Below are 54860 nucleotides of genomic sequence, written 5' to 3' on the forward strand. Positions count from 1 at the left end.
GAACACCAGCGCCACCTGCGCAGCCTTCACCAGCTTGCCCAGGTCGCGCACTTTCTTCGCCAGCTCACGCGCCCAGCTCGGCGTGGTCTTGCGCACTGGATAGGCTACTCGGCCCGCTGCCTTGAAAGCTGCGCCGCGCTCTGCCCTGATCGCCCGCAGCAGCCGCGTCGTCGGCCGCGACGTAGCCCACACCAGCAAGCGCCCGAACTGCAAAGGCATCTGCAGCGCCAGAGCTTCAGGAAATTTGCGGTAGTTGCTTGCGATCATGGTGTTCCCCTTCAGGTGTACCGGGCCCCTAGATTCCGAGCCGGACAACTGTTGTCTGTTGCCCGTGCAAGCTGGCCTTGCTTGCACCGTTCCCCTGAGTTCTTCGCCGTGCCATTAGCGGTGCCGGGATTGAGTTGCGGAGGGGGGAGGGTTTGTAAAGCGCAGCTTTATGGATTCCCCCCGCAGGAACTCAAAGCGCCCTCGGCGCGGTCCTGGCTTAGCGTTGGCCGAAGAGGCGAAGAAATCTGGGGAATGGTGCTGGGCGCTACCTCTCACGGGCAACGGACGCCGCGCGGCGAGCGCCCCATGCAACGCAGTTGCACAAGCCAATTGAAGCCCTCGATAGCGCGCACCGTTTGATACATTCGTGCTATCAAAATTACAGCTAACTGATTCACGTTTTGACGATCTACGGTTACGCCCGCGTCTCGACAACAGAGCAAAACACCGCAGTCCAACTGGCGGCATTCAAACGCGCAGGAATCAAACACGTTGTGCAGGAAAAGCGCAGCGGCGTAGCGCGGCGTCCTGAGCTGCTAGCCCTACTTGCAAAGCTCCGCCCAGGTGATGTGCTGGTGGTTTACAAGCTGGACCGCCTATCCCGCAGCCTGCGTGATCTGCTGCGACTCTGCGAGTCCTTGGAACATGCCGGTGTCTCGTTCCGCAGCCTCACGGAATCAATCGACACCAGCTCGCCCGCAGGCCGCATGTTCTTTCACATGCTGGGCGCCTTCGCAGAGTTCGAAAGAGCCATGATCCGCGAGCGTTGCGCCGCAGGATTTGAAGCCGCAAGGGCCAGAGGTCAGAAGTTCGGGCGGGCACGCTCCATGCCCGAGAAAACCGAGGCCAAGCTAGTGCGCATGTACCTCTCGGGCAACTACACCATGCAGGCCCTTGCCGACCATTTCGACGTGCACACTTCCAGCGTGAAACGCGCAATCTATCGTGTCACCAAGCCCGACCATAGCAGCCTCAGATAGCCAACCGGCCGTACCTTCGATTTGTATCTCAGCAGAGGGCTGCTACGATGGCTGCAACCGGCCAGGAGCGGCCAGTGGCCGCAGATGAAAGCGGACGTTCAACGGTCAACGTAAAGGGCGGCTTGCGCGTATGCGCACGACTTCTCCTTGACCGGAGAGGTTAGGCCGCATTTTCTATGTAGGCGGTGAGCCCTGCGATGAGACATGTGAGCTCGGAAGGAAAGTACTGAACGACAGCCTCATTGTTTGGCGCCCCGAGGGAGAGCCAAAGCTCGCCAAGTTCGGTTTGCTCCTTCAGGCTGTAGTTCTCGTAAAGCTCATAGTGGTATCTGGCGCGCTCAAAGACGAACTGATACCAGACGAGCTTCTCTTCGATGTTGGATAGGTCCGCGTGTCCAGGCATCCTCTCGGAAGCGACTCTCAAAACCTCCTTGCGGACGTAGCCTGGAAGACCACGCCACAAATTCTTGTAGTTGTGCGAAACCTTCGGCTCTTGCCCAGCAAGCAGCAGGGCGCACTTCAGAAGTATTTCGAATCCGAGAATGCGGATGATTGCCTGTGAGTCCGAGCGGGTATCCAGGGAGCGCGCAAGGATGTCGGCGTCGTGCAGCCGGTCTTGGGCTTCATTGAACATACGCACAACGCGGTCGTTCATATGCGGCCTAACGTCGGAGTTCACCGGCACGCAGCGGCATTGCGCCGCGAGGCTGTTGCGCGTCCGTCTCGAACGACTTGTAAGTGCTCATACCGCGACCTAGCATGCTAATCAGTAATGTCGCGGCAAATGCGAGGTTCACCCGACAGCATGTCCTCAAGCCGCTTCCGAAAGTCCCGAGTCAAGCTGAGACAAATGACGTCACCTCGCTCAGCGAGAAGCGTGTACCGCTGTAGGGACCAGTGGACGATCTCCTGCCACTCGGCGTCTCCCTTTGAAACTAACGACAGCGCATTTAGGAGAAGGAGCGCGCGATTGTCGCGCTCGAATCTGAATTGCTTCGCCTCTTCAGTCTTCTTGGATGACGGACGTGAGTAGGCTACTTCCAGGTACTTTCCATAAATCTCTGCAGCCTTCGAAGCTCGCTCCGACTGCAGAGATTCCTCTTGCAATCGAAGCGCCTCGCGTTGGGCTTCCATAGACCGTCCGAACTGGTATGCGCCGAAGATGAGTGCAGCTAATGCGACGAGGGCCGATACGGCCGTCGCGACATTAGCGTGTATCTGCCAGGTTTTTTTTGGAGGATATGCAGGGAGAGTTCCTGATTCCCTCTCCCTTATCCGCCGTTTTAGCGAGCGATGTGCCATGAGCCCTAACGTAATGCAGACCTCGCTAAGCCGCCGACTATGTCTGGCGCTCGCGGTATAGATTGGCGCGCAGAAAACGTTCCAAGGAGCTTGCAGCCCAGTTTGGCAGTGTGTTTGCTGAATGAAAATACAGTACTAAATTCACCCATGAAACCTGCCGCCCTTCCTATGTTTCGCACCGCACGGTTGCTTGATCAACGCCGTGAGTGTATTTGTTCCAAAAACTTTAGCTTGCGCAATGAGATAGGCCATGTCATGGCCCATACATCATCGATGACTGTTTTGAGGGCTATAGCTAAAGGACAGCTCAGGGCCCGCCAACGACGCTCGCCGTGGGGCAGAATTCGGCCGAGAGCCCGCGTTTAAGCGCCGAGCCTGAGTGGCTGCACACAGCCTTCAGCCGTCGTTCCACGATTAGCTTTCTGTGTGGTTAGCCACATGGCGTTGATTACTAAAACACATTCGACCGCATGATCTCCTTCCTCGTTGATCGCTATCACTTTCACTACCGGGCGGCTGCCGTTGTCATAGACGATGGAAAAGTCCTGCTCAAACGATGGGACGGGAACATGAACTGGGTGCTTCCAGGCGGCAAAGTCAAGCCAGGGGAACAAGCTCAAGACACTATCCTTCGAGTGTTTGATGAAGAATTGTATGAACTCGTTGAATGCGGAGAATTGCTTTGTGTCGGTGAGAACTTCTTCGAGATCATGGGGCAACCTCACCACGAAATCGGTCTGTACTTTGCTGTTTCGTTGCCATCTTCGTCGCGCTTAACGACGAAGAATGTGGTTCATCGCAGTTGGTTGCATGGCGATGGACCAACGGAGTTTGAATGGTTCGACCTGAGCGAATTGGAAACAACCGATCTAAGGCCCACAACACTTCAAAGTGGGTTGGCGGCAGGTCAGCTCCCTCCGCACTTTGTTCATCGGGATAGCCGCAGCAATGCAGTCTAAACCCCCCGTCATGGGGACTTGCCTACTGTCAGCCCCTTACGTTGCGTATTCCGGGCGCAACTGAACACTGAGTCCATTTCGATCTGAACACTCTGCCGGCACCGATGACAGGTCACCAGCCGCTATGTACAGGCGCTCTTCTACGGCAGAATTCGGCCAGAAGCAGCCTCTCGAAGGATCTGAATGCACGCATCCGAATTTGTGGGGAACTGGTATTCCCTCAAAAGCGAATTGGTAGCGGCCTTTACCAAAGCCGATAGCGAGACATCAAGGAAGATAGCTGCCTTGAATTTGACGCCTAGTCAGTTCAAGCAGTTCGAAAGCATCGTTGATGATGTTGTACGCGACACGATGTACACGTTGCTGCTGGGACTGGATGGCGCTGCCAGGATTGGGAAAGATCAGCAGCACTTCAAAATTGCATGCGAGGATGGTCAACCGATTGAAAATCTAGCGGACGAGGCTTGGAAGCGCTTCCAAGGCAATAGGTAGCCAAGGGCTTCGGTCTGCGAAGGGTCCTCTGGCGTCCCTCGACGTGGGGCAGAATTCGGCCAATAGCGGGCATAGAACTATGCGCTTCGCGAGTTGCTTGAACATGCCATTTGGAGGTTGAATGAAAGTGCTATTCGCTGCAGCGTGCGCGCTAGTGGGTGCGTTCTTTCTCTATCTCAGTTTCGTGTCCGCCCCACCTCAGACATGGACTCTCAGTGAATTGGCTTACGGAGCTGTCGCATACGGCCCCATGTTTGGGTCTGCGTTGCTGGCCGTCTTTGGTTTCAGAAAAGCGCTCATCACGCTTCCCTGGCTGAAGCTGGCATTCATGTCCTTATTCGCCGCCATGGCTTTTGGGGCAGGCTACAACGCAGCGGGGGCCCTGTTCGGTCTCGCCTCGACGGTGTTGGCGTGGATCATGTTCGTTCAACTGCTGCGCCTTCCTGCCATTGAACTATGAGGATCGAGGAATGAGCAACGTCTGCTTAGGGCCCAAAGCAGACACCCGATTAGTCAAGGCTCTTCGACCAAAATTGTGCCTGGGGACGAGGTAACAAGGCGCTTTACGCGCAAGAAAAGATTGGCTACTTCCGGCGCTGTGTCTGGTGCACGAAAGAGCCTTTTCAAAAGCGGGACTTCTGCCACGACGATGCAAGTCCAAACAACGTCGGACCCCTTGGGCAACTGCTCACCCGGTTGTTGCCCGTCATAAACGCTGCCACACCCGACCCATAGTGAGAACGGCGTCTTCTGCACCATGACGCACCATCCCCAGTCTTCGGGAAAAACCTCTTCAACTGTAATGCCGTCGCTGCGGAGTGCAGTTACGAGCCAGTTAGCGAGTTGTCGGCCGTAGCACAGCGGATTGGTTTCTTTGTCCTCGCCAACTTCAATCTCGAATAGCGTTGACCGAAACCAGAACTGATCCTTATCTAATGGAATGTTGGGCATGGGAATGTCTGCTCCTGGCCGACTGCTGCCTGATGTTCAACAGGCCGCTTCAAGTGCCGCAATATAGGGCACCACGCGCGGATGCTCCTGGACCCATCGGTTGCCCAAGTATGAGGATACGGAGCCCGAGCCAATGACGGTCGCAAGCGACCCGGACTTGCTGGCCTGCAGCAGTTCATGGGCCGAATGCATGACTGCCTCGCTCGCGGCCGACTCTGGCGCTCCAGCTTCGGAATGCCACTCCTTTTGAATCGCACTTATGAGTTTGCCTGCCGCAGCCTCAAGCTCGGTTCGTGAATTTGTCATTGAGGTGAAGGTCCGCTTGTGGTCGAATTCTGCCGCACGATGTGGTTTCGAAATGACGCGGCGCAGCATCTCGACCTCCCTTTCCTGCTTTGGTTCGAAAACCACACCATGCAGGCCCTGGCAGACCACATCGAGGCACGCAGCGCCAGCGTGAAAGAGGCAACTTATCTGGTCGCCAAACCCGACCTTCGCAGCCTCAGATATGCACGCGGCTTTGCCGCGTACTGCGAACCATCACCGACGCGAACTTCTGCCGGTAGACCCCTGCGCGTTGCGCAGTTTCCAGATTGCTACCAAGGCCAGCATCGCAGCCAGACCGATTTTGGCCCAGGTGTCAACTGTCGGTACGGGCTGCACAGCCGGGACAGGAGGAGCTGGCGCATTGAAATTGGTGATCGTGAACACCGCGTTCGTGCTGCCATTGAGAGTGAACGCAAAAGATTGCCCCGCAAACACCGGGATCGAAACTGTCCCGTTTTGCGGCCCGTCGTTCAATGCGAGCGTTATTACAACACCGCCCAAGCTATAGGAGGCAGATGTGACAACGTTAGCGTCGTTGAACGATGTACTGTCATAGCTCCAGTTAAACGACAGGGTACCGCTCGCTGGAAGAGTGCCCGTGAGGGTGTAACTCGCTCCAATATTTGCGCATCCCGTGAGCGACCTCAGAACCAAAGTATTTGGCATGCCAGCAATGTTGACTTGCGATGATCCGCAGCCAAACGTCTGGGTGAAGGTCGTCCAGTTTGCTGGTGCGTAAGCACCAGTGAATGCCGCCCAGACGGGAACAGAAAAGCCCAAAGTTACTGCAAACAGCACGAAAACACGGCGAACCGACAATGCTCGGGACATGGAACCTCCGTCAATGACTTACCTGTCAGCCGTGCGAAATATAGACGCTCACATTCAGAACGTCGAGACAAAAGCTCCCGTAAGCAACGCAACACGGCAGCACCAATCGTCGTTCTGCTTTGGTTCGAAAACCACAGTCTCCGCCAGTTCTCGGCCTGGCGCAGCTACAACAGCGAAATGTGCGCAAAGGCCAGTGCAGCAACATGTCTGTGGCTGCCCCCTCACCCAACCCGATTCACAAGAACGCATCTGCCCCCTAGACTGCGTTTTTACTGAACCTTGCCGCATCCATGGGCAGGATGGAGAAATTGGGTGCGGGCCTGCGGCCTGAAGTGACCAGCCATGTCGAGGAGAGAAAGATGTTGTCGTCGGCCCTCTACGCATCGTTCTTTTTCACGGTGGCACTGCTGGTCACCACCGCCTACTTCTTGATGGGTGGTCTGCCGCTTCTAACGCTGAAACATGACACCCCACTGGACGCGCGGTTCGTTCGGGGGTTTTTCAACGTGTACTACCGTGCTGCGTTCTGGGCGTCGCTGGGGGCGTTTGTCAGTTATGCTCTTTGGGGCAGGTACCCCTTTGCCATCGGCGTGGCGGTCAATGCCTGCATCGTCTCGCTGCTGCGCAAGCACTTGTTGCAAGCCATGCAGCAGCTCGGTGCACAGATCGAGGCGAGTAGCGACGGAGCGATTCACCACTTTCGCCGCGTGCATTCGGCGGCGCTCTTCGTCAACCTGGTTCAGCTGGTGGCGATCGTTTGGGGGCTGTTGTGGTTGTCCCAGCAGCTCAAGTAGACCTCCCGGTGGGGTGCTACGCCGGGCCTGTGCCCTGCGTGTGGCCTTTCTTTCACCTCGCCAGTCCCGCTCCCTGCGGTGCGATGGGGGTCAAATCTTCAGGGCGGCACACCTCTTCGCTGTGCGCCAACCGAATCCACAGGCCGGTGCGTTTGATGATGACGTAGTCCACGCTCACCGTTCTGCCTTTGTAGAGAAATTGCGTGCCGGGTTTGTACAGAATCATTCTTGTGATGTAGCGCGCTGGGATGGCTGGGTGATGACGGCATCGCCCGTACCGCAATGGTGCCGACAGATGGACACTGGGGCTTCGCGGCTCGGCAAAAGGCCTACGGCGCAGTCGCTTTTTCACCCCCGTGTTGATGCCTTAGGGCGGGCAAAAAAAAGCCCGCAGGCTGCGGGCTTAACACTTGCGCGATGCAAGCGGGAGGGATGTCGAGGGGATCGACAGACCAATGTTAGGACGGTGACCAATGTGGGCATGTAGGACAGGACCGATTCCTCCAAGCTCCGTCGATCAGCAGCAGAAAGGGATCGTGGGTTAAGCGCCCGGGCAGCCCAACGTTCAGGTTCCGTAAATCCTTGCACAGCCCCGCCCCGTGGCCTTGGCCAGGTACATCGCGGAATCGGCCTTGCGCAGGAGTTCTTCGGCCTCGGTGCCGTCACCGGGCGACAGGACAATACCGATGGACGCGCCGATTTGCAGCGCATGCGCTTCGATCTCGGTGGGCCGGCCCAGGGCTTGAACCAGGCGGTCGGCCAGGCGGTACGCACTGTCACCGTCCGATACGCCCCGCTGCAGCAACGCGAACTCATCGCCGCCCAGGCGCGCCACCACATCGTCCTCGCGCGCAGCCTGCGTCAGTTGCCGCGCCACCCATACCAGCAACTGGTCGCCCACCGCGTGGCCGTAGCGGTCGTTGATGGGTTTGAAACCGTCCAGGTCTACATACAACACGGCAAAGCCACGGCCCAGGCGGTGCACATCGGTGGCGGACTGTAACGCTTGCAAAAAGGCGGTGCGGTTGAGCAAGCCCGTCAGGCCGTCGTGCTCTGCCACATGGCGGATCTGCTGCTCGGCCTGCTTGCGCTGGGTGACATCGGTGAAGGTGCGCAGCGCGCCGCCGCCTTTGATGGGCACGGTCTGGACCTCCAGGATGCGGCCATCGGGCCGGGGACGGTCATACACCTGGGGCTGATCGACCCCGCCATTGCTGTGTCGCAGCAGGTCCTGCACTTCCTGCGATGCGCCCTGGAATTCGCCACGAGCCCGCAGGTAGGCAAGCACATTCACCAGCGTGGGCTTGGATGCCATCAGCTCGGCCGGCAGGTCCAGCAGTTCCATGGCCCGGCGGTTGCACAGCTCGACCACCCCCGTGGCGCTGATCTTGGCCACGCCCTGGTCCATGTGCTCCAGCGTGGCTTCGAGCAGGATGGATTTCTCCCGCAATTGCGCCTCGCTGTCGCGGGCGCTGCGTTCGGCCTGCGCCAGCAAGCGCTGCTGGCGCTTGAGCTCGGTGATGTCCACATGGGCGTAGAACACCGTGCCGTCGCTGCCCTGCTTGGCGATGACGCGGCTCCAGCGGCTGCGCGGCAAGGGCACTTCAAACGGCGCCCCCGCAAAACGCATGTGCTCCTGCAAGGTCGAAAGACCGTCGTAAAACGGTGCCATGTCGCCCTCACCCCCGACGGACCATGCGTGGCGGTACACCTCGTCAAACGCCAGACCCATTGCGGTAGCGCGGTCTGGCAGGTGGTACATCTGCATGAAGGGCTGATTGACCCACTGGATGCGCTGATCTTCAGCGCAGATCATCAGCCCATCGGGAATGCGGTCAAACAGTTCGGTGCTTTCGATCACCGGACTGCGCAGGTAGCCGGGTTCGTGGATGTCGGCGCTGGATTGCGCGGCCATGTCAATGGATGCGCTCTGAGCCGGTAGCGCCTCGGCACGCCACACACGCACCCGCCCCCCGCCATCGATGGGCAACGACGACACATGGACGCGCAGCCCCCTGTGCTCAAAGCTGTAAGGCCGGTTCTGTGCGCGGTGCCGCTCAACACCGGCCGTGATGTAGCGTTCGATGTTGGGCAGCTCCTGGGCATCCAGCCGCTGGGTGTAGAAGCGGCGCAGGTTGGCCTCGTAAGGCTCGCCTACGTACACATGTCCCGCGTGCTCTGGAAAGAACTTGAAGAAGGTACTGTTCCAGGCCAGCGTGCGGTCGCTGTCGTCAAACGCACACAGCGCAACATCCAGACCATCCAGGGTGTCGCCCAGGGCACGGATGAGGCGAAGGCGGGAATCGTCAGGCATGGTCAGAAGGTTCGGTACGGTGACGTCGACACAGGCCCGCGCATCACGCAGCCCCAGATGGCAAGGGCCCGCCGCTGCCAACACACAACGCACAACGCACAACGCACAACGGGGGACGCTCCATTGTGCGGAACCGGGCTTACGGCAGCCCGTCGAGGAGTGGTGGCCCCACGATCAGTTGGCGAGCATGTTGCCATCTCACAACACAGCTTGATACAAGTCAAGAACCCGCTCCAGCGGAGACGGATGCAGGCAACAGCCCGTTACGGCTGGAAACCGGCCCATATTGCTACGGAAACCCCATGGCACCTGCATTCCGCTATGGTGGGCGTTTTGAACTCAGGAGCCCGCTGCCATGATGAAGACCCGCCCCCCTTTTGCCGTCGCCTGCTGCCTGGCCCTGGGAGCGGCCGTCACCGGTTGCGCGGGTTATGGGCAGACACCCGCGCTATCGGCGGGCTCGGCCGCCGCAGGGTCTGGATCCCCCCCCGCCAGCGTGTGCAACGCCCAGCCCGCGCAGTTTGTCGTGGGGCAAAACAGCACCGCATCGGTTGTTGAATCTGCCCGTCAGCGCTCGGGCGCGCAGACGGCGCGCATCCTGCACCCCGGGCAGATCATCACCAAGGAATACGACACCCAGCGGCTGAACCTGGAGGTGGACGGCACCGGCCGCATCCTCGCCGCAAAGTGCGGTTGAGATGATGTTGCGCTGCCGATGAGGGGTGACTGAAACCCGCGCGGTCAGTCCGCCAGAAACAGCTCCTGCAGATCGCTCAGAAAGTCAAAACCCCGCTCGGTAGGCCACACGCGCGCCATGTCGCGCTCGATCAGGCCCTTGCGCTCGGCGGCCTCCAGGCCCTTGGCGATGGCGGTCAACGGCAGGCCTGTGCGGGCCATGAAGTCCTGCAGCGCAAAGCCTTCGCGCAGGCGCAGGGCGTTGAGCATGTACTCAAACGGCAGATCGGCGCGGCGCACCTCGTCGTCCTGCGCCACGGCATGGCCTGCCAGGGCGTTGTCCATGTAGCGCGCGGGGTCCCGAAAGCGCACCTGCCGCACCACGCGGTGCGCAAAGCTCAGCTTGCTGTGCGCGCCCGCGCCGATGCCCAGGTAGTCGCCAAACTGCCAGTAGTTGGTGTTGTGAAAACACTGGTGGCCCGGCTGCGCATACGCAGAAATCTCGTACCGCGCCATGCCCGCCTGCCCCGTCATCTCCGTGATGCGGTCAAGCATGGCGTAGGCCTGGTCGTCCTCGGGGATGGCCGGGGGGAACTTGGCGAAGTAAGTGTTGGGCTCGATAGTGAGGTGGTAGATGGAGATGTGCGGCGGCTTGAAGGCCAGCGCCGTTCGCAGGTCCTGCTCCAGCTCTGGCAGCGTCTGGCCCGGCAGGGCGTACATGATGTCGAGGTTGAAGGTGTCGAAGGACGCAGCGGCCTCCTCCACCGCCGCCATCGCCTGGGAACGGTCGTGCACGCGGCCCAGGGCCTTCAGGTGCTGGTCGTTAAAGCTCTGCACCCCCACCGACAGGCGCGTGACGCCCGCCGCGCGGAAGGCGCGAAAACGGTCTTTCTCGAACGTACCGGGGTTGGCCTCCATCGTGATCTCGCAATCTGGCTCCAGCCGCAGGCGGGCGCGAATGTCGCCGATCAGCCGGTCGATGGCTGCCGGCGAAAACAGGCTGGGCGTGCCGCCGCCGATGAAGATGCTGTGCACGGACCGCCCCCAGACCAGGGGCAGCGCGGCCTCCAGGTCGGCCATCAGAGCATCGATGTAGCGCTGCTCGGGCACCTCGCCGCCGGAGGCATCCGCGCGAAATTCGTGCGAGTTGAAGTCGCAGTACGGACATTTCTTGAGGCACCAGGGCAGGTGCACGTACAGCGACAGGGGCGGCAGGCTGGGCAGCTGCAACAGGCCCGGGCGCATGTAGTGCTGGATGTCGCGCACCACTGCAGGTTCGGCCTCGGCCTGTGGCGTGATCGGAATATGAACCACGGTCAGCGCCCTTCTACAACCAGCGTTCGCGCATCAGCGCCAGCATCTGTGCGGCCGATCGGCCCCGGTGGCTGTGGGCATTTTTCACCTCCACAGGCAGCTCGGCAAAGGTCTTGCCGAACTCGGGGATGAACATCACGGGGTCGAAGCCAAAGCCGTTGCTGCCCCGGGGTTCGGTGGTGATCTCGCCCACCACGCGGCCCACGGCAATCAGCGGCTCCGGGTCTTGCGGGCTGCGCACGGCGACCAGGGTGCTGACCATGGCGGCGCGGCGGTTGGTCACGCCTTGCAGTTGCTCCAGCAGGGCGCGCACGTTGTTGTCGTCGCTTTTCTCGTAGCCGAACTGGGTGCAGTAATACGCGGTGTCCACGCCCGGCAGGCCGCCAAAAGCGTCCACACACATGCCAGCATCGTCGGCCAATGCGGGCAGGCCCGTGTGCTCGGATGCAAACCGTGCCTTGGCCAGGGCGTTTTCGACAAAGGTGCGGAAAGGCTCCTCGGCCTCACCCACACCCAGGTCGGCCTGCCGCACCAGCTCCACGCCCAGGGGCGCAAACATGGCCTGCAACTCGGCCAGTTTGCCGCGGTTATTGGATGCCAGAACAATTTTCATGGTCAAAATGGCCGCAAGCGCTAGTGAAATATGCGCAAGCAGCTATCAATTAAGGAGTATTTTGCAGGGCTTGCTGCTGCAGCTGCACCAGCTGGGCGATGCCCTGTTCGGCCAGCCCCAGCAGTTGGTCCATCTCGGCGCGGGTAAAGGCCACGCCTTCGGCTGTGCCCTGCACCTCCACATAGTGGCCCGCGCCCGTCATCACGACGTTCATGTCGGTGTCGCAATCCACGTCCTCCACATATTCCAGGTCCAGCAGCGGCGTGCCCTGCACGATGCCCACCGAGATCGCCGCCACGGGCTGCAGCAGCGGCGACTGGGCGATCTTGCCGCTGGCCAGCAGCTGGTTGACCGCATCCTGGGCCGCGACCCAGGCGCCCGTGATGGCGGCGGTGCGCGTGCCGCCATCGGCCTGGATCACGTCGCAGTCGAGCTGGATGGTGCGCTCGCCCAGCAGTTGAAGGTCAAACACGGCACGCAGGCTGCGGCCGATGAGGCGCTGGATCTCCTGCGTGCGGCCGGTCTGCTTGCCCCGTGCGGCCTCGCGGTCGCTGCGGGTGTGGGTGGCGCGCGGCAGCATGCCGTACTCCGCCGTGACCCAGCCCTCGCCGCTACCGCGCTTGTGCGGGGGCACACGCTCTTCCACCGAGGCGGTGCAGAGCACCTTGGTGTTGCCAAACTCAATCAGCACCGAGCCTTCGGCGTGCATGGTGTAGTGGCGCGTGATGCGCACAGGGCGCAGTTGGTTGGCGGCGCGGTTGCCGGTGCGGATGAAGGTGGTCATGTGATTCTCTGTATCGAGCGAGTCGCCCACCTGCTTCATGAGGGGGCGATGAAAGGCGAAAAAACCTGATTCCATGCATTCGCATGGAGGGATGCTGGATGCAACCCACAGCGCCGATAGCAGTTCAGGCCTTGCGGGCAGCAGAGCGACGGATGGCTTCGTTGATTTCAGCGATCGACCGCTCGATGGCCGCGTCGTCCAGGTCATCCACCAGCCCATCGAGGGGGCCCGCCTGGATGGTGGACGCAAACACGTCGTCGCTGATGCTGTCCGTGGACACCCCTTGGGTGGACTCGAACGCATCGGGCGTCTCCCACTCCAGAGCCACCACGGTCACGTTGTCACTGCTGTCCCCGGCTTTGCGAAGCGCATCTTCCACCAGCTCGGGCACAGCGTGCGACACGGTATTGCGGCCCAGCTGCTTGGCGATGTCTTCGTCGCTGAGCGTGCCCCACAGGCCGTCTGAGCACAACAGAATGCGGTCGCCCTGCTCCAGGTACACAGGGCCGGTGATGTCGTAAATGGGCTTGGTGGGCGAACCCAGGCAGGTGAACAGCACGTTGCGGTTGATCTTGTCCAGACCAGGGGGCGGCGTGTTGCGCAGCTCCATGTACGAGTGGTCCCGCGTACGGGTCAGCAGATCGCCATCGCGCACCATGTACAGGCGCGAGTCTCCGCAATGGATCCAGGTGGCGGTACCGGCCTGCAACACCGCCGCGACCAAGGTGGTGCGCGGTGTGTCGAGCATGCCTTTCTCTGTGGCGTAGCGCAGGATCTGGTGGTGTGCCGCGAGCAACGCGCCGGACAGGAACTCCTGCACATCCTTGAGCTGGGGTTTGGCCTGGCGCTGGAACAGCGCCGAGATGGTTTGCAGCGCGATCTGCGCGGCCACTTCACCTTCAGGGTGGCCACCCATGCCGTCGGCCAATACAAACAGGCCCGATTCACGCGTGTAGCAATAGCCCATGCGGTCTTCGTTCTTCTCGCGGCCGCCACGGCGGCTGATCTGGAATACCGAGAACTTCATAAGGACTCACGCAAACAAGGATGCACCCGGGCGCCATCCGTGGACATGTACCTCGCCCGAACCCGCATTGCGTGCGTCTGGCTCATTTGGGCTTGGCTCCGATACCGGTGGCTTCACCCACCTTCTGCACATTTTTCTTGGTGTCAGACACCAGAGTGTCCAATTGCAGCCGCATCTTCTCGGCCACCGTGAGCTTGGTGTAGCGGCGCTCACCCTCGCGGCTGAGCTCTTTCTGCAAGGCAAACACCGACTGGGGGCGGGACAGCGGGTCAAGCGCCATGCACCACTCCACCACCTCGATCAGGTTGTCGGAATACACGCCACGCAACTTGGTCAGGGCGAGCGACAGGCGGTCCTTGTCCACGCGCTGCGGCGCCTCGTTCGGCGGAAAGCCCTGCATGCAGGCGTAAATGCAGGCGCCGATGGCATAAATGTCGGTCCACGGCCCCATCTGCGAATCGCGCCGGTACATCTCGGGCGCAGCAAAGCCGGGGGTGTACATGGGGCGGATGAAGTTGCCTTCCTTGCTCAGCACCTCGCGCGCCGCGCCGAAGTCGATCATCACGGCCTTGTTGTCGTCGGTGATGAAGATGTTGGCGGGCTTGATGTCCAGGTGCAGCATCTTGTGCTGGTGCACGATGCGCAGGCCGCGCAGCACTTCGTCGAACAACGAGCGGATGGTGGACTCGCGGAACACCTTCTGTGTCTTGAGGTCGCGGGCGGTGATGATGAAGTCCTGCAGGGTCGCGCCCTCCAGGTAGTTCATCACCATGTAAACGGTTTCGTTCTCGCGGAAGAAATTGAGCACGCTCACCACGGAGGCGTGCGAGATCTGGGCCAGCGAGCGGCCCTCTTCAAAGAAGCTCTTGAGCCCTAGGCGGTACAGCGAGAGCTTTTCGGGCGGCACCTTCGGAAGCAACTCACCAGGAGCGCGGGTCGCCAGGGACGAAGGAAGGTACTCCTTGATGGCCACCTGCTGGCCTTCGGCGTCGAGGGCCAGATAGACCACACCAAAACCACCGGAGGACAACCGGCGCACCACACGGTAACCGCCAATTGCGGTATCGGGCGGCAAGGGGGCCGGTTTGATTTTTGACATATTTTGCGAAGATGATTCGGGGGTAAGGCGGAACCCGGATAATCGCCGGATCGCAAGCAACCATCAAAAAGTCCAATGCCAGTTTACAGCATGACCGGATACGCCAGCGCACAGCATGGCGCATCTGCCACTGGCGCTGAAACCGACGCCCGCGCCCCCCAGACGCGCCGGCTGGGACTGGAAATCCGATCCGTCAACAGCCGCTTTCTGGACCTGTCGTTTCGCCTGCCTGACGAGCTGCGCGCCATGGAGCCCACGCTGCGCAGCCTGCTCACAGCGCGCCTGAAACGCGGCAAGGTCGAAGTGCGAGCCGCCCTCGACACCGACGACAGCAACAGCCTGCAAGACCCGCCAGCGCGACTGCTGCAGCGGCTTAACTCTTTGCAGGACTCCGTCAAGGCCTGGCTGCCCAGCGCCGCCCCCCTCACCGTGGCCGACGCCCTGCGCCTGTGTGCCAATGCACATTCGGGCACCGAGGACTGGAGCGAAGCCGTTCCGGCCCTCGCCGAAGAAGCCCTGACCGCCTTGCTGGCCGCCCGCGAACGTGAGGGCAAGCGCCTCGCGACCATGCTGCTGGATCGCGTCAAGCAGCTGCGGGCCTTGGCCGAACAGGCCGTCCCCATGGTTCCGCTGCTGGTGGAGCAGCAACGCCTGCGCTTCGTGGAGCGCTGGAAAGAGGCAATGGCCCTCACCGACGGCTCTACCCTCCCCGAGGCTGCCCGTGACCGCGCATTGACCGAGGCCACGGCGTTTGCCATCCGCATCGACGTGGCAGAAGAGATCACGCGGCTGGATTCGCACCTGGATGAAATCGAGCGCCTGCTGAAAAAAGGCGGCGAAGTGGGCAAACGCCTGGACTTCCTGATCCAGGAACTCCACCGCGAAGCCAACACGCTGGGCTCCAAATCTGCCGCGCTCGACCTCACCCGCATCAGCGTGGACATGAAGGTGCTGATCGAGCAGATGCGCGAGCAAGTGCAAAATATCGAATAACACTCATTTTTTGATAGCGCCTGGCGCACATCAACCATGGACTATCCAGGAAATCTCATCGTCGTGGCAGCACCCAGTGGTGCCGGCAAGTCCAGCTTGGTAAAGGCCTTGCTGGAGCTGGACTCGCATGTCCACCCCTCCATCTCGCACACCACCCGTGCGCCCCGCGGCCAGGAAAAGCATGGCCGCGAATACTTCTTCGCGTCGGAGTCCGAGTTCGACGCCATGGTGCAAGGCAACGCGTTTGTCGAATGGGCCCATGTGCACGGCAACCGCTATGGCACCTCCAAAAAAGCCATCGAAGAGCGCATTGCCCAGGGCTCAGATGTGATTCTGGAAATCGATTTTCAGGGCGCACTGCAGATCAAGCAGGCATTTGCCAATGCGGTGCTGGTTTTCATCCTCCCGCCCAGCTGGGAAGAACTGCGATCGCGGCTGGAGCGGCGGGGCGAAGACTCTGCGGATGTCATCGAAGTACGCCTCAAAAATGCCGCCATCGAGATGGCCCAGGTCAGCAAATTCGACTTCGTTATAATCAATGAGTTGTTTGAGCGCGCGCTTTTCGACCTGAAAGCCGTAGTTCACGCCCAGCGACTCAAGTACGCCGCTCAGCGCCGCGCCCGTGCTGACACCTTTCAGTCGCTCAATATCACCTGAATCCCCGGAGTAAACGATGGCACGCATCACCGTAGAAGACTGTCTGGAAAAGATCCCCAACCGCTTCCAGCTCGTACTGGCCGCCACGTACCGTGCCCGCATGCTCAGCCAGGGCCATGCTCCACGCATCGAAAGCCGCAATAAGCCCGCCGTGACTGCCCTGCGTGAAATCGCCGAAGGCAAAGTGGGTCTGGAGATGCTCAAGAAGGTTCCCGGTTGAACGTTCTGCTGGGCAATGCCCACCCAAAAGCACCGCGCCAGCGGTGCTTTTTTTTGCCCGAAAGCCCTCTGGCGCAGTCCCGCGCTACATTTAAGGCATGAACGCGGTGCTCAATTCACCTTCTGCAACGCAGCCCCGCCCGGGTGACCCATCTCCGGCAGGCAATCTCTCGGCAGCCGCTGCGGCCGCCAATGCGGCTGCGGCCAGCTTCGCCGCACTGACCGATAGCCTGGACTACCTGGACGCCGTCAGCATCGAGCAGGTGCGCCAGGCGTACCGTTTTGCCGACGAAGCCCACCTGGGGCAGCTGCGCAACAGCGGTGAGCCCTACATCACCCATCCTATTGCAGTGGCTGCGCAGTGCGCGGCGTGGAAGCTCGATGCCCAGGCGCTGATGGCCGCGCTGCTGCACGACGCCATGGAAGACTGCGGCGTGACCAAGGCCGACCTGATCGACCGGTTTGGCGCCCCGGTGGCCGAACTGGTGGATGGCCTTACCAAACTGGACAAACTGCAGTTCAACACTCGCGAAGAAAATCAGGCCGAGTCGTTTCGCAAAATGCTGCTGGCCATGGCGCGTGATGTACGCGTCATCCTCATCAAGCTGGCCGACCGAACGCACAACATGCGCACGCTGTCGGACATGCCGCGCAGCAAATGGGGCCGCATCTCGTCCGAGACGCTGGAAATTTACGCGCCCATTGCACACCGCCTGGGCCTGAATCAGACCTATCGTGAGCTGCAGGATCTGGCCTTCCGACACCTGCACCCCTGGCGCTATGCGACCTTGGCCAAGGCCGTCAACAAATCCCGCAACCGCCGGCGCGATCTGGTTCAGAAGGTGCAGGCCGAAGTGGATGCCGCCTTCTCCAAGATCGGCATGAAGGTGCGCCTGGCAGGCCGCGAGAAAACGCTGTACGCCATCTATCAAAAGATGGACCTCAAGCACCTGAGCTTTGCCCAGGTGACGGACATCTATGGCTTTCGAGTCATCGTACCGACTGTGACCGATTGCTACACCGCCTTGGGTGTACTGCACCAGATGTACAAGCCGGTACCTGGAAAGTTCAAGGACCATATTGCCATTGCCAAACTCAACGGCTATCAGTCTCTGCACACCACCCTGGTGGGGCCCTCGGGCGTGAACATCGAGTTCCAGATGCGCACCGATGAGATGCACGTGATTGCCGAAGCCGGCGTGGCAGCACACTGGCTGTACAAAGCCCAGGACGGGGAAGGTACGGCAGCCGAGCGCCTTGGCACCAAGTGGCTGCAGTCCTTGCTGGACATACAGAACGAAACGCGGGATGCGGCGGAGTTCTGGGATCACGTCAAGGTGGACCTGTTTCCCGATGCGGTCTACGTCTTCACACCCAAAAGCCAGATCATGGCGTTGCCGCGCGGCGCCACGGTGGTGGACTTTGCCTATGCCATTCACAGCAATGTGGGTGACCGTACGACCGCCGCCAAGATCAATAACGAGCAGGTTCCGCTGCGCACCGAACTCAAGAACGGGGATGTGGTGGAGATCATCACCGCCCCCGTCTCCACACCCAACCCAGCGTGGCTTGGTTTTGTGCGCACGGGCCGGGCACGGTCCAAGATCCGCCATTACCTCAAAACCTTGGCCCAAACCGAGTCCGAAGGGCTGGGTGAAAAACTGTTGACCCAAGCCATCCGAGCGGAAGGCCTCGAACAACTGCCCCCCGTCAGCGCTGAGACCCAACCGCTGTGGGACAAGCTGCTGCGCTTCACCGGCAATCGCACGCGCAGCGAGCTGATGACCGATCTGGGCCTGGGCAAACGCATTGCCAGCATCGTCGCCAAACGGTTGATGGTGCTGATGTCGGAGCATGGCCACCGTCCGGATGCTCTGCTCATGACTCGTGAGCGCTACACATCTCACGAAACCCTGTCGCAAGGGGCCGTCACGCTGGATGGCAGCGAGAATGCCTCTGTGCAATATGCCACCTGCTGCCGTCCCGTGCCGGGCGACAGCATCGTCGGTTATCTGGGCCGCGGTGAGGGACTGGTCGTGCACAACGCACATTGCAGTGTCGCCAAACGTCTGCAGCATAAAGACAGCGAACGCTTCATTGCCGTAGACTGGTCGGACGAGCCCACCCGAATGTTCGAAACGGGCGTGGTCGTTACCGTGAACAACGGCAAGGGGGTGCTGGCACGCGTGGCAGCGGAGCTTGCCAATTCAGAGGCCGACATCACCCACGTGGACATGGACGATGAGGCGGCCTTGGACACCACGGATCTGCGATTCATCGTCGCGGTTCGCGATCAGGCACATCTCGAGCTGGCATTGCGCAACCTGCGCCGCACACAGGCTGTGCTGCGTGCAGCCAGGATTACTCCACAGCCCTGACACCTCAGCACGGCACCAAGCCCTGAGGTCGATACAACAGACGCGCAGTTCGGCGTCTGTGTGCGAACGGGCTACGTAGCCACACTACGAGGCGGGTACTGCACCTCCACCACCTCCAAATGGCGCACTCCGCCCGGCGTGGGTAACTGCACCTCGTCCCCAACGCGCGCCTTCAGCAGTGCCCGGGCCACAGGTGAAATCCAGCTGACCTGACCCATACGGCTGTCGGCCTCGTCGATGCCCATGATGGTGATCGTGCGCTCACCATCCTCGTCGTCGGAGTAGGTGACGGTGGCTCCAAAGAAGACCTGTTCACTGCCCGCATGCAAACTAGGGTCCACCACCTCGGCGATCTCAAGCCGCTTGGTCAAAAAACGAATGCGCCGATCAATTTCGCGCAGGCGCTTCTTGCCATAGAGGTAGTCGCCGTTTTCAGACCGGTCTCCGTTGCTGGCCGCCCAGTGCACCACATCCACGATCTTCGGCCGCTCGCTATCGATGAGGTCTAGAAGCTCTGCCCTCAGCCGTGCATAGCCTGAAGGGGTGATGTAGTTTTTGCCACCCGGCGGCAAAGGAGGCAGTGCCAATCCTTCGTCATCATCGGCGTTATCGGTTTCCTTGGTAAAAGCCTTGCTCATTGCCAGAACTCTCCAATCAGCGCAAAGCGCCTGGACAAATGAAAAAGCCTGCAATCTCACGATTGCAGGCTTTAAACATTGGTGCGGCTGGCAGGAATCGAACCCACGACCCCTTGGTTCGTAGCCAAGTACTCTATCCAGCTGAGCTACAGCCGCTAAGCTTCGAATTATAGCATGATTTCTTGGCGACCCTTGAAACTTGCTTTTTTTCTGATTGCCTTCCTGAATCAGGCTACGCAAACAGGCAGTCAATTCAACGCAAGCCAAGATTGTAATGCACGATGAAGGCTCCAAAAACAAACTGAGCGATTTGGATCACAAAACACATCGATTGTTGATGGATTCACCCTGCGAGCGAGGGTGGTAGGGCGTGTTGGACTTGAACCAACGACCAAAGGATTATGAGTCCTCTGCTCTAACCAACTGAGCTAACGCCCCCAGCCATGCTCCAGCGCTATACAACGGGGCAAGCGCCGTATTGTAGGGGCTTACTTGCGGTGGCTGAGCGCGTTGGACACCAGCTTGGAGGTGATGTCCACAATCTGGATCATGCGGTCGTATGGCATGCGCGTAGGACCAATCACGCCCAAAGTCCCCACCACCTTGCCATCAACCTCATAGGGGGAGCTGACGATCGAAAGCTCTTCAAAAGGCACAACCTGGCTCTCGCCACCGATGTAGATGCGCACCCCTTCCGCTTGGCTGGAGATGTCCAGAAGGCGAAGGATTTGTGTCTTCTGCTCAAACAAGTCAAATGCCCTGCGCAGGTTGCCCATGTCGCTGGAGAAATCACTGACGGACAGCAGGTTGCGCTCTCCAGAAATCACCACCTCATCCTGCGCCTCGGACAGTGCCTCTGAGCCTACGTTGACTGCCGCCTGCATAAGCGATGCAATCTCTCCGCGCAATACATCGACCTCGGACTTCAAACGTTCTCGCACCTGCTCCATTGCGAGTCCGGCGTAGTGGGCATTCAGGAAGTTGGAGGCCTCTACCAGTTGCGACTGGGAGTGATCCACCTCGGTGAAGATCACGCGATTCTGTACGTCACCTTCCGGCGACACGATGATCACGAGGAAGCGCTTTTCGGAGAGTCGAAGAAACTCTATGTGGCGAAATACCGAGGTACGCCGAGGCGCCATCACCACTCCAACGAACTGGGAGAGGTTGGACAACAGCTGTGCGGCGTTGGCGATGACTTTTTGTGGCTGTTCAGGTGCCAGCTGGGGCGGCATGACAGACTCCCGCTGCACCGTGAGCATCGTGTCCACAAACAAACGGTATCCACGCGCTGTGGGAATACGGCCAGCGGAGGTATGTGGACTCGCAATCAGCCCCAACTCTTCCAGGTCCGCCATCACGTTTCGTATCGTGGCAGGCGACAAATCCAACCCGGACGCGCGGGAAAGGGTACGCGACCCTACGGGCTGCCCATCAGCGATGTAACGCTCGACCAGGGCTTTGAGCAACAACTTGGCACGGTCATCGAGCATGGAATGATTTTAATGATGTAATTTCGCGATGACGTCCAATTTCCGCCATGTCGCACTTATAGGCAAGTACCAGACTTCAGCTGCAGGCGCCCCCGGTGATGGCTCTCGCCGGGCTTTGGAGGATATTGCGCATTTCTTGGAGCGCCAGGGATGTGAGGTGGTGCTGGAAGCGGAGACCGCCAGCAATACCGGATTGACACACTACCCTTCCTTGAATGTAGACCAGATCGGTGCACGGTGCGATTTGGGACTGGTGGTGGGGGGGGATGGAACGATGCTCGGCATTGGCCGGCGCTTGGCGCGTTTTGGAACGCCGCTGATCGGCATCAATCAGGGCCGGCTCGGATTCATTACTGACATTCCCTTCGACACCTATCAGACCACATTGCCACCGATGCTGCGAGGTGCCTACGAAGAAGACCAGCGGCCTTTGATGCACGCAACAGTCGTTCGCGATGAACGTGTGGTGTTCGAAGCCTTGGCCATGAACGATGTGGTGGTCAACCGTGGCGCGACATCGGGCATGGTGGAATTGCGTGTCGAAGTTGGTGGGCAGTTTGTGGCCAATCAAAGGGCCGACGGCCTCATCATTGCCTCCCCCACCGGATCGACCGCATATTCGTTGTCTGCGGGCGGGCCCATGCTTCACCCATCCATCCCGGGCTGGGTGCTGGTTCCTATAGCGCCACATACGCTGTCCAACCGCCCTATCGTGCTCTCCGATGCGACTGAGGTGGCTGTCGAAGTAGTGAGCGGGCGCGATGTCAGCGCGAACTTTGACATGCAGTCCCTTGCGTCCTTGCTGCATGGCGACCGCATCCTCGTCAAACGCTCTGAGCACCGCGTGCGATTTCTACACCCTCAAGGCTGGAACTACTTCGCGACTTTGCGCAAGAAGCTGCGCTGGAACGAAGGGGGCTCATGACCATGGCACTGCGGCGGATAACCCTGCGGGATTTTGTGATCGTTCAAACGCTGGAACTTGACTTGCGCAGCGGCTTTACCGTGTTGACTGGTGAAACTGGGGCGGGCAAGTCCATCTTGATTGACGCATTGCAACTGGCACTGGGAGCACGCGCGGATGCCGGGGTAGTACGGGAAGGATGCAGCAAAACCGACATTTGCGCGGAATTCGACTGCCCTGCCCATGCCCGCCCATGGCTGGAAGAAGCCGGGTTTGAAACCGATGACTGGCTGCTACTGCGCCGTACCGTCGACACACAGGGCAAGAGCCGCGGTTGGATCAATGGGACACCAGCGACAGCTTCGCAGTTACGTGCCTTGGGCGAGATGCTTCTCGACATCCATGGTCAGCACGCATGGCAAAGCCTGACCCGCCCAGAGTCGGTGCGCGGCTTGCTGGACGCTTTTGCCGGTGTGAATACCCGCGATACAGCATCGCGTTGGACGCAATGGCGCGCTGACCTCAAGGCATTGCGGCAGGCACGCGCAGCACAGGCAACGCTTCAGCAAGAGCGCGAGCGCCTGCAGTGGCAAATCAGCGAAGTGGACAAACTCGCGCCAAGTGACCTGGAGTGGGAGGATCTTGACGCGCAACACAAGCGCCTATCGCACGCGCAGGCGTTGCTGGATGGGGCCCATGGAGCGCTTCAAGCTTTGCAAGAAGACGACGCGGGAGCCGTTTCCGCACTGACCCACGCACATTCGCTGCTTCAGGCGCAAGAACACATTGAGCCAGAGTTCGCCAATCTGGCCGATATCCTGGCGTCGAGTCTGGCGCAGACGACAGACGTGGTGCATTCTCTGCACACCTATTTACGCCATGCGGACATTGACCCCCAACGTTTGGCAGAACTGGACGAACGCATGTCCTTGTGGATGGGACTGGCTCGCAGGTACAAACGCCCTCCAGCGGAACTGCCCGCTCTGCTCAAGGACTGGAAAGCATCCATGCGCCAGCTTGATGCCGCCACCGATCTGGAAAAGCTGCAAGCCAACGAATTCGCCAGCGCTAAGGCGTACCATGCGGCGGCGCGCGCACTGTCTCTGGCTCGCGCCAAAGCAGCACCAAAGCTCTCCGTGTCCATCTCTCAGGCCATGCAAGGTCTCGGGATGGAGGGCGGTAAATTCGAGGTGTCAGTGACGAAGGCGTCGGAGCCCTCTCCAGACGGGATCGATGATGTCGTGTTTTTGGTAGCAGGACACCCCGGCATGACCCCCAAGGCGGTCGGCAAAGTCGCCTCCGGCGGGGAGTTGTCCCGCATTTCGCTGGCTATCGCAGTCACAACCAGTGAATTGGGCTCAGCCCCCACACTCATTTTTGACGAGGTGGACTCCGGCGTGGGTGGCGCAGTCGCCGAAACAGTGGGACGTTTGATGCAGCAGCTGGGACGCGACCGCCAGGTGCTGGCAGTAACTCACCTGCCCCAAGTAGCCGCATGCGCGCATCACCACCTCAAGGTGGAAAAAAATAAAAGCGCTCAAGGCACAACCAGCACCGTGCTGGTTGTGCAGCAAGACGAGCGTGTGGCAGAAATCGCCCGCATGCTGGGTGGGGAGCGCGCTACCGAAACCACGCTGGCGCACGCGCGCGAAATGCTGGGTACTGCGGCACCGTCGTTGGTCGCTTCGCCCACCCCACCCGCTCCCTCCTCTAACGCCGCTAGGAAACGCTGATGGCCCTTGAAATTGTTGTCATCACGGGCATGTCGGGATCTGGAAAATCCGTCGCCTTGCACGCACTGGAAGATGCTGGCTACTACTGCGTAGACAACCTGCCGCCGGAGCTACTGCCAGCCTTCGTAGCGCTCGAACACAAACACCATGGCAACCGCGTAGCCATTGCAGTGGATGTCCGCAGCGCAACGTCCTTGCATCAAGTGCCTCAAGAGTTGAGCCGTTTGCGCAGTCAGGGCGTGGCCGTCAAATCCCTTTTTCTGGATGCCACGATTGATACCCTGGTGCGGCGTTTCTCCGAGACGCGCCGCCGCCATCCCCTGTCGCACGACGACCTCCAGCAAGGACGCAGGGCCTTAGTTCAGATCATTGAGCTGGAGCGTGAGCTGCTGGCTGAACTGCGCGAACAGTCACACGTGATCGACACCAGCACCATCCGCGCCTCCCAGTTGCAAAGTTATGTCAAAGGCCTGATGTCCACGGCGCAAGGGCAATTAACCTTGGTTTTTCAGTCATTTGCTTTCAAACGCGGTATTCCCATGGATGCCGACTACGTCTTCGACGTCCGCATGCTGCCCAACCCACACTATGAGATCGCGCTCCGGGACCTCACAGGACTGGACCAGCCGGTGGCTGACTTTCTGGACCTGCAACCCGAGGTGGACCTGATGCGGGCCCACATTGAAAAATTTTTAGCACACTGGCTGGACATGCTGGATCGCAATCACCGAAGCTACGTCACTGTAGCCATCGGCTGCACCGGTGGACAACACCGCTCTGTCTATTTGGTGGAGAAACTGGCACAAGCGTTCAGCGACCGATGGACTGCATTGAAGCGGCATCGTGAACTGGATGGGCGCTGACCATTGCCTTCACAAGCGAGCTCTTGGAGCCAAACTTCTGGGGAACAAGTTGTGGAGCTTGGCGCCAACGAAACGAGACGAGCCCCCCGCGACTGAGAGAGCGCCGCCGTTTGGGTTCACCATAGCGAAGATTGCGTGGTGTCCAGCAACTTACGAATGGGCGCCGGCAACCCCACCAAGGACCACTGATCTTGCCCCAGCCACTCTCCGCCCTCCACAGGAGGCACCATTCCGTCGGTCTGTATCAACAACGGGTGAAGATGCAAGTCCCGGTGCGTGAGGACATGCACAAATGGCTGCAGCTCTTGCTGCGCATACTGCCCATTGCTACCCAAAGCACTCACAAAAACATCCCGCGACTCAAGGTCAGCGAACACGGGCACGCAGTGCATTCCCGCCCAGATCCCAGTGGGTGGGCGGCGTTGCAGCCAGATGCGCCCCTTGCCATCGCGCAGGATCACCAATTGCCAGGATTCAGCCCGGCGTGACAGTTTGCGGGTTCTGACGGGATAGCGTTCAGGATCCCCCTCCTTGAAAGCTGCGCAATCGCCCACCAAAGGGCAATCGGAACATTTTGGAGAGCGGGGTGTGCACAGGGACGCCCCCAAGTCCATCAAGCCCTGGGTGTAACGGGGCATCGCCACATCAAGATCGCGCACTGGCAACAGCGCATCGGCATGCTCCCATAGAAGGCGTTCGTTCTTGGCAGAAGCCAGATCTTGGCCAAAGCCCAGCAGGCGCGTGAGCACCCTCCGCACGTTGGCATCCAGAATGGGCACGCGCTCTGAAAAACAAAACGCGGCAATAGCGCCTGCGGTTGAACGCCCAATGCCCGGCAAAGACGCCAATAGCGACGCCTTTCGCGGGAAGGCGCCACCATGGTCGGTCATGATCTGCTGAGCGCAGCGATGGAGATTGCGTGCACGACTGTAGTAGCCCAAACCACTCCACAAGCCCAGGACCTCATCTTGAGGGGCTGCCGCCAGTGCGCTCACATCAGAAAATCGGCCCAGAAAGCGGGCGTAGTAGTCCAGCACAGTGGTGACCTGAGTCTGCTGCAACATGATCTCCGACAACCAAACCCGGTATGGATCGCGGGTCTGTTGCCAGGGCAGATGGTTGCGCCCATGTACAGCTTGCCAAGCGACTACCCGCGCGGCCACACCCTCCCGGGATTCAGCACTCATGCGGAAACCGGATGCGCGTCAGTCAATGCCGGTGCAGCCCCTGGCAGAGCCACCAACTTGGAAGTCAGCTCATGCAACTTGTTCTCCAACTGGCCGAGTTCCTCCTCGCCAGCCTCGATCTCCGAGATGCGCTCCACCAAGCCGCTGGCAGCCTGTTGTATGCGGTCTACGGCCTCCATGCGGCGAGCAAAGCTGCGACGCCGTTCTCGCAGCTGTGCGTCCAATTGCGCAGTGGCTGATTTGCTCCACAGTTCCAGATCATTGGCCGCTGACTCGTACACCGTGCGCAAACGCATGGCCAGCGCGCGCACCAGGCGCTCCGCAAACTCGGGTTGCGCCAACTTGAGAGCATTGCCCATACCCAGGTACTGCAAATGACTCTGCTCGATCTGGTGCAGGTCTTGCGCAAAGTGTTCAAGCTGCGGCGGCGTGGGCACCTGCAAAGAAAAACCGAACTCTGCATTGAGCTGCCTGAAGGTCCCGCTGAGCATGGCCTGAATCTCGGTACCAGAGGCTTGCGCCTTGTCCAAGGTGCCGCGCAGTTTGTCAAAGGTCTGGACGTATATTTTCTTCACGCCCAGCTTGAGCCCCTTTTGCTGCAGTGTCTGGGCCAGCTCGGCCAGCTCTGCTTTGAGCGCCTTGGCGCCCAACTGCTGAAAAACGTCACGCAGCAACTTGAGGTGAACCGCACGCACCGCCTGGATCTTGGCAGTGCTGAGATCAAACTCACGCTGCTCCTGCTCAATGCGATGGCGCATGGATTCGATCACCGATGCGTTCTTACCCCGCAGACTGCGCAACTCGGCCATTTGGTCATCGAGGTCGCGGCGTCGGATATTGATGACCCGCGACGTTTCTGTACGCAGGCTCGCCACCCCCGCCGCTACCGCGGCGCGCAGTATGGACTGCCGTCTGCCCATGATACCTTTGGCAAGGGCCTCTTCCAACGCTGGCAGTCCACTGGTTTCCAGCAGAACGTCGTCCGCAGTGATCTTGGCCACCAGGCCTTTTTGCGCAGACACAGGCACCACACGGTCTAGAGACACGCCGAGCATCTCAGCCGAGGTCGCGCACTGCCGCTCCATCTGCGCCTGGACCTGCTCGGCGGTGTTGAGCGTATCCCAGAGGGTGTCGATCTTGTTCAACACCACCAAACGCGCTTCCATGCTCTCGGGCGAGATGGCCAGGTGCTCGCGCCAGATCGACAGGTCCGATCGCGTCACGCCGGTGTCGGCACTCAGGATGAACACCACTGCATGCGCTTGGGGGATGAGGTTGACCGTCAGCTCGGGCTCTGCACCCACTGCGTTCAGGCCAGGCGTATCCAGAATCACCAAACCCTGCTTCAAGAGCGGATGGGGAATATTGATGACGGCGTGGCGCCACATGGGCACCTCTACCAAGCCCTGCGCGTCAGGCACAGGGTTTTCATCTGTCAGATCGTCATGCCAGAAACCCAGCGCACGCGCATTGTCCAGACTGACCTTGCGAACCTCGGCCACTTTTTCCAGTGCTTTGGCAATCTGGTCGGCGTTGCCGACATCCAGCGGGATTTCCTGCCAACGGTCGGTCTTGACCCGCCACTCCGCCAGGCTCTGCATCTGAAGCCGAGTCTCAATGGGCAATAGCCGCAAGCTGGGTGCAACATTGGCGTCATACCCCAGTTCGGTGGGACACATGGTCGTGCGGCCCGCACTGGCAGGCATGATGCGGCGACCATAGTCAGCAAAAAAGATCGCGTTGATCAGTTCGGATTTTCCACGCGAAAACTCCGCCACAAACGCCACCATGACCTTGTCGCTGCGTACCTGCTCTTCCAGCCGCTGCAGGCGCTCTTGCACTGCTGCATCCATCAGGTCGTGCGTGGCCATCCAATCGGCCAGCCGCTTGAGCTGCTGGGCGAACTCCCGTCGCCAGACGCCATGCTGGTCAAACTGTTCGTTGAATGAAGGTCCCACTTTGCTCCCAGAGATCTATGGATGGCCCGCGAGGCAGGTATATACAAAATATAGCATCGACCGTCCGCCAGCTGTCACAAACCGTCCATCGGACGGCAGCATCTATTGACGCTGGCACTGGCGGCAGAAGTAAGTGCTTCTCTGTCCCTGGCGAATCAGCCCGATGGCTGTACCGCATACATGGCAAGGCTGACCATCGCGGCCATACACGTTCGCGGCCGTCTGAAAGTGGCCAGCCATTCCTTCGGCATTCGAAAAATCGCGCAGCGTGCTACCGCCCATCTCCACAGCGCGGGCCAGCACCGAGCGAATGGCCTGATGCAGCTTATGTACTCGTGCCGGACCAATGCGTGATGCAACGGTAGTAGGACGGATGCCAGACAAAAAAAGCACCTCAGAGGCGTAGATATTCCCGACCCCCACAACCACGCGCCCCGCCAGAAGCAACTGTTTGATAGGCATCCGGCTTTTCTTGAGCCCTGCCTGAAAAGTCGGAAGTAGAAACTCCTCAGACAAGGGCTCCATGCCTAAGCCGCCCAGCAATTTGGCGGCTACCGGCGAGTTCTCTGATGGCGCATAGACCACCGCGCCAAATCGTCGCGGGTCATGCAGGCGCAGCGTGCCCCGGTCGGTGACAAGGTCAAAGTGGTCATGCACCCCCGCTTCTGGCATGTCTGAAGCAAAACGCAGGCTTCCCGACATCCCCAAATGCAGAAGCAGAACGCCTTGGTTCATATCGAGCAACAGATACTTGCCCCGCCGGCGCAATCCGACCACTTGTTGGCCTCCCAGCAACTGCGGGTCGCAACCCAGAGGCCACCGCAGGGGCTTGCCCATCATCACAGCCTCGATCCGGGCTCCAGCGATCGCGGTAGCAAAACTGCGCCGCGTCACTTCCACTTCAGGCAACTCAGGCATACAAACAACCGGGCAACGGCTTAACAGGCATGGATTATTATGGCCCGATGGTGTTATCCCACAGCTTTCGTACCGTCGCCTTGGTCACCGTGATTGCGGCGTCCGCCCACTCAGCTTGGGCCCAAAAGCCCGCCGGTGAAAGCCGCCCCCCGAGCGAGCCCCCACCGGTAGAGTCCAACCCCGCGTTGGACGCAGAGCTGTTCTACGAAATCTTTCTGGGCGAGATCAGTGCACGAACTGGGGACCCAGGCGCAGGCTACGCGTTCATGCTGGAGGCTGCGCGCCGAAGCGCTGACTGGCAGCTCTACCAAAGGGCCGCAGACATTGCCCTGCAATCACGATCAGGCGAATACGCCCTGGCTGCAGCCCGAGCCTGGAAGGAAGCCCTGCCACAGTCGCGCGAGGCCAATCAGTATGTGCTGCAGATCCTGATCGCATTGAACCGCATCGCCGAAACACCGGACTTGCTGCGCCAGGAACTTGCACAAGCCTCTCCTAGGACCAAGGCGTCAACGCTGGCATCTTTGCCACAACTGTACGGACGCGCGAGTGACAAAGCGCTGGCCGCCAAGGTGGTGGAACAGGCCCTGGTCAATGAACTCACCAACCCTGCCACCGGACCCGAGGCCTGGGTGTCGCTGGGTCGATTGAGGCTTGCAGCGGGCGACAAGGCCGGTGCGCTCGACGCAGCACGCAGGGCCCAGGGCCTGGACAATGCCAGCGAAAGCGCGGCCCGGCTGGCGCTGGAGCTGATGGACGAAGGCCTGCTGGACGCAGAGCCCATCGTGACGCAAACGCTGTCCAGACAACCCATCCCGGACCTGCGCATGGCGTATGCCAGGGTATTGCTGGGCCTTCAGCGCTACCCGGAGGCCAGTCGCCAGTTGGAGACGGTCACCAAGGAAAAGCCTGACCTGGCAGAGGCGTGGTTGGTGGCCGCCACCTTGCAGTACCAGGACAACCGCCTGCCTGCCGCAGAGGCATCGCTGCAACGGTTCATGGAACTGGCATCTGCATCTGGTGACACCGACCTGCGGCGAAAGAGCCTCACGCAAGCGTACCTACTGCACGCGCAGATTGCCGAGAAAAAGAAAGACTTTGTAGGCGCAGAAGCCTGGCTCGCACGGATCGACAACGCAGAGGAAGTCTTTGGTGCGCAGACGCGCCGCGCATCATTGCTGGCACGCCAGGGAAAGCTCGCCCAGGCGCGGGCCTTGTTGCGCAACCTGCCAGGCAATTCAGCAGACAGCCAACGCATGAAGCTGATGGCCGAAGTGCAGCTGTTACGCGACCAGCGCCTGTACCAGGAAGCCTACAAGGTACAAGTCGAACTGGTAGCCCTGGCCCCGGACGACGCCGAACTGGTCTACGACCAAGCCATGCTGGCCGAAAAGGCGGGCCAGCCAGACACGATGGAGAAGCTGTTGCGTCAGGTGATCGCGCGCCAGCCAGAGTACCACCACGCCTACAACGCCCTTGGCTATTCGCTCGCAGACCGCGGAGTGCGGCTGGCCGAGGCCAAACAGCTCATCCTGAAGGCATTGGAATTCGCCCCCAACGATCCCTTCATCATGGACAGCCTTGGCTGGGTGGAGTTTCGCCTGGGCAACAAGGCAGACGCCCGCAAACACCTCGAAGTAGCCTTCAAGGCACGGCCCGATGTGGAGATTGCTGCACATCTGGGTGAGGTGCTCTGGAGCATGGGCGACAGGGACGGTGCAACACGCGTCTGGAAAGAAGGTCAGCGTGCCAGTCCTGACAACGACACCCTCAAAGAGACCCTGAAACGCCTCGGGGCCTCCCTCTGATGCAAGGCCTTTTCAGCGCCACTTCAAACAGTCGGCTACGGACTCTTCCTCACCGGTGGGCATGGTGGCTGGTGTTGTGGGCGCTGTGGCTCGCAGGTTGTGCGCAGCCGATAGCCAAAGCCCCCCTGAACGAAGACAGCTGGAGTGGGCGCATTGCCCTGCAGATCGACGGGCAGGCCTCGCAGTCTTTTTCTGCCATGTTCGAGCTGCGCGGCACCGCCCAGGCGGGTGGACTCGTTTTGCTCAGCCCCTTCGGCAATCGCATTGCGCAACTCGACTGGAAAGATGGTCACGCGCAGCTGCTTAGCGGTCAGGACACCCGTACCTCTGATTCCCTGGACACGCTGCTCCAGGACGTGACCGGCACTCGCATTCCCGTGACCGCCTTGTTCAGCTGGCTCAAGGGCACCCAGGCCAGTGCGACGGGGTGGCAAGCAGACCTTACCGGCATTGCAGACGGGCGGCTGACGGCACGCCGCAGCGACCCGCAGCCTACCGCCACGCTGCGCATTGCGCTGACTCCCTGACGGCCTGCAAACTGCTGCGGCCAGCAGAGCCGTTCGCACAGCAAAACCTCGCTCCCCACTCTTTCGCCCCATGCAAGCCTTGTATGACGTGCCAGCCCCGGCCAAGCTCAATCTTTTTTTGCACATCACCGGACGGCGTGCTGACGGCTATCACCTGCTGCAGTCCGTGTTCATGCTTGTGGACTGGTGCGACACCCTGCACTTCCAACGCCGCACGGATGGATTGATTTCGCGGGAAGACCTGTCCACAGCGCTACCCGAAGTGGACCTCTCGGTCCGCGCTGCACATGCACTGCAGGCCGCAACGGGCTGCCGTGAGGGCGCTCACATTGGCGTTCTGAAACGCGTGCCTGCGCAGGCAGGCATGGGAGGCGGCTCTTCGGATGCCGCCACCACGCTGCTGGCTTTGAACCGGCTGTGGGGGCTGAACCTGCCAAGACACGCATTGGCAAAGATCGGTTTGCAGCTGGGCGCTGACGTCCCGTTTTTTTTATGCGGTCACAACGCTTGGGTGGAGGGAATTGGTGAGACAATCACGCCGCTTGAGAAAGTGCACCAGATACCGCAAGCGAGCTTTGCGATCGTGAAGCCCGCAGCAGGTTTGGAGACAAAAGAAATTTTTTCGTCACCAAGTTTGAAACGCGATTCAGATAGTGCTACAATCTTAGGCTTTGCTGCAGCACATTTTGACTTCGGTCGAAACGACTTGCAGCCAGTTGCTCAGGCTCTTTGCCCCGATGTTTTTCAAGCCATTGAATGGCTCAAAGATCGCGGCCTCAAAGGCAGAATGACAGGCTCAGGCAGTGCGGTGTTTGCGCATATGTCACACGCAGTTGACTTGAGCGGAGCCCCCGAGGGCTGGCAAGTGAAGGCATGTGAAAATCTGATGGTTCATCCTCTGGCAGGTTGGGCATCAGGAGAAATTTAAGGTTGGTTGCCCTCGGCAATTGACCTGTGTAGGGGAGTCGCCAAGCTGGTTAAGGCACCGGATTTTGATTCCGGCATGCGAAGGTTCGAATCCTTCTTCCCCTGCCAAACGCTTTCCGCGTACGGGCTTTTATTTCAGACTGCTGGGACGCTCATGCAAGCCAACCACCCCGACTTCATGGTTTTCACCGGCAATGCCAATCCTGGCATGGCAGCTGAAATTGCCCAACACCTCGGCACCACCCTCGGTGCGGCTGACGTGGGTCGCTTCTCTGACGGTGAAGTCACCGTCGAAATCAAACAAAACGTGCGTGCGCGTGATGTTTTCGTGGTGCAGTCCACCTGCGCACCCACCAACGAAAACCTCATGGAACTGCTGATCATGGTCGATGCGCTCAAGCGCGCGTCGGCTGAGCGCATCAGCGCCGTGATTCCTTATTTCGGTTACGCCCGCCAGGACCGCCGCCCCCGCTCTACCCGTGTGCCCATCACGGCCAAGGTGGTGGCCAACATGCTGCAAGCCGTGGGCGTGGCCCGCGTGCTGACCATGGACCTGCACGCTGACCAGATCCAGGGCTTCTTCGATATTCCCGTAGACAACATCTATGCGTCGCCGGTGCTGCTGGGCGACCTGCGCCAGAAGAACTACGAAGATCTGATCGTCGTCTCCCCCGACGTGGGCGGCGTGGTGCGCGCACGCGCCCTGGCCAAGCAACTGAACTGCGATCTGGCCATCATCGACAAGCGCCGTCCTAAGGCCAACGTGTCGGAAGTGATGCACGTGATCGGCGAGATCGAAGGCCGCAACTGCGTGATTATGGACGACATGATCGACACCGCCGGCACGCTGGTGAAGGCTGCCGAAGTGCTCAAGGAGCGCGGTGCCAAGAAGGTGTACGCCTACTGCACGCACCCCATTTTCTCGGGTCCTGCCATCGAACGCATCGCCAAGGGCACAGCCCTCGATGAAGTCGTGGTGACCAACACCATCCCGCTGAGCGACAACGCCAAGGGATGTTCCAAGATTCGCCAACTCTCCGTGGCCCCGCTGATCGCCGAAACGATCCAGCGCATTGCCAAGGGTGAGTCGGTCATGAGTCTGTTCTCGGACCAGGACAACCTGTTCTGACACGCTCCCCCGGGAGCGTTGCAGTCGGATTGCACGCAGGCCTCCTTCGGGAGGCTTGTCTGTTCGAGAGCAATGCGCAGGCCTGCCGCCATGAAGGCGTCACAGGTCTTTTTTAATCGGGGTACGACTGGTCGCGGTCTACCCTTTTCAGGAGCTAACTATGAACTTCGTCGCTTTTGAGCGCGCCAAGCAGGGTACGGGTGCGAGCCGCCGTCTGCGTAATTCGGGCAAGACGCCTGGCATCGTGTACGGTGGTGCTACCGAGCCACAACTGATCGAGGTGGACCACAACGCACTGTGGCACGCCCTCAAGAAGGAAGCGTTCCACTCCAGCGTGCTGGACATGGAAGTGGCTGGCGCCACGTCCAAGGTTGTGCTGCGTGACGTGCAATACCACCCCTACAAGCAACTGGTGCTGCACATCGACTTCCAGCGCGTGGACGACAAGACCAAGCTGCACCTGAAGGTGCCACTGCACTACAGCGGTGCAGAAGAGTCCAACGCCGTCAAGGTGGACAAGTGCATGGTCAACCCGATCGTGAACGAACTGGACGTGACCTGCATGCCTTCGGACCTGCCCGAATTCATCGCTGTGGACCTGTCCAAGCTGGAAAAGGGTGCTTCCCTGCACCTGAAGGACATCAAGCTGCCCAAGGGCGTGGTGGCCAAGGTCCGTGGTGGCCAGAACAACAACCCCGTGCTGGTGTCCGTGGTGCCTCCAGTCGTGGTCGTCGAGACCCCTGCTGAAGCCGCTCCTGCTGCCGATGCCAAGGGCAAGGGCAAGGGCAAGAAGTAATTCGCCGGTCAACGACCTCGATCACTTCACCCGGTCAACCTGCTTTGCGGTGTTGATCACGAAACGGCCCACCTTGCGTGGGCCGTTTTCATTGGTGTGGCGCACTTTGCACGCCGCACCTCTCTCTCGCCGACTGCATCCTCAGGCAGCGGCAGCAATGCTGACGGCCTTTCCACATCCCAGCCACCGATAATCCCGCACATGATCAAGCTGTTTGTAGGCCTGGGAAACCCCGGGCCAGACTACGAGGACACGCGGCACAACGCCGGCTTCTGGTGGATTGATGCCCTGGCGCGCGAACTCAAGACCACGCTGGTGCCCGAGCGCAGTTACCACGGCCTGGTGGCACGCACCACGGTGCATGGCCAGAACGTGTGGCTGCTGGAGCCGCAGACTTTCATGAACCTCTCGGGTAAGTCCGTGGCCTCGCTGGCGCGCTTTTTCAAGATCCTGCCCGAGGAAATCCTGGTGGTGCACGACGAACTGGACATTGCCCCCGGCCAGGTCAAGCTCAAGCGCGGCGGCAGCCATGCCGGACACAACGGCCTGCGCGACATCCACGGACAATTGGGATCGCCCGACTACTGGCGCCTGCGCATCGGCATCGGCCATCCGGGCGTCAAGAGCGAAGTGGCCAACTGGGTGCTCAAGAAGCCGTCGCCAGACCAGCGCACGCTGATCGAGGACAGCATCGCACACTCGCTCAAGGCCTACCCCGCTTTGTTGGCGGGCGACATGGAAAAGGCCACGCTGCTCATCCACACCACCAAACCGCCCCGCCCCAAGCCCCCTCGGCCCGTCGAGGACTGACGGGCGACCAGCACGCTCAGCCGTTACGCAGCGGATTTTGCTATTTACTCAATAGCATCCCAGGCATGATTCACTAGCGCAAGCGGCCGACTGGATTCAAATTACGTCGGCGCAGACGCCTGCAGTCGCTGAAACTTCTGCCACAGGGTTTCACGGCTTTCCACGTGTTGCGGGTTCACGGGGATGCAGGCCACAGGGCAGACCTGCACACACTGGGGCTCGTCGAAATGCCCCACACATTCCGTGCACTTGTTCGGGTCGATTTCGTAGATCTCCTGCCCCAGATAGATCGCCTGGTTGGGGCACTCAGGCTCGCACACATCGCAGTTGATGCACTCGTCCGTGATCATCAGCGCCATACGGCCTCCCAATGCACGGGGCCAAAAACAGGGGCAACGGAGCGAGCGGCGCGGTTCATGCTCCGTATTATCCCGCGCCGGTGGCATGTGCCTTGCGTGCCACACTGCAACCCACCACCGCTGACGGGGACGTTTTTACCGTTATGCTGTGTATACACATTAATTTTGACGCCCCTGCGTCTGACCCACCTGCCAACGCACCCCACCCATGGGCCTGTTTTTTCTCAAGCGGTTTGTCACCCTCCTGGCCACGTTGATTGGCGCCTCCATCGTCGTGTTCCTGGTGCTGGAAATCCTGCCGGGCAATGCCGCGCAGATTCTGATGGGTCCCGATGCCTCTCCCGATGCGGTGGCGGCTCTGGCCACCAAGCTGGGTCTGGACCAGCCCGCCAGCCTGCGCTACTGGCAATGGGTGAGCGGCCTGGTGGTGGGCAACATGGGCGACAGCTACGCCTACAGCTCGCCCGTGCTCGACCTGGTGCTGGAGCGCCTGGCGCTTACCGTGCCGTTGGCCCTGATGGCCATGGTGATCACCACGGTGCTGGCATTGGCCGCCGGTGTGTACGCCGCGGCGCGCCACAACAAGCTGGGTGACGTGGGCGTGATGGGCCTGGCGCAGATCGGCATTGCCATCCCCAACTTCTGGTTCGCCATCCTGCTGATCCTGCTGTTCTCGGTGAAGCTGCAATGGTTCTCGGCCGGCGGCTTTCCGGGCTGGACGGAAGACGCTGGCGGCAGCCCGCTAGAAGCCCTCAAAGCCCTGCTGCTGCCCGCCATTGCGCTGGCTGTGGTGCAGGCTGCCATCCTCGCGCGCATCACCCGCTCGGCCGTGCTGGAGGTGCTGCGTGAAGACTTTGTACGCACGGCCCGCGCCAAAGGTCTCACGCAGCGCGCAGCGCTGTGGGGCCATGTGCTGCGCAACGCCATGATCCCGGTGGTCACCGTGATGGGGCTGCAATTTGCCTCACTGCTGGCGGGCACCATCGTGGTGGAAAACGTGTTCTACCTGCCCGGCTTGGGCCGTTTGATTTTCCAGTCCATCTCCAACCGCGATCTGATAGTCGTGCGCAACTGCGTGATGCTGCTCGCCGCTATGGTCATCATCGTGAACTTCGTCGTGGACGTGCTGTATGCGGTGATCGATCCCCGCGTGAAGGCTTCCGATATTTGATCCCCATGAGCGCCGCCATTTCCTCCCCATCCCCCGCAGCTACCTCCGCCCCGAGTTGGCTGCACCGCGCGCTGCGCCACCGCAGCTTTGTCATCGGTGCCGTGCTGTCACTGTTTCTGGTGCTGGCTGCTGCACTGTCGCTGGTTTGGACACCCTGGTCGCCCTACGAAATGGACCTTGCCAACAAGCTGGCAGGGCCGTCCAGCACACACTGGCTGGGCACGGACGCCTTCGGGCGCGACGTGGTCTCGCTGTTGATGGTGGGCGCCCGCAACTCCATCTTGGTGGGCGTGATCGCAGTGGGCATCGGCCTCACCATCGGCACGGCGCTGGGCCTACTGGCTGCGGCCAAGCGCGGCTGGGTGGAAGAACTCATCATGCGGCTGGCGGACTTCACGTTTGCCTTCCCCGCGCTGCTGCTGGCCATCATGATGACGGCGGTGTTTGGAGCAGGCATCGTCAACTCCATCATCGCCATCGGCATCTTCTATATCCCGACGTTTGCGCGCGTCACACGTGCCTCGGCCAACGCAGTGTGGGCGCGTGAATACATCCTGGCCGCGCGGGCTTGTGGCAAAGGCACCTGGCGTATCACGCTGGAGCATGTGCTGCCCAACACCCTGTCGGTGCTCATCGTGCAGACCACCATTCAGTTCGCACTGGCCATCCTGGCCGAGGCCGCCCTGTCGTACCTGGGCCTGGGCACCCAGCCGCCCCAGCCCTCCTGGGGCCGCATGCTCAGCGAGGCACAGACGCTGATGTTCCAGGCCCCGCTGCTGGCGGTGTGGCCCGGCATGGCGATTGCGCTGGCCGTGCTGGGGCTGAATCTGCTGGGCGACGGGCTGCGCGATTTGCTCGACCCCCGCCTCTCCCGCAAACGCTGACAGCTCCGCACCGAAGACCACCTGCATTCCACGATGTCTCTGTTAGAAGTCTCCAACCTCCGCATCCGCCTGCAGACGCACCGGGGCCCCGCCGATGCCGTGCGCGGCGTGAGCTTTTCGCTGGCGCGCGGTGAAACCCTGGGCCTGATCGGTGAGTCCGGCTGCGGCAAGTCCATCACCGCCATGTCGCTCATGGGCCTGCTGCCCGAGAGCGCACAGGTCACCGGCAGCATCCGCTTTGATGGGCAAGAGCTGGTGGGCCGCACCGATGCACAGATGTGCAAGATGCGCGGCAACCGCATTGGCATGGTGTTCCAGGAGCCCATGACGGCCCTGAACCCCGTGCACACCATTGGCCGCCAGGTGGCGGAGCCGCTGCGCCTGCACCGGGGCATGAATGCATCAGCCGCACGCACCGAAGCGATTGCCTTGCTGGACCGCGTGGGCATCCCCAACGCCGCACAGCGCTTTGACGCCTACCCGCACCAGTTCTCGGGCGGGCAGCGCCAGCGCATCACCATTGCCATGGCGCTGGCCTGCGGGCCCGACCTGCTGATTGCCGACGAGCCCACCACGGCGCTGGATGTGACCATCCAGCAGCAGATCCTGGACCTCATCAGCGACCTCGTGGCCGAGCGCAACATGGCGCTGATCCTCATCTCGCACGACCTGGGCGTGATCTCGCAGAACGTGGACCGCATGATGGTGATGTACGGCGGCAGCGTGGTCGAAAGCGGCTCCACCGCCTCGGTCTTCTCGGCCATGGCGCACCCCTACACACGCGGGCTGTTCGCCGCACGGCCCCACCTGGGTGCCGTGCATGCGCCCGGGCAACGCCCGCGCCTGTCCACCATTCCGGGCACGGTGCCCGAGCTGGTGGACCTGCCCGCAGGCTGCCCGTTTGCAGGGCGCTGCAGCTACACGGTGGATGACTGCCACCACAAGCAGCCCGAGGCCACACTGGTGGCCACCGATGCCGATGGCGACCACCTGGTGCGCTGCCTGCGGCGTGAAGCCATTGCCGAGGCGCAGAGTGCGGATGTGGTGAACATCATCGAGGTGGCAGCATGACCCAGGCCCCCCCCACCACCGGTGCGCCAGCCACCGCGCCACTGCTCCAGGTGACCGACCTGGTGCGCGAATACACGCTGCCCCGCGAGCACCTGTTTCGCCCGCCGGGCAAGGTGCATGCGCTCAACGGCGTGAACTTCTCGATTGCCTCTGGCCGCAGCCTCGGCATCGTCGGCGAATCGGGCTCGGGCAAGTCCACCCTGGCACGGCTGGTGATGGCGCTGGATGCGCCCACCTCCGGCACGGTGGAGCTGCTGGGCCGCAACCTGCACCAGTTGCCCGCTGAGCAGCTGCGCCAGGCGCGCCGCGATTTTCAGATGGTGTTTCAGGACCCGTACGGATCGCTGGACCCGCGCCAGACCGTGGAGCGCATCGTGACCGAACCGCTGCAGGCACAGGGCCAGACCACGCGCGCCGAGCAGCGCGAGCAGGCCGCCCAGGTGCTGTCGCAAGTGGGCCTGCGCACCAACGACCTGGGCAAGTACCCGCACGAATTTTCTGGCGGCCAGCGCCAGCGCATCGCCATTGCGCGCGCCCTCATCACCCGGCCCCGCCTCATCGTGGCCGACGAGCCTGTGAGCGCACTCGACGTGTCGGTACAGGCCCAGGTGCTGAACCTGATGCAAGATCTGCAGCAGCAGTTCGGCATCACCTACATGCTCATCAGCCATGACCTCGCGGTCGTCAACCACCTGTGCGACGAGGTGGTGGTGCTGTACCAGGGGCGCATCGTGGAGCGTGGCTCGCCGGGCGAGCTGTTCCGCAACGCGCAGCACCCTTACACACAGTCGCTGGTGGGTGCCGTGCCGCAGGTGCTGCCCGGCCGGGCACGGGCACGCCGTGCAGCTGCCGCCGCTGCAGCGACTGCGGCAACGGCAAAAACCGCATAACCACATGCAGGTGTGATGGTGTAAAAAGCTTCTTTCCTCCCCGGTAACAAATTGCACCGGGGGTCTCTATGGTTGTTGTCTGGTTTTTTGTCTGGAGAGTCCGAACATGCTGAACCGCCGTACCGTCCTTGCCACTGGCGCCATCGCCGCTGTGCCCTTGACCACCTCGCTTGGCGCCCTGGCGCAAGGCCGCAAAGATGCGGTGACGCTGGCGATGACGCTGGAGCCCCCAGGCCTGGACCCCACCGCCGGTGCGGCATCTGCCATCGCCGAAATCGTTCAGTACAACATCTTCGAGACACTCACCAAGATCAACCCCGACGGCAGCGTGTCGCCCCTGCTGGCCGAAAGCTGGGAGGTCTCGCCCGACCTCAAGACCTACACCTTCAAGCTGCGCCGTGGCGTGAAGTTCCAGAATGGCGAGCCCTTCACTGCTGCGGCCGTCAAGTTCTCGTACGACCGCGCGGGCGGCGAGAAGAGCACCAACAAGGACAAGCGCACCTTTGCCGGCATCACCACCCAAGTGGTGGATGACTACACGGTGGTGCTGCTCAACAAGGAGATCGACCCCGACCTGCTGTTCGTGCTGGGCCAGGCCACCTCCATCATCGTGGAGCCCAAGAGCGCCGACACCAACGCCAACAAGCCCGTGGGCACCGGCCCCTACCAGCTGCAGGCCTGGAACAAGGGCTCGTCGGTCGTGCTGACCGCCTGGGACGGATACCGCGACGCCAAGGCCATCAAGATCAAGCGCGCGACCTTCCGCTTCATCTCCGACCCAGCCGCCCAGGTGGCTGCCCTGCTGGCGGGCGACGTGGACGCATTCCCCCGCGTCACGCCGCGCAGCGTGGCGCAGTTCAAGGCCAACCCAAAGTTCCAGGTGGTGGTCAGCGGCTCGCGCGCCAAAACCATCGTGGCCATCAACAACGGCAAGAAGCCGCTGGACGACGTGCGCGTGCGCCGCGCCATTGCCGCAGCCATTGACCGCAAGGCCGTGATCGAAGGCGCGGGCGACGGCTACGGCGCACCCATCGGCAGCCACTACGTGCCCGGCGCGTTTGGCTACGTGGACACCACGGGCGTGAACCCCTACGACCCTGAAAAGGCCAAGAAGCTGCTGGCCGAGGCCGGCATCAAGACACCGCTGGAGCTGACCATGACGCTGCCCCCCACGCCTTACGCCCGCCAGGGCGGCGAGGTGGTGGCTGCCCAGCTGGCCAAGGTCGGCATCATCGCCAAGATCCAGAACGTGGAATGGGCGCAGTGGCTCAGCGGCACCTACGGCAGCAAGAACTACGACCTGACCATCATCAGCCACGTGGAGCCCTTTGACCTGGGCAACTTTGCCAAGCCCGACTACTACTGGGCCTACAACTCGCCCAAGTTCAACGACCTGTTCACCCAGATCAAGAACGCCGCCCGCCCCGCCGACCGCGCCAAGCTGCTGGGCGATGCGCAGCGCCTGCTGGCCAACGATGCGGTACACGCCTTCTTGTACTCCAACCAGTGGATCACGGTGGCCAACAAGAACCTCAAGGGCCTGTGGAAAGACATGCCCGTGTTCGTGAACGACATCTCCGCGCTGTCCTGGTCCTGACCGCCACGCGCCGTAACGCGGCGCGTGCAGGAGTCAAGACTCCTAAAACAATAGCTGCCAGCGCTTTATCCAGTAGCGCTTGCAGCCTTTTTTATTGATAAACATCGCTACGGCGACCACCCACCCCGCCATGACCGAACTGCACGACCTGCCCGCCCACGACCTGATTGCCGCCTACCGCCAGCGCAAGCTGTCACCGGTCGAGGTCACGCAGTCCGTGCTGGCCCACATTGAACGGTGGGAGCCCCACATCAAAGCCACCTACCTGCTGCGCCCCGAGGCCGCCCTGGCCCAGGCCCGTGCCTCCGAGGCCCGCTGGCTGCGCGGCGAGCCCAAGGGGCTGCTCGACGGCGTGCCCAGCACCATCAAGGAAAATATCTCCACCGAAGGCGACCCCACCCCGCTGGGCACGGCCGCCGTTGAGCTGGTGCCCGCCGCAGCCGATGCGCCGCCCGCCGCCCGTATGCGCGAGGCAGGTGCCGTCATCGTCGCCAAGACCACCATGCCCGACTACGGCATGTTGTCATCCGGCCTGTCCACCTTTCACCCGCTGTCGCGCAACCCCTGGGACGTGAGCAAGGGCCCGGGCGGCTCCAGCGCCGGCGGTGGCGCGGCGGCCGCTGCGGGCTACGGCCCGCTGCACATCGGCACCGACATTGGTGGCTCGCTGCGCCTGCCTGCCAGCTGGTGCGGCATCTTCAGCCTCAAGCCCAGCCTGGGCCGCATCCCGATTGACCCGCCCTACACAGGCCGCGCCGCCGGCCCCATGACCCGCACCGTGGCCGACGCCGCGCTGATGATGCAGGTGCTGAGCCAGCCCGACGCACGCGACAGCATGAGCCTGCCCTACCAGGACATCGCCTGGAGCCAGTTCAACAAGGGCGCAGAACGCCTGCGCGGCCTGCGCATCGGCCTGCTGCTGGATGCAGGCTGCGGCCTGCCGGTGGAGCCCGAGGTGAAGGGCGCCGTGGAGGGCGCAGCCCAACTCATGGAAGCCGCCGGCGCCACCATCGTGCCCATGGCACCTTTCATGACCCAGGCCATGCTCGACGGCATGGACCACTTCTGGCGCATGCGCTCGCACATCGACCTGCAGGCCCTGCCTGCGGCGCGGCGCGACAAGGTGCTGCCCTACATCCGCACCTGGGCCGACAGCGCCGCCTGCATGAGCGGCACCGAGGTCTTCACCGCCAGCCACCAGTTCCACCTGACGCGCGTGGCCGCCGTCAAGGCCTGCAGCGCGTTCGACTACGTGATCTCGCCCGTGGCGCCCAACGTCGCCTTCCAGGCCGAGCTGCCCTCGCCCACCAACGACCCGCTGCGCCCGCTGGAACACATCGGCTTTACTGTGCCGTTCAACATGTCCGAGCAACCTGCGGCCTCGGTCAATTGTGGCTACACCCGCGCTGGTTTGCCCATCGGCCTGCAGATTGCGGGCGCACGTTTTGACGACCTGGGCGTGCTGCAGGTGGCGCACGCGTTCGAGCTGATCCGCGAACCCCAGCGGGCATGGCCCCAGCCGCCTGCGGCATAACCCTGCATCTGTCGTGCGTTGTTGTTGGTAACCTTGGGGGAATACGCTCTGACGCTGGCACCACCGCTGGAGCCCCCACCTCACAAACCACCATCCCACCACCGCATGGACATCATCATCCTGGCGATCCTCATCGCCACCGGCACCTTCATGCTCAATGCCAAAGAGCAGCGCAAGCGCATTGCGCTGCTGGGCAAACACCTGGCCAACTACCAGATCGAAAAACTGATGGAGGCGCTGACCGACGGCTACCTGCGCGCCCTGGGTGAAAGCACCGACGAGCGCCGCAGCCAGATCTGGAGCCTGCTGAGCACCACCGAGTCGCAACTGAGCGAGCAGTTCAGCCGCTTTGCCGCCGACTTTGCCAAGGTGGACGAAGCCCACGCCCGCGTCAGCCGGCTCTCCGTGCCGATCCCGTTTGCCGACAAGCTGCTGCCCGCCATGACCTTTGACGTGCGTCGTGCGCTCGCCATCCACGCGCGCGGCATTGCCCATGTGGTGCAGAACACCAGCCACCTGTCGCCCAAGGACCGCGCCTACATGATGACGGCCGAGCTGTTTCTGATGCAGCACACCTGCCACTGGTACTGCAAGTCCAAAACGGTGGCCAGCGCCCGCATGCTGGCGCGGCACCAGACACCGCACGAACAGCTCGTCGCTTCCGTTTCAGCCGAAACCCGCAACGCCTACGTGACCTTGATCAACGGCGGCTGAGCCCAGCGACCCAACAATGCCCCATGCCATCCTCCACGCACACCCGCATGACCGACAGCCTGGGCAACCCCATCACGCTGCACGACGAGGCCAGCGCGACAGCGCTGAATGACTTTGTAGAAGGCTTCATCGCCTGCGAGGCCCGCGCAGTGAACGTGCTGAACGCGGCGGCCGAAACCAGCCCCATCGTCCAGGCCAGCTGCGCCGCACTGCACATGTTTGCCGAGTCGGCCGACGCCCCGCGCAACGCCCGCCCCTTCATCGACCAGGCCCTGGCCCGCGCCGCAGAGGCTACCGAGCGTGAGCAACGCTTTGTGGCCGCCATCGCCGCCTGGGTGGATGGCGACCTGCCCCGCGCCATTGCGCTGCACGAGGAGCAAGCCCGCCTGCACCCGCGCGACCTCGCTTCCCTCAAGCTCGGCCAATACCATTTGTTCAACCGCGGCGACTCGCCGGGCATGCTGCGCCTGGCGCTGCAGGCCCTGCCCGCAGCGGCCGAGGTGCCCTACCTGCACGGCATGCTGGCCTTTGGCTGGGAGCAATGCCACCGCCTGCAAGAGGCCGAAAGCGCCGCACGCCACGCCATCACCCTGTGCCGCAAAGAGCCCTGGGCCCACCACGCGCTGGCCCACGTCATGCTGACCCAGGGCCGCATCCGCGAAGGTACCGACTTCATGGCCAGCGTGGGCGACACCTGGACGGGCCTGAACTCCTTCATGGTCACGCACAACTGGTGGCACCAGGCGCTGTTTTTGCTGGAGCAGGACCGGCACGCCGAGGTGCTGGCGCTCTACGACCAGCAGGTGTGGGGCGTGGTCAAGGAATACACCCAGGACCAGATCAATGCCGTGTCGCTGCTCGCCCGGCTAGAGCTGGCGGGCGTGGATGTGGGCGACCGCTGGACCGACGTGGCCGACTACCTAGCGCCGCGCCTGGCCGACCACGTACTGCCCTTTCTGGACCTGCAATACCTCTACGGCCTGGCCCGCGCCGGGCGGATGGAGGCAGCACGCACGCTGCAAAACAACATCGCAACCCACGCCGCCACCCGCACCGAGGCACACGAGCGCACCGTGTGGCAGCAGGTGTGCGTGCCTGCCGCCCACGGCCTGCTGGCACATGCGCAGGGCGACTGGGCGACGGCAGTGGAGAAGCTGGGCGTGGCCCTGCCCAGGCTGGTGGAGATTGGCGGCAGCCACGCGCAGCGGGATCTGTTTCACCAGATCTGGCTGGACGCACTGCAGCGCAAAGGGCAGTGGGCGGCGGTGCAGAACGTGTTGCAGCCGATAGTGAATGGGCAGCCGGAGTCGGTGAGGCTGGCGCGGCAAGTGGGGGTGGTGAATGCAGCGCTGAAATTGCCGGGTTGAGTCCCAAAGCCGCTTCCCAACGCGCTCCACAGCAAACGCAACCAGACTTGGATTCGCGTAACGACTTTCACACCCAGATACAGCCAACAGGCTGATCAATCCGTGTTTCCAGAGAATCTGGAACTGACAATTGTGGGCCGTTTAACTTCATGCCGACCTGCGGGCTGTGCCAATCGACGCATCCACATGCCGCGTCGTAGAGAGCGAGTGAGACACCCAGTCGGCACCCACCATGCCTCTCGTCATTTCCAGCCAGCCCGCAGGCCCGCGCTTCTCTATCACCGCCGAGGCAGAGATGCCCACCATCGTAGTGACGGCGGCGCTACAAAACCAGCCCATGCCCTCGGGTGCCGCCCCCATATACGAGTGGTCGGCTACCCTTGCTTTTGACGGTAGTTCACCAGCCACCAATGCCACCTTTGGCGGCGGCAGAAGCACGCAGCACAGCCGCATCGCTCCGCAGGTAAGTGCCAACGCCAGTTGGCGAATACCCTTCACCGAAATACGGGGCGGCGTGTTGACGGTGCAAGTCATTTTGCGCGCCGGAGGGACTGAGCAGCGCGCCCAGGCGACATGGACGATCGCGGGAACAAATCCCACTGGTACGGCCATACGCGCCTTCGCCAACAGCATTGGGGCTAACCGCGCCGTCTTTCGAAAGAAAATGCGCCAGGAAAGCTCGCTCCAACAGTTCCGGACGCCAGGTAACTGGCCGAAGTACAGCAGCGATGGTCTTGGCGGCGTTGGCTTGTGCCAACTGACACGCCCTGCACCTACAGCCGATCAAACTTGGAGCTGGAAAGAGAATGTACGCGGCGGATGGGCGCTGTACTTGGAAAAGGAACGCATTGCCCGCGCTTACCCTCGCAACGTACGTAGCGGAGAGCGTTTTCGTAATCTGGTGACTGCATGGAACCGCGCTCGTACCGCACAAGGGCTGCCCGCCTTGCCTGTGGAATTACCTGACTACACGCCGGAGCAACTTGAGTTGGACACACTTCGCGGCTTCAACGGATATGCCAATGGCTTGCATGAGTACAGGGTACGACTCGATAACGGCGCTCTTTTCGTAACGGTGGATTCCAGCGGCCAGCGGGGGTTTGCCGAATGGGAGCGAGTGCCAGTAGCCGCCAGAGGCACGGTCGGTGATCCAAACTATGTAGAGAACGTGCTTGCCCAATCGGACTTCTGAACGTGCTGACAACCTCTGATTCCATTGCGACCCGCCCACGCGGTCTGCTAGCTGCGTCCGGCGTACTTGCCTTGTCTTTGCTCTTGGCGGCGTGTTCCCCAGAGAATGCAAACACCGCGTCGCAAGTACGTGCTTCCACGGCGGCTAGCGGGAGAGAGAACTCGCAGCATCTGTATGTGGTGTATTGCAACGGCACCGTTGACCACCTGGATCTTGCGAAACAGGCCAAGGTAGCAAGCTTTCAACTGTCAGACCGCAGCGGCAGCCCTCCCGCCGTGGCCAAGCTGCCGGCAGCAGGCGTGCGACCTGACAGCTGTTTGGCCAGACCGGCCTCGTTGACCGATGCCCTGCCTCAGGATGAAGGAATGGCGCTCATCGTTGCATCTGCCCAGTTGCAGCGTGACGACACAAGCGGACGCATGCCTTACAGTCTCCTCAAATTTTCAGTGCCTGCATGGACTTTGCAGAGCCGACAGGATCTGGGCAGCTTTGATGTACTCAATGGAACGCCGCCAAGCATTACACGTGGCTCCGACGGGCGGCTCAAGCCCCAGCTGGCTGAAATCGACCTGACTTCTGAGCTGCGTGCAGAGCTCAGCCGTTACGCGGGCGGCGCCACGGTGACATTTGCCACCCCGCTCGCAACATCTGCCAACACCGCGCTGATTGGATACACAGCTTCTCAAAATGCCCACGGTGCGGCTTATGCGCTGCTGCACCGTACACAACGCAGCATCGTACGGATTGAGGGCGTTCCCGGCAGCGACCCTGAGCCTGCTCTCACGCTGGCGCCGGGGGGACAGTTTGTCCTGCACTCGGTGCGCGCTTTCTCCTCCAAGCAGGGCAGCCGCCAACTCGCAGCCACAGGCGAACTGAGGCTGTACGGAGCGGACGGTAAGCTGGTCAGCCAGCAAACAGATGAGCGTGTTGCCGGAGACTGGTATCCCATTGCGCTGACGCCGCAGGGAGTCGCCGTTTACACCGATCGACGCGGTACCTACAACTTCGTGACACTAGGGCGCATGTTTGGTGTGGAGCCTGTGCAGGACCCCAATACCGATGACCTGGGCGGTACACGCCCAGGTGTCATCTATGCAGGCGGGTAAAGACCTCGGGCCTCCTCACCGCACCACCAACTTCGTCTGGTCGTACACCGGCTGCTCCGGCAAATCTGCCAGGTGCCGCACATCGGCCCAGTCCATCACCTCCACCGCCTCGCCGCGCACCCGCACGCGGTTGAGCCCCGCGTTGGGGATGTCGCTCTGGCGGGGGCCATCCAGCCCGGTGCCACGCGCAGTGCGCCAGATCATGTCGAGCACGCCGCCGTGGGTGACCACCATCACGGTCTGGCCGCTGTGCTGCTGGGCGATGCGGTAGACGGCGTCCATCACGCGAGTGTGGAACTGGCGGGTGGTCTCGCCGCCGGGCATGCCGTAGTCGGCTTCAAAACGCAGCCACTGGTTCCATGCGTCGGCGTGTTCCTGCTTGACGTCGTCCACGCGCTTGCCGTCCACCACGCCAAAGTTTTGCTCGCGCAGGGCGCTGTCGGTGAGGGTGTCTATGCGGGCCTGGGGGAACAGCACCTGCAGGCTGGGCGTGGCGGTCTGCTGGGTGCGGATGAGGTCGCTGCAGATGAGGTGGTGCACCACGGGGCGCTCTGCAGCCAGGCGCTCGGCCAGGCGGCGGGCCTGTTCGTGGCCAGTGGCGTTGAGGGGCACGTCCACGTGGCCCTGGAAGCGCAGTTCGCGGTTCCAGTCGGTCTCGCCGTGGCGGATCAGAATCAATTCAGTCATGCGTGCCATTATCGAATGTACACACAGCATTGCAAGCTCTTTTGCCCGCAAGCGCTTATGCAATAAGCGCTGATAGCTATGTTTTTTATAACAGCCGACTGCCCACCACCGTGTGGCCCGTCACCGCATGGGCACGACCAGTACCTTGCGGCGCGGCTGGCAGCCGGGGCCTTCGTGGGGGGCGCTGTCCTGCTCCCAACCCGGGCCGGGCGAGGTTTGCGCGCACACGCGTTGGCCATCGACCAGGCTGCGCCAGTAGTACCAGGGCGCGGGGGCGGCCTGCAGCAGCAGCGGGGCCAGCAGAGTCAGGACCAGCAAGCGGCGGGGGACAAAAGACATGGCAAACAAAGTCCTACGTGTACCGCCCATGCTACGCAGCCTGCGGCGGGCCGATGCCCGGAAAAGCGGCCGAATCGTTGGTCAGGGCTTGTCCGCCGTGACGATCCAGCCTTCGAGTGGATCGAGCCCCGGCTGCAGGCCGTAAAGCGCGTCGCCCTCAGCATGGCGCTGCTGGGCCCAGGCGGCCTGCAGCAGGCACAGCACGGCGTCCAGGCTGTCGCCGCTGGCGTCCTGCACCAGCGCATCGCGCTGGGCGTGGCTGAGCTTGAGGCGCAGGCCCAGGCGGGTCTGGCCCAGCTCCAGCGCATTGACCAAGTCCTTACGGGCGATGAGGCGGTCGGTGGTCTGCTTGGCGCGGTCGTCGCTTTTGTAGCTGCGCCGCTGCAGCACCTCACGCGCGAGCAGGCCGGGGTAGGCCTCCAGCGCCACGCGGCGGGGGTCGCCTGTGTGCAAGCCGGGCAGGTGCACGCCCGCGTCCAGCAGCAGCGGCAGGCCCGCGTGCAGCATGTAGGCCACCGGCGGGTTCACCCATTTCATCGAGGGGCTGGAGCCTGCGGGCCCGTCGGTGGCGCGGTGGGCAAACTTGCCGCCCACGGGGCGCGCGTCGCAAAACGCCGCAAACTGCGCGCGGATCTGCTCGCGGCTGAGGCCGCGGTAGTGCTGCATACACGCCAGCCAGTCAGTGGGCCACCCCAGCGCCTGCACCAGCTCGCGCGGCAGGCCAAAAGGCAGGTCGAACCCGCCCACCCAGTCGCCGGGCTGCGCCAGCCACTGGCCAAACGCGGCCAGGGTGTCGAACGGTTGCAGCGTGGTGAGCGACACGCGCGCGCCCTGGCGCTGGCCCAGCGCCAGCACGATGGGTTTGCGCCGCGTGGGGCTGCTGGAGAAGTCGCAGCCCAGCAGCAGGGTTTGTGGTGCGGCGGCCGTCATCCCAAGGCCAGGGCCGTGACGCCTGCCGCAATACACAGCGCGCCAAAGATGCGCGCCACGCGGTCACCCTCGCCCAGCAGATGTCCGCCAATCAGCGCGGCAAACAGCATGGACACCTCGCGCGCCGGGGCCACGTGCGACAGGGGCGCCTGCTGCATGGCATACAACACCAGCACATAGGCCACCGGGCTCACCACCGCCACGGCCAGGGCAAAACGCCACTGCGCCAGCCACAAGGTGCGGGCGGTGGGCAGGTCGCGCAGCACCACGGGCGCCAGCAGGCCCACACGCACAAAGTTGCCCATGTAGTCCACCAGGATGGGCGACATCAGCAGAAACTTGACCGCATAGCCGTCGACCACCGTGTAGCTGGCAATGAAGGCCCCCGTGAGCAAGCCATACAAAATGCCCTTGTGCACCCGCGCCCGCGCGGCAGGGTCGTGCGCGGCGCGCAGCAGGCCCGGGCCACCCGCGATCAGAAACACGCCCCCCACCACGCCCACGATGCCCAAGGCACCCAGCGCGGATATCTGCTCACCCAGCAGCGTGATGGCCACCAGCGACGACAACAGCGGCCCCGAGCCGCGCGCCAGCGGGTAGACCACGGTGAGGTCCGCCACACGGTAGCCGCGCAGCAGGATGACGAAGTACGCCACATGCAGCAGCCCGCTGGCGGCAACAAAACCCCACTCCACAGCGCCCCACTGCGGCACCGCGTCGCGCCCCAGGTACCAGCCCAGCGGCGCCCAGACGACCATCATGATCACCGAGGTGAAGAACGCAAACCGCGAGTCCCCCCCGGCCTTCTTGGCCACGATGTTCCAGCACGCGTGGATGAGGCCGGCGAGGATGATGAGGGCGAAGGCGGTGAAGGTCACGGGCGGGGAAAAGAACGGCCTGAACAGAAAAGCCGCAGCGCCTTCTGGGCGGCTGCGGCTGCGAAACGTGATTGCTGGCTGCGAAGAAAAGTGGGGCGATTTGCGTAGCGAGCCAGCCTAGTCTGGGCCGATGCGCGCAGCCGTACTCTCGTACGGCGAGCACAGCAGGCCCTGAATCGGCTGGCGCAGTAGCAAAGCGCCCCGCTTTTCAGGCTCGGCCGATGATGGAGGCCGTGGCCATCAACTCTTCAAGCAGCGCAAACGACACCTTGCCCGACACCGCATACGGGTCCAGTTCGGGCTTTTCAGAGTATTTGAGCAGGATGGAGTGGTTGATCTTGGACAGGTTGACCTGCCCCATGGTCCAGCCGCCAAAGCGGCGCTCGGCGATTTCTTCGTAGTGCAGCAGCTCCACGTTCTTGTGGCGCGTGTCCTTCTGGATGTGTCCATACAGCTCGCTCACCGCAGAGCGTCCGCCCTCGATGGCTTGCAAAAACACGCCGCCGCCGTAGCACAGCACGCCGGTGATGCCGCTGCCGGGGTTGTGCTGGCGCGACTGCGTCAGGATGGCTTCAATGGCGGCGGGCGAGGTATCGACCGCGCGACTGGCGTAAAGCAGGCGTACCAGCATGGTCAGTTCTTTCCAGGGATGAGGGACAAAAATTCACGGCGCAAAGCGCTGTCCTTGAGGAACACGCCGCGCATGACCGAGTTGATCATGCGGCTGTCGTTGTCGCGCACGCCGCGCCAGGACATGCAGAAGTGGCTGGCTTCCATGACGATGGCCAGGCCGTCGGGCTGGGTCTTTTCCATGATCAGGTCGGCCAGCTGCACCACGGCTTCTTCCTGGATCTGGGGGCGGCCCATGATCCAGTCCACCAGGCGCGCGTATTTGGACAGGCCGATCACGTTGGTGTGCTCGTTGGGCATCACGCCGATCCAGATCTTGCCGATGACGGGGCAGAAGTGGTGGCTGCAGGCGCTGCGCACGGTGAGCGGGCCCACGATCATCAGCTCGTTCAAGTGCTCGGCGTTCGGGAACTCGGTGATGGGCGGCTGCGCCACATAGCGGCCGCGGAACACCTCGTTGAGGTACATCTTGGCCACGCGGCGCGCGGTGTTGTTGGTGTTGTGGTCGCCCTGGGTGTTGATCACCAGGCTGTCGAGCACGCCTTGCATCTTGACCTCGACCTCGTCGAGCAGCTTTTCCAGCTCGCCGGGCTCGATGAATTCGGCAATGTTGTCGTTGGCGTGAAAGCGCTTGCGCGCGGCGGCAAGGCGTTCTCGGATCTTGACGGAAACGGGCGTGCCTTCGTCCGGTGAGGTGGGCGTCATATCGGCGGCAGGTTGGCTGGACATGGCTGGCATCGTACCAGCGAACCCAGTTTGATCAATTACAAGGGTTTTAGGCAGCAAGCGCTAGTGGAATATGCCTGAGAAGCTATTAATAATATAGCAATCTCGGCAAAGGCGCCCTCAGTACCGCTTGCCCGTCACCCACAGCGCCAGGCGCATGAGACCAAACGCCACGCGGTCCAGCACCCGCTGGCGCAGCGGGCGGCCGGCATAGCGCGCAGGGTCCATGCGGCGGCCCGCGTGCTGCATGGCGTGCACCAGGCGCTGGCGCAGGTCGATGGCAAAGGCGGCGTCTTCCACCACCACGTTGGCCTCGCGCGCCAGCAGCAGCGAGAGCGGGTCGAGGTTGGACGAGCCCACCGTGGCCCAGGGCCGGTCGCCCTGCGCATCGATGACGGCCACCTTGGCGTGCAGAAAGCTCGGGGCGTACTCGTAGATCTCGACCCCCGCCTCCAGCAGCGCGCCGTACACGGGACGGGCCGCGTGGTACTGCATGAAGTATTCGTACCGCCCCTGCAGCAGCAGGCGCACCCGCACGCCCCGGCGTGCGGCCATCACCAGCGCGCGGCGCAGCTTGCCGCCGGGCATGAAGTAGGCATTGGCAATGATGACCTCGTGCCGTGCTGCGCCGATGGCGCGGCGGTAGGCCTTCTCGATGCGGCTGCGGTTGCGCACGTTGTCGCGCAGCACCAGGGTGGCGCGCACAGGCGGGCCTGCGCCGGGGTCGCCGCCCTGCTCCGCGTGCCGTGCCGCGCTGGCCGCGCGCAAGGCCTGCAGGGCCTCCGGCAAGCGGCGCTGGCGTGCGTCGCGCACGGCCTGCATGCGCCACCAGAGCTGGTCCATGGTGTCGCTGGCCGATGCCACCAGACTGCCCGTGGCCCGCACGGCAAAGTCAAAACGGGGTGCCTCCAGCGCGCCATGGTTGGGGTCGTGAAAGTCGTCCAGCACATTGATGCCGCCGCAAAACAGCACCCGCCCATCCACCACACACAGCTTGCGGTGCAGGCGCCGCCAGCGGTGTGGCAGCAGCAGCCCCAGCGGCCCCAGCGGCGAATACACGCTGCACAGCACCCCGGCGGCCTGAAACTGCTCGGCCCAGGCCTTGGGCAACGCACCCGTGCCCACGCCATCGACCACCAGATGGGTGCGCACGCCGCGCGCTGCAGCGCGCATCAACGCCTGGGCCACGGTGGCTCCGGCGCCGGTGAAGTCAAAGATGTAGGTCTCGAACTGGATGTCCGCCATCGCAGCATCCATGGCCTCGGTGAGCGCCGGAAAGAACTCCTCGGCACCTTGCAGCAGCCGGACCTGGTGGTCGTCGGCGGGCCCGGCGCCGGGGGCCTGCGCAAAGGGCTTGCGCCTCATCCCGTCACCCCGCCACCGCGCACACCCCGGCAGCGCCTCACAGCCGGAACTCCGCGATCAGGGGCAGATGGTCCGACATGCGCCACCAGATGCGCCCACGCGGCACCTGCAGCGACAGCGGCGTGAGCCCGCGCGCATACACATGGTCCAGCTGCGCCAGGGGCAGGCGCGCGGGGTAGGTGAAGGTGCGGGGCGCATCCCATTCATACAGGCCAAAGCCTGCCAGCATGCGCTTGAGCAACTGCCCCCAGTCGTTGAAGTCACCGGCCACCACCAGCGGCGTACCGGGGGGCACCTCGCGCTCGATGAAGCCCTGCAGGCGCTCGACCTGGCGGATGCGGCTGCCAGGGATCAGGCCCAGGTGCACCACGATCACGTGCACGTTGCGGCCCTGCACATCCACCTCCACATGCAGCAGCCCGCGCTGCTCGAAACGGTGGTCCGAGATGTCTTCATGCTGGTGCCCGATCACCGGCCAGCGAGTCAGCAACGCGTTGCCATGTTCGCCGTGCTTGGTGACCGCATTGGTGCGGTACACCGCCTCGTAGCCTTCTGGCGCCAAGAACTCGGCCTGCGGCAGATCAGGCCAGCGCTGAAAGTAGGCCGCCTCGCGCCGGTGCAGTTTGCGCACCTCCTGCAGGCAAACGATGTCGGCGTCGAGCTGCTCCACCGCCAGGCCCAGGTTGTGAATCTCCAGCCGCCGCGCGGGCCCGATGCCTTGCACACCCTTGTGGATGTTGTAGGTGGCTACGCGCAGGATGTCGTCGTGTTGCATGGCTGAATTGTGTCGCAAGCCGCGGTGGCAAGGGGTTTGCCCGACGCAGGCAGGGGGCGGCAGCGCTTTACACTGGAGACTCCAACATTTTGAGCACGCAGGGACGGCCCCGACCCCCATGGCTACCGAGAGCGGCCCCAATCCCGCCCCACAGACCCAGGCGCTGATCGTGGACAGCAATGCCACATCGCGCAGCATTCTGGTGGGGCAGCTGCGCGAGTACGGCGTGACCCGCATCGTGCAATGCTCCCGTGTGCAGGACGCGCGCGCCCGGCTGGAGCACACGGTGTTCGACTACGTGTTGTGCGACCAGTTTTTTGGCGAATCCAACTACTCGGGCCAGACCCTGCTGGACGACCTACGGCGCGCGCAGTTGCTGCCGTTTTCGACGGTGTTCTTCATGGTCACGGCCGAGGCGTCGTACGCCGCAGTGGCCGAGGCCGCCGAGTCGGCCCTGGACGGCTACCTGCTCAAGCCCTTCACGCCCAGCGCGCTGTTCGAGCGCCTGAGCCTGGCGCGCCTGCGCAAGATCCACCTCAAGCCCATTTTCGATGCCATCGAAGCCGAGGACTTCGAGCAGGCTGCAGCACTGTGCGTGGAGCGTTTCGAGGCCCGCAAGCCCTATTGGCTGTACGCCGCCCGCATCGGGTCGGAGCTGCTGCTGCGCTTGGGCCGCCACGACGAGGCGCGCACCCTGTTCGAGGCCGTCATCGCGGCAAGGGCCCTGCCCTGGGCCAAGCTGGGCGTGGCCCGCGCACAGATCGAATCAGGCCAGGCCGCGCGCGCCATCACCACCTTGCAGGAGTTGATTGGCGAAGACGCGTCGTTCGCCGACGCCTACGACGTGCTGGGCCGCGCCCAGGTGGAGATGGGCAATTTTTCGCAGGCCATCGAGACCTACCGCACGGCCAGCACCCTCACGCCCGACTCGGTGGTTCGGCTGCAGAAGCTGGGGATGATGTCGTACTACATGGGGGACCGCGCCACCGCCACCAAGGTGCTGGCACGCGCCACAGTGCTGGGCATTGACTCCAAGCTGTTCGACTACCAGTCGCTGGTGCTGCTGACGTTTGCGTATTACGCCGAGAACGACCGCAAGGGCATCGAGCGCTGCATGGCCGACTTTGCGCGCATCCTGGAGCGCCACTACGGCAGCGCGCGCATCCGGCGTTTTGCCGAGGTGGCGCGGGCGCTGCAGCTCATCCAGCAGCGGCAGTTTTCGCAAGCGGTTGAATCGGTGCGTGGCATGGCCCGCGAGATCACGTCCAGCACCTTCGACTTTGAGGCTGCTTGCAACCTGGGCAGCCTGCTGGCCGTATTGGCCGTCACGTCGATCGAGCTGCCCGAGGGCGACAGCTGGGTGCTGGCACTGGGCATGCGCTATGCCAACACACGCGGCTTGACCGAGCTGATGGCCAACGCCTGCAACCTGCATGAGCCTTATAGCCAACTGGTGCGAGACTGCCTGCAACGCGTCAACAAGACGGCCGAAGTCGCCATGGCGCAAAGCCTGAGCGGCGACCCTGGCGGTGCCGTGCAAAACCTGCTGGCCGAAGCCGAACGCACCCTCAACTCCAAACTGCTCGATATGGCACAGCAAGTGCTGCTACGCCATGGCGCGCGCATGGCCGCCCCCCAACCGCTGCAAGAGAGCATCGACGCACTGCGCGCCCGCATGGGCAGCACCCCGGCGAGGGCCATCTTGGGGCAAGACAGTGAACGTCACCCCGGCGGAGTGGCGCTGAGGGTGCGGGGCAGCAGCGACAACACGCCCACGCGCACTCCGCAGCCATCGCCAGACAGCTCGGCCCTCGGCCCGTCGCCCGCAGACGATGCCGACGATCCTGCCGCCGCCCTGCGCTTGCGGCCTCCAGACGCCTCTTGAGGCGACGCCGCCCGGCCTTGCCCCGGTTGCCGCCGGGCCACTCGGAGTCGACTCACCCGAGATGCAAAAATCGGGGGAGTAACAGGCACGCCT

General features: G+C 62.3%; 57 protein-coding genes and 3 tRNA genes (1 of these 60 running past the window's edge). 31 read left to right on the forward strand and 29 right to left on the reverse strand.

What is annotated here, in order from left to right; genetic code table 11:
• Nucleotides 1-267: hypothetical protein (locus tag ACTJKQ_RS16070; RefSeq protein ID WP_440597029.1), on the reverse strand; the 267-nt coding region annotated here is incomplete at its 3' end.
• A 401-nt stretch (nt 268-668) separates the two neighbouring features.
• Between ACTJKQ_RS16070 and ACTJKQ_RS16075 the strand changes: the two genes are divergently transcribed.
• A complete protein-coding gene (locus tag ACTJKQ_RS16075; protein ID WP_440597427.1) occupies nt 669-1247 on the forward strand; it encodes a recombinase family protein in 579 nt (192 codons plus the stop codon).
• 160 nt (nt 1248-1407) lie between these two features.
• Here ACTJKQ_RS16075 and ACTJKQ_RS16080 read toward each other — a convergent pair whose 3' ends face one another.
• The gene (locus ACTJKQ_RS16080; RefSeq protein WP_440597428.1) at nt 1408-1902 is read right to left on the reverse strand and encodes a hypothetical protein; all 495 of its coding nucleotides are present in this window, start codon (nt 1900-1902) and stop codon (nt 1408-1410) included.
• A gap of 1117 nt (nt 1903-3019) precedes the next feature.
• Between ACTJKQ_RS16080 and ACTJKQ_RS16085 the strand changes: the two genes are divergently transcribed.
• From ACTJKQ_RS16085 to ACTJKQ_RS16095, 3 genes are all read left to right on the forward strand, one after another.
• On the forward strand, nt 3020-3508 hold the full coding sequence (locus ACTJKQ_RS16085; RefSeq protein ID WP_440597429.1) for an NUDIX hydrolase: 489 nt from the start codon (nt 3020-3022) through the stop codon (nt 3506-3508).
• A gap of 183 nt (nt 3509-3691) precedes the next feature.
• Complete coding sequence (locus ACTJKQ_RS16090) at nt 3692-4000, forward strand: hypothetical protein (RefSeq protein ID WP_291443027.1); 309 nt, start codon at nt 3692-3694, stop codon at nt 3998-4000.
• A gap of 121 nt (nt 4001-4121) precedes the next feature.
• Nucleotides 4122-4460, forward strand: a complete 339-nt coding sequence (locus tag ACTJKQ_RS16095; protein ID WP_440597430.1) for a hypothetical protein — start codon at nt 4122-4124, stop codon at nt 4458-4460.
• Between the two features lie 53 nt (nt 4461-4513).
• Here ACTJKQ_RS16095 and ACTJKQ_RS16100 read toward each other — a convergent pair whose 3' ends face one another.
• The 3 genes from ACTJKQ_RS16100 to ACTJKQ_RS16110 all read right to left on the reverse strand — a co-directional run bounded on the left by ACTJKQ_RS16100 (nt 4514) and on the right by ACTJKQ_RS16110 (nt 6109).
• The gene (locus ACTJKQ_RS16100; protein ID WP_440597431.1) at nt 4514-4951 is read right to left on the reverse strand and encodes a hypothetical protein; all 438 of its coding nucleotides are present in this window, start codon (nt 4949-4951) and stop codon (nt 4514-4516) included.
• A gap of 36 nt (nt 4952-4987) precedes the next feature.
• Nucleotides 4988-5326 carry a hypothetical protein gene (locus ACTJKQ_RS16105; RefSeq protein ID WP_440597432.1) on the reverse strand — a complete coding sequence of 113 codons (339 nt, stop codon included), beginning with the start codon at nt 5324-5326 and terminating at the stop codon, nt 4988-4990.
• A 165-nt stretch (nt 5327-5491) separates the two neighbouring features.
• The gene (locus ACTJKQ_RS16110; RefSeq protein WP_440597433.1) at nt 5492-6109 is read right to left on the reverse strand and encodes a hypothetical protein; all 618 of its coding nucleotides are present in this window, start codon (nt 6107-6109) and stop codon (nt 5492-5494) included.
• A gap of 299 nt (nt 6110-6408) precedes the next feature.
• Between ACTJKQ_RS16110 and ACTJKQ_RS16115 the strand changes: the two genes are divergently transcribed.
• Nucleotides 6409-6903: a hypothetical protein gene (locus ACTJKQ_RS16115; protein WP_436078199.1), complete on the forward strand. Its 495-nt coding sequence runs from the start codon at nt 6409-6411 to the stop codon at nt 6901-6903.
• Nucleotides 6904-6955: 52 nt separating this feature from the next.
• Here the strand turns inward: ACTJKQ_RS16115 and ACTJKQ_RS16120 are convergent, their stop codons facing one another.
• Nucleotides 6956-7129, reverse strand: coding sequence for a hypothetical protein (locus ACTJKQ_RS16120; protein WP_165836546.1), 174 nt, complete (start codon nt 7127-7129; stop codon nt 6956-6958).
• A gap of 339 nt (nt 7130-7468) precedes the next feature.
• Complete coding sequence (locus ACTJKQ_RS16125; RefSeq protein WP_440597434.1) at nt 7469-9217, reverse strand: PAS-domain containing protein; 1749 nt, start codon at nt 9215-9217, stop codon at nt 7469-7471.
• A 355-nt stretch (nt 9218-9572) separates the two neighbouring features.
• On the opposite strand from ACTJKQ_RS16125, the gene ACTJKQ_RS16130 reads away from it, so the two are divergent.
• The gene (locus ACTJKQ_RS16130) at nt 9573-9914 is read left to right on the forward strand and encodes an I78 family peptidase inhibitor (RefSeq protein WP_440597435.1); all 342 of its coding nucleotides are present in this window, start codon (nt 9573-9575) and stop codon (nt 9912-9914) included.
• Nucleotides 9915-9958: 44 nt separating this feature from the next.
• Here ACTJKQ_RS16130 and hemW read toward each other — a convergent pair whose 3' ends face one another.
• The 5 genes from hemW to ACTJKQ_RS16155 form a co-directional block, all read right to left on the reverse strand.
• The gene (gene hemW / locus ACTJKQ_RS16135) at nt 9959-11137 is read right to left on the reverse strand and encodes a radical SAM family heme chaperone HemW (protein ID WP_440597514.1); all 1179 of its coding nucleotides are present in this window, start codon (nt 11135-11137) and stop codon (nt 9959-9961) included.
• A gap of 82 nt (nt 11138-11219) precedes the next feature.
• Nucleotides 11220-11819 carry an RdgB/HAM1 family non-canonical purine NTP pyrophosphatase gene (rdgB, locus tag ACTJKQ_RS16140; RefSeq protein ID WP_056641312.1) on the reverse strand — a complete coding sequence of 200 codons (600 nt, stop codon included), beginning with the start codon at nt 11817-11819 and terminating at the stop codon, nt 11220-11222.
• A 49-nt stretch (nt 11820-11868) separates the two neighbouring features.
• Entirely contained in the window at nt 11869-12603 is a 735-nt protein-coding gene (rph, locus tag ACTJKQ_RS16145; RefSeq protein WP_108497687.1) for a ribonuclease PH, read from the reverse strand.
• Between the two features lie 124 nt (nt 12604-12727).
• Nucleotides 12728-13630: a PP2C family protein-serine/threonine phosphatase gene (locus ACTJKQ_RS16150; RefSeq protein WP_056747320.1), complete on the reverse strand. Its 903-nt coding sequence runs from the start codon at nt 13628-13630 to the stop codon at nt 12728-12730.
• Between the two features lie 82 nt (nt 13631-13712).
• Complete coding sequence (locus ACTJKQ_RS16155; RefSeq protein WP_015012787.1) at nt 13713-14729, reverse strand: serine/threonine protein kinase; 1017 nt, start codon at nt 14727-14729, stop codon at nt 13713-13715.
• A 90-nt stretch (nt 14730-14819) separates the two neighbouring features.
• Here ACTJKQ_RS16155 and ACTJKQ_RS16160 point away from each other — a divergent pair, with 90 nt between their 5' ends.
• From ACTJKQ_RS16160 to ACTJKQ_RS16175, 4 genes are all read left to right on the forward strand, one after another.
• Nucleotides 14820-15722, forward strand: coding sequence for a YicC/YloC family endoribonuclease (locus tag ACTJKQ_RS16160; protein WP_440597436.1), 903 nt, complete (start codon nt 14820-14822; stop codon nt 15720-15722).
• A gap of 36 nt (nt 15723-15758) precedes the next feature.
• Nucleotides 15759-16379 carry a guanylate kinase gene (gene gmk / locus ACTJKQ_RS16165; RefSeq protein WP_056060545.1) on the forward strand — a complete coding sequence of 207 codons (621 nt, stop codon included), beginning with the start codon at nt 15759-15761 and terminating at the stop codon, nt 16377-16379.
• A 16-nt stretch (nt 16380-16395) separates the two neighbouring features.
• Nucleotides 16396-16599 carry a DNA-directed RNA polymerase subunit omega gene (gene rpoZ, locus ACTJKQ_RS16170; protein ID WP_005794722.1) on the forward strand — a complete coding sequence of 68 codons (204 nt, stop codon included), beginning with the start codon at nt 16396-16398 and terminating at the stop codon, nt 16597-16599.
• Nucleotides 16600-16696: 97 nt separating this feature from the next.
• Nucleotides 16697-18976, forward strand: a complete 2280-nt coding sequence (locus tag ACTJKQ_RS16175) for a RelA/SpoT family protein (protein ID WP_440597437.1) — start codon at nt 16697-16699, stop codon at nt 18974-18976.
• A 71-nt stretch (nt 18977-19047) separates the two neighbouring features.
• On the opposite strand, the gene greB is transcribed toward ACTJKQ_RS16175, so the two are convergent.
• The 4 genes from greB to hrcA form a co-directional block, all read right to left on the reverse strand.
• Nucleotides 19048-19614 (reverse strand): transcription elongation factor GreB, encoded by a 567-nt coding sequence (gene greB / locus ACTJKQ_RS16180; RefSeq protein WP_056060541.1) that lies wholly within the window; start codon nt 19612-19614, stop codon nt 19048-19050.
• 79 nt (nt 19615-19693) lie between these two features.
• Nucleotides 19694-19770, reverse strand: a tRNA-Arg gene (locus ACTJKQ_RS16185).
• 205 nt (nt 19771-19975) lie between these two features.
• Nucleotides 19976-20052, reverse strand: a tRNA-Ile gene (locus tag ACTJKQ_RS16190).
• A gap of 50 nt (nt 20053-20102) precedes the next feature.
• Nucleotides 20103-21107, reverse strand: coding sequence for a heat-inducible transcriptional repressor HrcA (gene hrcA, locus ACTJKQ_RS16195; protein WP_056060538.1), 1005 nt, complete (start codon nt 21105-21107; stop codon nt 20103-20105).
• Between the two features lie 28 nt (nt 21108-21135).
• Here hrcA and ACTJKQ_RS16200 point away from each other — a divergent pair, with 28 nt between their 5' ends.
• From ACTJKQ_RS16200 to rapZ, 3 genes are read left to right on the forward strand one after another with little or no spacing between them, the layout of a single operon-like run.
• Nucleotides 21136-22032: an NAD kinase gene (locus tag ACTJKQ_RS16200; RefSeq protein ID WP_056060503.1), complete on the forward strand. Its 897-nt coding sequence runs from the start codon at nt 21136-21138 to the stop codon at nt 22030-22032.
• A gap of 2 nt (nt 22033-22034) precedes the next feature.
• Nucleotides 22035-23744 (forward strand): DNA repair protein RecN, encoded by a 1710-nt coding sequence (gene recN / locus ACTJKQ_RS16205; RefSeq protein WP_440597515.1) that lies wholly within the window; start codon nt 22035-22037, stop codon nt 23742-23744.
• The gene (gene rapZ, locus ACTJKQ_RS16210) at nt 23744-24607 is read left to right on the forward strand and encodes an RNase adapter RapZ (RefSeq protein ID WP_056060499.1); all 864 of its coding nucleotides are present in this window, start codon (nt 23744-23746) and stop codon (nt 24605-24607) included. The genes recN and rapZ overlap by 1 nt, the downstream gene beginning before the upstream one ends.
• Nucleotides 24608-24723: 116 nt before the next feature.
• Here the strand turns inward: rapZ and mutY are convergent, their stop codons facing one another.
• The 3 genes from mutY to mutM all read right to left on the reverse strand — a co-directional run bounded on the left by mutY (nt 24724) and on the right by mutM (nt 28670).
• Nucleotides 24724-25794 carry an A/G-specific adenine glycosylase gene (gene mutY, locus ACTJKQ_RS16215; protein ID WP_440597438.1) on the reverse strand — a complete coding sequence of 357 codons (1071 nt, stop codon included), beginning with the start codon at nt 25792-25794 and terminating at the stop codon, nt 24724-24726.
• Complete coding sequence (locus ACTJKQ_RS16220) at nt 25791-27752, reverse strand: dynamin family protein (RefSeq protein ID WP_440597439.1); 1962 nt, start codon at nt 27750-27752, stop codon at nt 25791-25793. The genes mutY and ACTJKQ_RS16220 overlap by 4 nt, the downstream gene beginning before the upstream one ends.
• A gap of 102 nt (nt 27753-27854) precedes the next feature.
• The gene (mutM, locus tag ACTJKQ_RS16225; RefSeq protein WP_056060489.1) at nt 27855-28670 is read right to left on the reverse strand and encodes a bifunctional DNA-formamidopyrimidine glycosylase/DNA-(apurinic or apyrimidinic site) lyase; all 816 of its coding nucleotides are present in this window, start codon (nt 28668-28670) and stop codon (nt 27855-27857) included.
• A 29-nt stretch (nt 28671-28699) separates the two neighbouring features.
• Between mutM and ACTJKQ_RS16230 the strand changes: the two genes are divergently transcribed.
• The 7 genes from ACTJKQ_RS16230 to pth all read left to right on the forward strand — a co-directional run bounded on the left by ACTJKQ_RS16230 (nt 28700) and on the right by pth (nt 34667).
• Nucleotides 28700-30478, forward strand: coding sequence for a tetratricopeptide repeat protein (locus tag ACTJKQ_RS16230; RefSeq protein ID WP_440597440.1), 1779 nt, complete (start codon nt 28700-28702; stop codon nt 30476-30478).
• A gap of 71 nt (nt 30479-30549) precedes the next feature.
• On the forward strand, nt 30550-31005 hold the full coding sequence (locus tag ACTJKQ_RS16235; protein WP_440597441.1) for a lipoprotein insertase outer membrane protein LolB: 456 nt from the start codon (nt 30550-30552) through the stop codon (nt 31003-31005).
• Nucleotides 31006-31075: 70 nt separating this feature from the next.
• Complete coding sequence (ispE, locus tag ACTJKQ_RS16240) at nt 31076-31933, forward strand: 4-(cytidine 5'-diphospho)-2-C-methyl-D-erythritol kinase (protein ID WP_440597442.1); 858 nt, start codon at nt 31076-31078, stop codon at nt 31931-31933.
• A gap of 30 nt (nt 31934-31963) precedes the next feature.
• Nucleotides 31964-32040 (forward strand) — tRNA-Gln (locus tag ACTJKQ_RS16245).
• A 46-nt stretch (nt 32041-32086) separates the two neighbouring features.
• On the forward strand, nt 32087-33061 hold the full coding sequence (locus tag ACTJKQ_RS16250; RefSeq protein WP_056060480.1) for a ribose-phosphate pyrophosphokinase: 975 nt from the start codon (nt 32087-32089) through the stop codon (nt 33059-33061).
• Between the two features lie 160 nt (nt 33062-33221).
• A complete protein-coding gene (locus ACTJKQ_RS16255) occupies nt 33222-33857 on the forward strand; it encodes a 50S ribosomal protein L25/general stress protein Ctc (RefSeq protein ID WP_056060476.1) in 636 nt (211 codons plus the stop codon).
• A gap of 201 nt (nt 33858-34058) precedes the next feature.
• Nucleotides 34059-34667 carry an aminoacyl-tRNA hydrolase gene (pth, locus tag ACTJKQ_RS16260; RefSeq protein WP_056747313.1) on the forward strand — a complete coding sequence of 203 codons (609 nt, stop codon included), beginning with the start codon at nt 34059-34061 and terminating at the stop codon, nt 34665-34667.
• A gap of 101 nt (nt 34668-34768) precedes the next feature.
• On the opposite strand, the gene ACTJKQ_RS16265 is transcribed toward pth, so the two are convergent.
• Nucleotides 34769-35026: a YfhL family 4Fe-4S dicluster ferredoxin gene (locus ACTJKQ_RS16265; protein WP_295937503.1), complete on the reverse strand. Its 258-nt coding sequence runs from the start codon at nt 35024-35026 to the stop codon at nt 34769-34771.
• 208 nt (nt 35027-35234) lie between these two features.
• Between ACTJKQ_RS16265 and ACTJKQ_RS16270 the strand changes: the two genes are divergently transcribed.
• From ACTJKQ_RS16270 to ACTJKQ_RS16315, 10 genes are all read left to right on the forward strand, one after another.
• Nucleotides 35235-36197 carry an ABC transporter permease gene (locus ACTJKQ_RS16270; RefSeq protein ID WP_440597443.1) on the forward strand — a complete coding sequence of 321 codons (963 nt, stop codon included), beginning with the start codon at nt 35235-35237 and terminating at the stop codon, nt 36195-36197.
• A 5-nt stretch (nt 36198-36202) separates the two neighbouring features.
• On the forward strand, nt 36203-37081 hold the full coding sequence (locus ACTJKQ_RS16275; protein ID WP_440597444.1) for an ABC transporter permease: 879 nt from the start codon (nt 36203-36205) through the stop codon (nt 37079-37081).
• Between the two features lie 33 nt (nt 37082-37114).
• Nucleotides 37115-38152 carry an ABC transporter ATP-binding protein gene (locus ACTJKQ_RS16280; RefSeq protein ID WP_440597445.1) on the forward strand — a complete coding sequence of 346 codons (1038 nt, stop codon included), beginning with the start codon at nt 37115-37117 and terminating at the stop codon, nt 38150-38152.
• Nucleotides 38149-39042: an ATP-binding cassette domain-containing protein gene (locus ACTJKQ_RS16285; RefSeq protein ID WP_440597446.1), complete on the forward strand. Its 894-nt coding sequence runs from the start codon at nt 38149-38151 to the stop codon at nt 39040-39042. Before ACTJKQ_RS16280 ends, ACTJKQ_RS16285 begins: the two co-directional genes overlap by 4 nt.
• A 106-nt stretch (nt 39043-39148) precedes the next feature.
• Complete coding sequence (locus ACTJKQ_RS16290; protein WP_056060456.1) at nt 39149-40639, forward strand: ABC transporter substrate-binding protein; 1491 nt, start codon at nt 39149-39151, stop codon at nt 40637-40639.
• A gap of 130 nt (nt 40640-40769) precedes the next feature.
• Complete coding sequence (locus ACTJKQ_RS16295) at nt 40770-42173, forward strand: amidase (protein ID WP_440597447.1); 1404 nt, start codon at nt 40770-40772, stop codon at nt 42171-42173.
• A 105-nt stretch (nt 42174-42278) separates the two neighbouring features.
• Nucleotides 42279-42887, forward strand: a complete 609-nt coding sequence (locus ACTJKQ_RS16300) for a hypothetical protein (protein WP_099731067.1) — start codon at nt 42279-42281, stop codon at nt 42885-42887.
• 23 nt (nt 42888-42910) lie between these two features.
• On the forward strand, nt 42911-44254 hold the full coding sequence (locus ACTJKQ_RS16305; RefSeq protein WP_440597448.1) for a tetratricopeptide repeat protein: 1344 nt from the start codon (nt 42911-42913) through the stop codon (nt 44252-44254).
• Between the two features lie 232 nt (nt 44255-44486).
• The gene (locus tag ACTJKQ_RS16310) at nt 44487-45446 is read left to right on the forward strand and encodes a hypothetical protein (protein WP_108500170.1); all 960 of its coding nucleotides are present in this window, start codon (nt 44487-44489) and stop codon (nt 45444-45446) included.
• A 365-nt stretch (nt 45447-45811) separates the two neighbouring features.
• Nucleotides 45812-46552: a hypothetical protein gene (locus tag ACTJKQ_RS16315; protein ID WP_056060442.1), complete on the forward strand. Its 741-nt coding sequence runs from the start codon at nt 45812-45814 to the stop codon at nt 46550-46552.
• 15 nt (nt 46553-46567) lie between these two features.
• Here ACTJKQ_RS16315 and ACTJKQ_RS16320 read toward each other — a convergent pair whose 3' ends face one another.
• From ACTJKQ_RS16320 to ACTJKQ_RS16355, 8 genes are all read right to left on the reverse strand, one after another.
• Complete coding sequence (locus tag ACTJKQ_RS16320) at nt 46568-47239, reverse strand: histidine phosphatase family protein (RefSeq protein ID WP_440597449.1); 672 nt, start codon at nt 47237-47239, stop codon at nt 46568-46570.
• A 120-nt stretch (nt 47240-47359) separates the two neighbouring features.
• Nucleotides 47360-47578 (reverse strand): hypothetical protein, encoded by a 219-nt coding sequence (locus ACTJKQ_RS16325; RefSeq protein WP_440597450.1) that lies wholly within the window; start codon nt 47576-47578, stop codon nt 47360-47362.
• An 81-nt stretch (nt 47579-47659) separates the two neighbouring features.
• The gene (locus ACTJKQ_RS16330; RefSeq protein ID WP_440597451.1) at nt 47660-48508 is read right to left on the reverse strand and encodes a DUF429 domain-containing protein; all 849 of its coding nucleotides are present in this window, start codon (nt 48506-48508) and stop codon (nt 47660-47662) included.
• Nucleotides 48505-49386 carry an EamA family transporter gene (locus ACTJKQ_RS16335; RefSeq protein WP_436079256.1) on the reverse strand — a complete coding sequence of 294 codons (882 nt, stop codon included), beginning with the start codon at nt 49384-49386 and terminating at the stop codon, nt 48505-48507. The genes ACTJKQ_RS16330 and ACTJKQ_RS16335 overlap by 4 nt, the downstream gene beginning before the upstream one ends.
• Before the next feature lie 208 nt (nt 49387-49594).
• Entirely contained in the window at nt 49595-50017 is a 423-nt protein-coding gene (locus ACTJKQ_RS16340) for a BLUF domain-containing protein (protein WP_056060427.1), read from the reverse strand.
• A 2-nt stretch (nt 50018-50019) separates the two neighbouring features.
• Entirely contained in the window at nt 50020-50745 is a 726-nt protein-coding gene (gene folE / locus ACTJKQ_RS16345) for a GTP cyclohydrolase I (RefSeq protein ID WP_056060424.1), read from the reverse strand.
• 117 nt (nt 50746-50862) lie between these two features.
• The gene (gene clsB / locus ACTJKQ_RS16350) at nt 50863-52107 is read right to left on the reverse strand and encodes a cardiolipin synthase ClsB (RefSeq protein WP_440597452.1); all 1245 of its coding nucleotides are present in this window, start codon (nt 52105-52107) and stop codon (nt 50863-50865) included.
• Nucleotides 52108-52144: 37 nt separating this feature from the next.
• Complete coding sequence (locus ACTJKQ_RS16355; RefSeq protein WP_056060418.1) at nt 52145-52882, reverse strand: endonuclease/exonuclease/phosphatase family protein; 738 nt, start codon at nt 52880-52882, stop codon at nt 52145-52147.
• Between the two features lie 118 nt (nt 52883-53000).
• Here ACTJKQ_RS16355 and ACTJKQ_RS16360 point away from each other — a divergent pair, with 118 nt between their 5' ends.
• Nucleotides 53001-54767 (forward strand): response regulator, encoded by a 1767-nt coding sequence (locus tag ACTJKQ_RS16360; protein ID WP_440597453.1) that lies wholly within the window; start codon nt 53001-53003, stop codon nt 54765-54767.
• Between the two features lie 52 nt (nt 54768-54819).
• Here the strand turns inward: ACTJKQ_RS16360 and nudB are convergent, their stop codons facing one another.
• Nucleotides 54820-54860, reverse strand: the end of a protein-coding gene (nudB, locus tag ACTJKQ_RS16365; RefSeq protein ID WP_108500173.1) for a dihydroneopterin triphosphate diphosphatase. Its footprint extends 439 nt past the window's final position; only the last 41 of its 480 coding nucleotides appear in the window; its start codon lies off the right edge, out of view — the gene reads right to left on this strand; it ends in the stop codon at nt 54820-54822.

This window comes from Acidovorax sp. 22279 (genome assembly GCF_052045435.1).
Taxonomy (GTDB): Bacteria; Pseudomonadota; Gammaproteobacteria; order Burkholderiales; family Burkholderiaceae_C; genus Acidovorax; species Acidovorax delafieldii.

Bases quoted from the DNA above. Each gene is read 5' to 3' on its own strand.
- ACTJKQ_RS16080 (WP_440597428.1), bottom strand. From the start codon at position 1,902: ATGAACGACCGCGTTGTGCGTATGTTCAATGAAGCCCAAGACCGGCTG.
- ACTJKQ_RS16085 (WP_440597429.1), top strand. From the start codon at position 3,020: ATGATCTCCTTCCTCGTTGATCGCTATCACTTTCACTACCGGGCGGCT.
- ACTJKQ_RS16090 (WP_291443027.1), top strand. From the start codon at position 3,692: ATGCACGCATCCGAATTTGTGGGGAACTGGTATTCCCTCAAAAGCGAA.
- ACTJKQ_RS16095 (WP_440597430.1), top strand. From the start codon at position 4,122: ATGAAAGTGCTATTCGCTGCAGCGTGCGCGCTAGTGGGTGCGTTCTTT.
- ACTJKQ_RS16100 (WP_440597431.1), bottom strand. From the start codon at position 4,951: ATGCCCAACATTCCATTAGATAAGGATCAGTTCTGGTTTCGGTCAACG.
- ACTJKQ_RS16105 (WP_440597432.1), bottom strand. From the start codon at position 5,326: ATGCTGCGCCGCGTCATTTCGAAACCACATCGTGCGGCAGAATTCGAC.
- ACTJKQ_RS16110 (WP_440597433.1), bottom strand. From the start codon at position 6,109: ATGTCCCGAGCATTGTCGGTTCGCCGTGTTTTCGTGCTGTTTGCAGTA.
- ACTJKQ_RS16115 (WP_436078199.1), top strand. From the start codon at position 6,409: ATGGAGAAATTGGGTGCGGGCCTGCGGCCTGAAGTGACCAGCCATGTC.
- ACTJKQ_RS16120 (WP_165836546.1), bottom strand. From the start codon at position 7,129: ATGATTCTGTACAAACCCGGCACGCAATTTCTCTACAAAGGCAGAACG.
- ACTJKQ_RS16125 (WP_440597434.1), bottom strand. From the start codon at position 9,217: ATGCCTGACGATTCCCGCCTTCGCCTCATCCGTGCCCTGGGCGACACC.
- ACTJKQ_RS16130 (WP_440597435.1), top strand. From the start codon at position 9,573: ATGATGAAGACCCGCCCCCCTTTTGCCGTCGCCTGCTGCCTGGCCCTG.
- hemW (WP_440597514.1), bottom strand. From the start codon at position 11,137: ATGCGCCCGGGCCTGTTGCAGCTGCCCAGCCTGCCGCCCCTGTCGCTG.
- rdgB (WP_056641312.1), bottom strand. From the start codon at position 11,819: ATGAAAATTGTTCTGGCATCCAATAACCGCGGCAAACTGGCCGAGTTG.
- rph (WP_108497687.1), bottom strand. From the start codon at position 12,603: ATGACCACCTTCATCCGCACCGGCAACCGCGCCGCCAACCAACTGCGC.
- ACTJKQ_RS16150 (WP_056747320.1), bottom strand. From the start codon at position 13,630: ATGAAGTTCTCGGTATTCCAGATCAGCCGCCGTGGCGGCCGCGAGAAG.
- ACTJKQ_RS16155 (WP_015012787.1), bottom strand. From the start codon at position 14,729: ATGTCAAAAATCAAACCGGCCCCCTTGCCGCCCGATACCGCAATTGGC.
- ACTJKQ_RS16160 (WP_440597436.1), top strand. From the start codon at position 14,820: ATGACCGGATACGCCAGCGCACAGCATGGCGCATCTGCCACTGGCGCT.
- gmk (WP_056060545.1), top strand. From the start codon at position 15,759: ATGGACTATCCAGGAAATCTCATCGTCGTGGCAGCACCCAGTGGTGCC.
- rpoZ (WP_005794722.1), top strand. From the start codon at position 16,396: ATGGCACGCATCACCGTAGAAGACTGTCTGGAAAAGATCCCCAACCGC.
- ACTJKQ_RS16175 (WP_440597437.1), top strand. From the start codon at position 16,697: ATGAACGCGGTGCTCAATTCACCTTCTGCAACGCAGCCCCGCCCGGGT.
- greB (WP_056060541.1), bottom strand. From the start codon at position 19,614: ATGAGCAAGGCTTTTACCAAGGAAACCGATAACGCCGATGATGACGAA.
- hrcA (WP_056060538.1), bottom strand. From the start codon at position 21,107: ATGCTCGATGACCGTGCCAAGTTGTTGCTCAAAGCCCTGGTCGAGCGT.
- ACTJKQ_RS16200 (WP_056060503.1), top strand. From the start codon at position 21,136: ATGACGTCCAATTTCCGCCATGTCGCACTTATAGGCAAGTACCAGACT.
- recN (WP_440597515.1), top strand. From the start codon at position 22,035: ATGGCACTGCGGCGGATAACCCTGCGGGATTTTGTGATCGTTCAAACG.
- rapZ (WP_056060499.1), top strand. From the start codon at position 23,744: ATGGCCCTTGAAATTGTTGTCATCACGGGCATGTCGGGATCTGGAAAA.
- mutY (WP_440597438.1), bottom strand. From the start codon at position 25,794: ATGAGTGCTGAATCCCGGGAGGGTGTGGCCGCGCGGGTAGTCGCTTGG.
- mutM (WP_056060489.1), bottom strand. From the start codon at position 28,670: ATGCCTGAGTTGCCTGAAGTGGAAGTGACGCGGCGCAGTTTTGCTACC.
- ACTJKQ_RS16230 (WP_440597440.1), top strand. From the start codon at position 28,700: ATGGATTATTATGGCCCGATGGTGTTATCCCACAGCTTTCGTACCGTC.
- ispE (WP_440597442.1), top strand. From the start codon at position 31,076: ATGCAAGCCTTGTATGACGTGCCAGCCCCGGCCAAGCTCAATCTTTTT.
- ACTJKQ_RS16250 (WP_056060480.1), top strand. From the start codon at position 32,087: ATGCAAGCCAACCACCCCGACTTCATGGTTTTCACCGGCAATGCCAAT.
- ACTJKQ_RS16255 (WP_056060476.1), top strand. From the start codon at position 33,222: ATGAACTTCGTCGCTTTTGAGCGCGCCAAGCAGGGTACGGGTGCGAGC.
- pth (WP_056747313.1), top strand. From the start codon at position 34,059: ATGATCAAGCTGTTTGTAGGCCTGGGAAACCCCGGGCCAGACTACGAG.
- ACTJKQ_RS16265 (WP_295937503.1), bottom strand. From the start codon at position 35,026: ATGGCGCTGATGATCACGGACGAGTGCATCAACTGCGATGTGTGCGAG.
- ACTJKQ_RS16270 (WP_440597443.1), top strand. From the start codon at position 35,235: ATGGGCCTGTTTTTTCTCAAGCGGTTTGTCACCCTCCTGGCCACGTTG.
- ACTJKQ_RS16275 (WP_440597444.1), top strand. From the start codon at position 36,203: ATGAGCGCCGCCATTTCCTCCCCATCCCCCGCAGCTACCTCCGCCCCG.
- ACTJKQ_RS16280 (WP_440597445.1), top strand. From the start codon at position 37,115: ATGTCTCTGTTAGAAGTCTCCAACCTCCGCATCCGCCTGCAGACGCAC.
- ACTJKQ_RS16285 (WP_440597446.1), top strand. From the start codon at position 38,149: ATGACCCAGGCCCCCCCCACCACCGGTGCGCCAGCCACCGCGCCACTG.
- ACTJKQ_RS16290 (WP_056060456.1), top strand. From the start codon at position 39,149: ATGCTGAACCGCCGTACCGTCCTTGCCACTGGCGCCATCGCCGCTGTG.
- ACTJKQ_RS16295 (WP_440597447.1), top strand. From the start codon at position 40,770: ATGACCGAACTGCACGACCTGCCCGCCCACGACCTGATTGCCGCCTAC.
- ACTJKQ_RS16300 (WP_099731067.1), top strand. From the start codon at position 42,279: ATGGACATCATCATCCTGGCGATCCTCATCGCCACCGGCACCTTCATG.
- ACTJKQ_RS16305 (WP_440597448.1), top strand. From the start codon at position 42,911: ATGCCATCCTCCACGCACACCCGCATGACCGACAGCCTGGGCAACCCC.
- ACTJKQ_RS16310 (WP_108500170.1), top strand. From the start codon at position 44,487: ATGCCTCTCGTCATTTCCAGCCAGCCCGCAGGCCCGCGCTTCTCTATC.
- ACTJKQ_RS16315 (WP_056060442.1), top strand. From the start codon at position 45,812: ATGGCGCTCATCGTTGCATCTGCCCAGTTGCAGCGTGACGACACAAGC.
- ACTJKQ_RS16320 (WP_440597449.1), bottom strand. From the start codon at position 47,239: ATGACTGAATTGATTCTGATCCGCCACGGCGAGACCGACTGGAACCGC.
- ACTJKQ_RS16325 (WP_440597450.1), bottom strand. From the start codon at position 47,578: ATGTCTTTTGTCCCCCGCCGCTTGCTGGTCCTGACTCTGCTGGCCCCG.
- ACTJKQ_RS16330 (WP_440597451.1), bottom strand. From the start codon at position 48,508: ATGACGGCCGCCGCACCACAAACCCTGCTGCTGGGCTGCGACTTCTCC.
- ACTJKQ_RS16340 (WP_056060427.1), bottom strand. From the start codon at position 50,017: ATGCTGGTACGCCTGCTTTACGCCAGTCGCGCGGTCGATACCTCGCCC.
- folE (WP_056060424.1), bottom strand. From the start codon at position 50,745: ATGTCCAGCCAACCTGCCGCCGATATGACGCCCACCTCACCGGACGAA.
- clsB (WP_440597452.1), bottom strand. From the start codon at position 52,107: ATGAGGCGCAAGCCCTTTGCGCAGGCCCCCGGCGCCGGGCCCGCCGAC.
- ACTJKQ_RS16355 (WP_056060418.1), bottom strand. From the start codon at position 52,882: ATGCAACACGACGACATCCTGCGCGTAGCCACCTACAACATCCACAAG.
- ACTJKQ_RS16360 (WP_440597453.1), top strand. From the start codon at position 53,001: ATGGCTACCGAGAGCGGCCCCAATCCCGCCCCACAGACCCAGGCGCTG.